Annotated in this window: 38 protein-coding genes, 1 tRNA gene and 1 other RNA gene; 25 read left to right on the top strand and 15 right to left on the bottom strand. The window is 68.9% G+C overall.

All coding sequences use genetic code 11. From position 1 onward, the window contains the following. Positions 1 to 91: 91 nt before the first annotated feature. The 7 genes from BMX29_RS09985 to ssrA all read right to left on the bottom strand — a co-directional run bounded on the left by BMX29_RS09985 (position 92) and on the right by ssrA (position 7,312). A complete protein-coding gene (locus BMX29_RS09985; protein ID WP_092812353.1) occupies positions 92 to 310 on the bottom strand; it encodes a tautomerase family protein in 219 nt (72 codons plus the stop codon). Positions 311 to 491: 181 nt separating this feature from the next. After that, the gene (locus BMX29_RS09980; RefSeq protein ID WP_092812351.1) at positions 492 to 2,003 is read right to left on the bottom strand and encodes a DEAD/DEAH box helicase; all 1,512 of its coding nucleotides are present in this window, start codon (positions 2,001 to 2,003) and stop codon (positions 492 to 494) included. Between the two features lie 224 nt (positions 2,004 to 2,227). Beyond that, positions 2,228 to 3,211, bottom strand: a complete 984-nt coding sequence (locus BMX29_RS09975) for a glycosyltransferase family 2 protein (protein WP_092812349.1) — start codon at positions 3,209 to 3,211, stop codon at positions 2,228 to 2,230. Next, positions 3,208 to 4,935 (bottom strand): glycosyltransferase family 2 protein, encoded by a 1,728-nt coding sequence (locus BMX29_RS09970; protein ID WP_092812347.1) that lies wholly within the window; start codon positions 4,933 to 4,935, stop codon positions 3,208 to 3,210. Before BMX29_RS09970 ends, BMX29_RS09975 begins: the two co-directional genes overlap by 4 nt. A gap of 116 nt (positions 4,936 to 5,051) precedes the next feature. Then, positions 5,052 to 5,519: an SspB family protein gene (locus tag BMX29_RS09965; protein ID WP_043845968.1), complete on the bottom strand. Its 468-nt coding sequence runs from the start codon at positions 5,517 to 5,519 to the stop codon at positions 5,052 to 5,054. A 98-nt stretch (positions 5,520 to 5,617) separates the two neighbouring features. Further along, positions 5,618 to 6,868, bottom strand: coding sequence for a chromate efflux transporter (chrA, locus tag BMX29_RS09960; protein ID WP_092812345.1), 1,251 nt, complete (start codon positions 6,866 to 6,868; stop codon positions 5,618 to 5,620). An 88-nt stretch (positions 6,869 to 6,956) separates the two neighbouring features. Further along, positions 6,957 to 7,312, bottom strand: a transfer-messenger RNA (tmRNA) gene (gene ssrA, locus BMX29_RS09955). 342 nt (positions 7,313 to 7,654) lie between these two features. Here ssrA and BMX29_RS09950 point away from each other — a divergent pair. From BMX29_RS09950 to BMX29_RS09890, 13 genes are all read left to right on the top strand, one after another. Further along, entirely contained in the window at positions 7,655 to 9,298 is a 1,644-nt protein-coding gene (locus BMX29_RS09950; RefSeq protein ID WP_092812343.1) for a BCCT family transporter, read from the top strand. A 161-nt stretch (positions 9,299 to 9,459) separates the two neighbouring features. After that, a complete protein-coding gene (locus tag BMX29_RS09945) occupies positions 9,460 to 10,662 on the top strand; it encodes an aminotransferase class V-fold PLP-dependent enzyme (RefSeq protein ID WP_092812341.1) in 1,203 nt (400 codons plus the stop codon). A 74-nt stretch (positions 10,663 to 10,736) separates the two neighbouring features. Then, positions 10,737 to 12,155: a cryptochrome/photolyase family protein gene (locus BMX29_RS09940; RefSeq protein ID WP_092812339.1), complete on the top strand. Its 1,419-nt coding sequence runs from the start codon at positions 10,737 to 10,739 to the stop codon at positions 12,153 to 12,155. Positions 12,156 to 12,304: 149 nt separating this feature from the next. Beyond that, positions 12,305 to 13,522 (top strand): SAM-dependent methyltransferase, encoded by a 1,218-nt coding sequence (locus BMX29_RS09935; protein WP_092812337.1) that lies wholly within the window; start codon positions 12,305 to 12,307, stop codon positions 13,520 to 13,522. Positions 13,523 to 13,528: 6 nt separating this feature from the next. Further along, on the top strand, positions 13,529 to 13,969 hold the full coding sequence (locus BMX29_RS09930) for a TrgA family protein (RefSeq protein ID WP_043845975.1): 441 nt from the start codon (positions 13,529 to 13,531) through the stop codon (positions 13,967 to 13,969). Positions 13,970 to 13,978: 9 nt separating this feature from the next. After that, complete coding sequence (locus tag BMX29_RS09925) at positions 13,979 to 15,097, top strand: NUDIX domain-containing protein (RefSeq protein ID WP_092812335.1); 1,119 nt, start codon at positions 13,979 to 13,981, stop codon at positions 15,095 to 15,097. Positions 15,098 to 15,149: 52 nt separating this feature from the next. Next, positions 15,150 to 16,178, top strand: coding sequence for a cysteine synthase A (locus BMX29_RS09920; protein WP_043845979.1), 1,029 nt, complete (start codon positions 15,150 to 15,152; stop codon positions 16,176 to 16,178). An 8-nt stretch (positions 16,179 to 16,186) separates the two neighbouring features. Continuing rightward, positions 16,187 to 18,613 carry a DUF3772 domain-containing protein gene (locus BMX29_RS09915; protein WP_092812333.1) on the top strand — a complete coding sequence of 809 codons (2,427 nt, stop codon included), beginning with the start codon at positions 16,187 to 16,189 and terminating at the stop codon, positions 18,611 to 18,613. Between the two features lie 74 nt (positions 18,614 to 18,687). Further along, positions 18,688 to 18,777 (top strand) — tRNA-Ser (locus BMX29_RS09910). 295 nt (positions 18,778 to 19,072) lie between these two features. Continuing rightward, positions 19,073 to 20,233: an iron-containing alcohol dehydrogenase gene (locus BMX29_RS09905; protein ID WP_092812373.1), complete on the top strand. Its 1,161-nt coding sequence runs from the start codon at positions 19,073 to 19,075 to the stop codon at positions 20,231 to 20,233. A 288-nt stretch (positions 20,234 to 20,521) separates the two neighbouring features. Continuing rightward, positions 20,522 to 20,938: a hypothetical protein gene (locus BMX29_RS09900; protein WP_043844694.1), complete on the top strand. Its 417-nt coding sequence runs from the start codon at positions 20,522 to 20,524 to the stop codon at positions 20,936 to 20,938. A 31-nt stretch (positions 20,939 to 20,969) separates the two neighbouring features. Then, positions 20,970 to 22,070 carry an extracellular catalytic domain type 1 short-chain-length polyhydroxyalkanoate depolymerase gene (locus BMX29_RS09895; protein WP_092812331.1) on the top strand — a complete coding sequence of 367 codons (1,101 nt, stop codon included), beginning with the start codon at positions 20,970 to 20,972 and terminating at the stop codon, positions 22,068 to 22,070. Continuing rightward, positions 22,067 to 23,203 carry a C45 family autoproteolytic acyltransferase/hydrolase gene (locus tag BMX29_RS09890; RefSeq protein ID WP_092812329.1) on the top strand — a complete coding sequence of 379 codons (1,137 nt, stop codon included), beginning with the start codon at positions 22,067 to 22,069 and terminating at the stop codon, positions 23,201 to 23,203. The genes BMX29_RS09895 and BMX29_RS09890 overlap by 4 nt, the downstream gene beginning before the upstream one ends. Positions 23,204 to 23,612: 409 nt before the next feature. On the opposite strand, the gene BMX29_RS09885 is transcribed toward BMX29_RS09890, so the two are convergent. Next, positions 23,613 to 24,158 carry a hypothetical protein gene (locus BMX29_RS09885; RefSeq protein WP_092812327.1) on the bottom strand — a complete coding sequence of 182 codons (546 nt, stop codon included), beginning with the start codon at positions 24,156 to 24,158 and terminating at the stop codon, positions 23,613 to 23,615. 28 nt (positions 24,159 to 24,186) lie between these two features. Next, positions 24,187 to 25,599 (bottom strand): alpha,alpha-trehalose-phosphate synthase (UDP-forming), encoded by a 1,413-nt coding sequence (locus BMX29_RS09880; RefSeq protein WP_092812325.1) that lies wholly within the window; start codon positions 25,597 to 25,599, stop codon positions 24,187 to 24,189. 223 nt (positions 25,600 to 25,822) lie between these two features. On the opposite strand from BMX29_RS09880, the gene BMX29_RS09875 reads away from it, so the two are divergent. Then, positions 25,823 to 26,554 (top strand): Crp/Fnr family transcriptional regulator, encoded by a 732-nt coding sequence (locus tag BMX29_RS09875; RefSeq protein WP_175471172.1) that lies wholly within the window; start codon positions 25,823 to 25,825, stop codon positions 26,552 to 26,554. Here the strand turns inward: BMX29_RS09875 and otsB are convergent. Continuing rightward, positions 26,535 to 27,287 (bottom strand): trehalose-phosphatase, encoded by a 753-nt coding sequence (otsB, locus tag BMX29_RS09870; RefSeq protein WP_092812321.1) that lies wholly within the window; start codon positions 27,285 to 27,287, stop codon positions 26,535 to 26,537. The two genes, BMX29_RS09875 and otsB, sit on opposite strands and share 20 nt — an antisense overlap. A 122-nt stretch (positions 27,288 to 27,409) precedes the next feature. Further along, entirely contained in the window at positions 27,410 to 28,222 is an 813-nt protein-coding gene (locus tag BMX29_RS09865; protein WP_175471171.1) for a Crp/Fnr family transcriptional regulator, read from the bottom strand. A gap of 390 nt (positions 28,223 to 28,612) precedes the next feature. Between BMX29_RS09865 and BMX29_RS09860 the strand changes: the two genes are divergently transcribed. Then, the gene (locus BMX29_RS09860) at positions 28,613 to 28,966 is read left to right on the top strand and encodes an SPW repeat domain-containing protein (RefSeq protein WP_043844690.1); all 354 of its coding nucleotides are present in this window, start codon (positions 28,613 to 28,615) and stop codon (positions 28,964 to 28,966) included. Between the two features lie 119 nt (positions 28,967 to 29,085). Then, positions 29,086 to 29,709: a LuxR family transcriptional regulator gene (locus BMX29_RS09855; protein WP_081749748.1), complete on the top strand. Its 624-nt coding sequence runs from the start codon at positions 29,086 to 29,088 to the stop codon at positions 29,707 to 29,709. A gap of 114 nt (positions 29,710 to 29,823) precedes the next feature. Here BMX29_RS09855 and BMX29_RS09850 read toward each other — a convergent pair whose 3' ends face one another. Next, positions 29,824 to 30,636: an IclR family transcriptional regulator gene (locus tag BMX29_RS09850; RefSeq protein WP_092812317.1), complete on the bottom strand. Its 813-nt coding sequence runs from the start codon at positions 30,634 to 30,636 to the stop codon at positions 29,824 to 29,826. A gap of 129 nt (positions 30,637 to 30,765) precedes the next feature. Here BMX29_RS09850 and BMX29_RS09845 point away from each other — a divergent pair, with 129 nt between their 5' ends. From BMX29_RS09845 to BMX29_RS09805, 9 genes are all read left to right on the top strand, one after another. Further along, positions 30,766 to 32,331: a M81 family metallopeptidase gene (locus BMX29_RS09845; protein WP_092812315.1), complete on the top strand. Its 1,566-nt coding sequence runs from the start codon at positions 30,766 to 30,768 to the stop codon at positions 32,329 to 32,331. A 26-nt stretch (positions 32,332 to 32,357) separates the two neighbouring features. Next, on the top strand, positions 32,358 to 33,968 hold the full coding sequence (locus BMX29_RS09840; RefSeq protein ID WP_092812313.1) for an ABC transporter substrate-binding protein: 1,611 nt from the start codon (positions 32,358 to 32,360) through the stop codon (positions 33,966 to 33,968). 94 nt (positions 33,969 to 34,062) lie between these two features. Further along, the gene (locus tag BMX29_RS09835; protein WP_092812311.1) at positions 34,063 to 35,004 is read left to right on the top strand and encodes an ABC transporter permease; all 942 of its coding nucleotides are present in this window, start codon (positions 34,063 to 34,065) and stop codon (positions 35,002 to 35,004) included. A gap of 1 nt (position 35,005) precedes the next feature. Continuing rightward, positions 35,006 to 35,893: an ABC transporter permease gene (locus tag BMX29_RS09830; RefSeq protein WP_092812309.1), complete on the top strand. Its 888-nt coding sequence runs from the start codon at positions 35,006 to 35,008 to the stop codon at positions 35,891 to 35,893. A gap of 3 nt (positions 35,894 to 35,896) precedes the next feature. Continuing rightward, positions 35,897 to 37,582 (top strand): ABC transporter ATP-binding protein, encoded by a 1,686-nt coding sequence (locus BMX29_RS09825; protein ID WP_092812307.1) that lies wholly within the window; start codon positions 35,897 to 35,899, stop codon positions 37,580 to 37,582. Further along, a complete protein-coding gene (locus BMX29_RS09820; RefSeq protein ID WP_092812305.1) occupies positions 37,579 to 38,748 on the top strand; it encodes a M20 aminoacylase family protein in 1,170 nt (389 codons plus the stop codon). Before BMX29_RS09825 ends, BMX29_RS09820 begins: the two co-directional genes overlap by 4 nt. A gap of 99 nt (positions 38,749 to 38,847) precedes the next feature. Then, positions 38,848 to 39,987, top strand: a complete 1,140-nt coding sequence (locus BMX29_RS09815; protein ID WP_092812303.1) for a M20/M25/M40 family metallo-hydrolase — start codon at positions 38,848 to 38,850, stop codon at positions 39,985 to 39,987. Next, entirely contained in the window at positions 39,987 to 41,555 is a 1,569-nt protein-coding gene (locus BMX29_RS09810) for a gamma-glutamyltransferase (RefSeq protein WP_092812301.1), read from the top strand. Before BMX29_RS09815 ends, BMX29_RS09810 begins: the two co-directional genes overlap by 1 nt. Then, entirely contained in the window at positions 41,552 to 43,054 is a 1,503-nt protein-coding gene (locus BMX29_RS09805; protein ID WP_092812299.1) for an amidase, read from the top strand. Before BMX29_RS09810 ends, BMX29_RS09805 begins: the two co-directional genes overlap by 4 nt. 39 nt (positions 43,055 to 43,093) lie before the next feature. Here the strand turns inward: BMX29_RS09805 and BMX29_RS09800 are convergent, their stop codons facing one another. The 3 genes from BMX29_RS09800 to BMX29_RS09790 form a co-directional block, all read right to left on the bottom strand. After that, positions 43,094 to 45,676 (bottom strand): HWE histidine kinase domain-containing protein, encoded by a 2,583-nt coding sequence (locus BMX29_RS09800; protein ID WP_092812297.1) that lies wholly within the window; start codon positions 45,674 to 45,676, stop codon positions 43,094 to 43,096. Continuing rightward, on the bottom strand, positions 45,673 to 46,275 hold the full coding sequence (locus BMX29_RS09795) for a heme oxygenase-like domain-containing protein (RefSeq protein ID WP_139196975.1): 603 nt from the start codon (positions 46,273 to 46,275) through the stop codon (positions 45,673 to 45,675). Before BMX29_RS09795 ends, BMX29_RS09800 begins: the two co-directional genes overlap by 4 nt. Positions 46,276 to 46,415: 140 nt before the next feature. Continuing rightward, complete coding sequence (locus BMX29_RS09790; protein WP_092812293.1) at positions 46,416 to 49,499, bottom strand: valine--tRNA ligase; 3,084 nt, start codon at positions 49,497 to 49,499, stop codon at positions 46,416 to 46,418. Positions 49,500 to 49,933: the final 434 nt, after the last annotated feature.

Raw genomic sequence — 49,933 nt, 5'->3', positions numbered from 1 at the left:
CGCGGTTGCCCGAAAGCTCGTAACCATCGCGAACGCGCTGTGCAGGAACCGTCAGAAATGGGCCGCTCCGGCTACCTGACAGATACAGTTGCTAGCCGCGCTCGCGCATGGCCTGTCCGTCCTCGGTCCGCAGGACGGTGCCGCCGTAACCCCACGCCCCGCTGCGGATCTCGTGGACGCGGACCGACAGGTTGGCGGCGAGGGTTTCTCCGGCCACCCGGCGAAAGCCGGCGGTGACCTCTTCGATGAGGCGGGCGTGCTCCTCGGGAGAGAAGACGCCTTCGAGAAGCTGGATGTCGATGGCGGGCATGGCGGTCTCCGATCGGGCTGTCGAACGGAACAAGGTTAGCACATCGCGGCCGTGGGACGGTTCGATCGAAAGGGTGCCCCGTCAGGCAGAGGGGACGCGGCGCGGACGAGCCGCCACCGCGCAACGAGAAAGGGCGCCCCCGGCGGGGACGCCCTTCTCTGGTTCGAATGCGGAGGCGGCCTCAGCTGGCGCGGCGCTCCTCGAAGCTCATGGCGATGAAGGAGGGCAGGTGGTCGCCCATGCCGACGACGTTGTCGTCGCGGCGGTTGTTCGACTTGCCCCGGTCGCCCTTGTCCTTGTTGCCGCCGCCGGAGCCGGAGCGGCTCTTGCCGCGCCCGCCCTCGTCGGACTTGCCGCGCGGCCGGGAGCGGCCGCCGCTTCCCTCGGCCTTGCGCTCGGTCTTCGTGTCCTCGGCCGGGCTTGTTGCCTCAGGGGCCGCCGCCTCCGGCTGCGCTGGCTGGGGCTGCGCGGCGTCGGCCTTGGGCTCTTCCGCCTTGGTCTCGGTCTCCTCGGCGGCCTTGGCCGGCGTTGCTGCCTTGGCCGGACGGCCCGGATCGTCCAGACGCGGGATTTTCTTCTGGATCAGCTTTTCCACGTCCTCGAGGTTCTTCTCGTCCTTGGGGGCGCAGATCGTGATCGCCTTGCCATCGCGGCCCGCGCGGCCGGTGCGGCCGATGCGGTGAACGTAATCCTCGGCGTGGCTGGGCACGTCGTAGTTCACCACGTGGCTCACCGACGGCACATCGAGGCCGCGCGCGGCCACGTCGGAGGCCACGAGCACGCGCAGGTCGCCCTTGCGGAAGCCTTCGAGCGTGCGGGTGCGCTGCGACTGGTCGAGATCGCCGTGGATCGGCGCGGCATCGACGCCGTATTTCTTCAGCGACTTCGCCACCACGTCCACGTCAACCTTGCGGTTGCAGAAGACGATGGCGTTGGTCAGCTTCTCACCCTCGGCCTCGATCAGCATCCGCAGGGTGCGGCGCTTCTCGCTGTCGGCGCGGTCCCGGCGCGAGGGTTTGAACATGACGACGTGCTGGTCGATGGTCTCGGACGCGGTCGCCTGCCGCGCCACCTCGATGCGGACGGGCGCCTGCAGGAAGGTGTTGGTGATGCGCTCGATCTCGGGCGCCATGGTCGCCGAGAAGAACAGCGTCTGCCGGGTGAACGGCGTCAGCGAGAAGATGCGCTCGATGTCGGGGATGAAGCCCATGTCGAGCATCCGGTCGGCCTCGTCGACCACCATCACCTCGATGCCGGTGAGCAGCAGCTTGCCGCGCTCGAAATGGTCGAGCAGGCGGCCCGGCGTCGCGATCAGGACGTCCACGCCCTTGTCGATGAGCTGGTCCTGCTCCTTGAAGGACACGCCGCCGATCAGCAGCGCCTTCGTGAGCTTCACGTTCTTGGAGTAGGTGTCGAAGTTCTCGGCCACCTGCGCGGCAAGCTCGCGCGTCGGGCAAAGCACGAGGCTGCGCGGCATCCGGGCGCGGGCGCGGCCGCGGGCCAGCTTCGTGATCATCGGCAGCGTGAAGGAGGCCGTCTTGCCGGTGCCCGTCTGCGCGATGCCCAGCACGTCCTTGCCCTCGAGCGCGGGCGGGATCGCGCCCGCCTGGATCGGGGTCGGCGTCGTATAGCCGGCTTCCTCGACGGCTTGCAGCACCTTGGGGCTGAGGTTCAGTTCGTTGAATTTCGTCATGTGTATCCGCTCTGTGCGGACACCATCGGCCCGCGCGTCTCGTCAGTATCGGGCCGGATCGGCCCTCGGCGTCGGTGTCGGGCGCTGTGGCCCCGGTCGTTCGGGACGCTCGTGCCCCGCAGCCATCGGTCGGCCGGTCGTGGGTGCTCGTCGGGCACGGCTTGCGAAGCGAGGGTCCTCGACCATCGCCTGCGGGCGCTTGTTAGCCAAAATTAACGGCTTGGTCAATCTGGCGTGACCTGACGCTCGGGCACAAGCACGTCAACGTGTCCGGGAAAGTGGCGCAGCCGCCACGTTTTCGGTTCGAAGCGGCGGCGGATCAACGTGCCTTCGGCTTCGAGCGCATTGCAAAGCGCGGGCGTCGCGGCGGCAACCTCGTCGTAGAAGGCGCGCAGCGCGGGCTCTCCGCCCTCCGCCTCGATCCCGGCAAAGAGCGCGTTGAGCGACAGCGCCGCAGGTCCGCGCGCCTGTGGCTTCAGTTCCGACCGGTAGGAGCCGCGGTCGAGGCGAAACCGGTAGTGTGCCGCGAAGGTCGTCCAGTCGGGCGCATGGGCGTGGGCAAGCGGCAGGTCCGGCAGTTCGACCATGCCGGGGTTCTGATCCTCGCCGACGAAAGCGTTGTGAATGCGAATCTGCACGCGCTCGAGCCCGGTGCGGACGAAAACCTTGCCGGCCACATGGCTCAGAAACCCGCCCGAAAGATGGTCGGCCCAGTGCCCGAAACAGGCCCGCGCCGCGTGCTGTCGCCGCGCCTGATCCAGCGGTAAGGTCTTGAACGATCGCGTACCTGGCGCGTCGCCGTCGCCGCGGGCAAGCAGCTCCACCGGGCGCACCCGGGCGGTCAGCGCGTCCGGGGGCAGGGCGGCGAGGTGGTCCGCGACCGGCCGCTCCGCCAGAAGGAACTCGTCCACGTCGATATGACCCAGCCAGTCGAGGTCGCGCGACAGCTGATTATAGGCGTGGCGTGCGTTGCGGGCCTGTCGGTTCTGATGGCGGTCGGGGCGGCCGTTGCGTTTCTCCCACCACGCGGCGTCGGTCACGGTGACCTTGATACGCGGATGCGCGGCCAGTGCCGCCTCGGTGCGTGAATCGGGCGCGTCGAGGTAGATGAACAGCCGGTGCGCGCCCGCCTCCAGATGCCAGGCCGCGAAGTCCAGCACCGCCTCGGCGGCCGCATTCGTCGTGCAGACAAGACCCCAGTGGGTCACGCAGGCACCTGGCCGAACACGCGCCGCACCGCGCCGTCGAGGTCGAGAGGGCGGGTCACCAGCATGTCGTGCGCGCAGAGGCGGGCGCGCAGGTCGGGCCCGTCGCGGCAGACCTCGTCGAAGAAGGCGCGCAAGCCTGCCTCGCCCTCGGTGTCGCGCAGGAAGCCGAGGATCTGGCCGACGCTCATGCGGTCGCCGTCGTCTTCGCGCACCCGGTAGGAGCCGCGCGCGCGGCGGAAGGCGAAGCGGTCGCGGAAATGCTCCCAGCTCGCCGCGTGAAGATGCGCGAGCGCGACGCCCGACACGGCGTGCTCGGTTGTCAGGTGCGCGCCGCCCCGGCGCAGGGTGTGGATGCCGAAGCGCACGCCCTCCTGACCGGGCCGGGCAAAGACCTTTCCTGAGACGTGGCTCACGAAGCCGCCGTCGAGATGGAGTCCGAAGGTCGGGTAAATCTCCTCGACCACCGCGGGAGGGCGACCGGCGGCGCGATGCGTGCGCTTGAAGTGGCGCGGCACCTCGCCTGGTGCGGGCGCGAGCAGCTCGACCGGGGCCATCCGCGCGAAGGTCGTGTCGTGGGGCAGGCCGCGCAAGGCCTGCGCGATGTCACCCTCCGGCAGCAGGAACTCGTCGACGTCGATATGGGCCAGCCAGTCGAGGTCCGGCGCGGTGCCTTGCAGCACGGCGGTTGCATTGCGGACCTGCCGCAGCTGGTGGGCGTCCGGCCGTGCGCGTCCGGTGGCCGACCAGTAGGCGGCGTCGCAGCGGGTCACGTTGACCTCGGGGCGCTCGCGCAACAGCGCCTCGGCCTCCGCGTTGGGCGTGTCGAGGTAGAGGTGCAGCGCCGTAGCGCCCAGTTCGAGGTGATGCGCGACGAAGCGGGCGATGTCGGCGGCGGCGGCGTCCACTGTCGCCACCAGACCCCAGCGCGGAGGATCCCGTGGGGCGGGCAGGGGACGGGGCCGCGCGGCGGCTCTCGCCTTGCGTTGCCGCATGACTTGCAGGCGGCGAAAGAGGCTTGCCGGTTCGTGGATCAGCAGCGTCAGCAGGCGCCGCGCGGGCGGACCGAGCACGGCGTCGCCCTCGGCCTCGCGCCACAGCCGTCCGATCAGGTTCACGTCAAGGCCGCCCGATGTCAGCGAATAGGGATCCATCCGGAGCGGCAGCGCAGCGTCCACCCGGCGGTCTAGAGGAAAGGCGGTGTCCGGCCCGTGCCCGGAATGCAGCCGCTCGAACTCGTAGAGCTTCATCGTCCCCATTAGCGTGAACAGCGCGAGCCCGAGGCTGCGCTGCGCGGCCGTCGCGCCGTGATCTCCGAACGTGGAGACCGACGAGACCAGCCACCTCGGATCGAGACGTTCGATCAGGTGCGCGCCCTCCTCGGCCCAGAGCCGACGGAAGAGGGCCGGCGCGTGCGTGGGCCAGGACCGCTTGCGGAGGTGCGAGATCAGCAGGGCATTGAGGAACACCAGCTCGCTCTGGCCCGTCAGCTCGCGGCGGAGCGCGTGGCGCTTGCGGTGGTAGGACGACCGGAAGGGGGGCGCCTCGGCGGCGTCCGCGTCAGGGTCGCCGACGATGCGGTCGCGCAGGGGCGCGAAGCGCAGGTCGAGCGGCGGCAGGCCCTCTCCCTCGGCATAGGTGAACGGGTCGCGCCGCCCTTCCATCTGGGTCAGCACGGCATCGATCCCGCCGGGATAGACGGGACGGTCGGAGGCGTCGTCGCTCATGGCGCTACCGTGCCCGCGCGCTGTGGCCGAAACAAGAAGGCCCCGCGGCGGACGCGGGGCGCTTTCGCAGAATCGAGGGGCTCGGCGCCAACTCCAGACGCGGCAGGCGGCTTGGCTTACTTGCGGAAGCTGTCGAGGCTGACGACCTCTGCGTCCTTCTGCGGCTTCTCGTCCTCGCCGTCGTCTTCGACCTCGGCGAAGTCCGCCTCTTCCACGTCGTCATCGTCGCCGTCCTGCGTCTCGAAGCGCAGGCCGAACTCGACCGATGGGTCCACGAAAGTCTTGATCGCGTCGTAGGGAATATAGAGCCGCTCGGGCGCATCGCCGAAGTTGAGCGTCACCGCGAAGCCTTCGTCCGTAACCTCGAGCGCGTCGAACCAGTGCTGCATCACCACCGTCATCTCGCCCGGGTAGCGATCCGACAGCCAGTCGGCGATCTCGACGTCCGGATGCCCGGTGTCGAAGGTGATGAAGAAGTGGTGGTCGCCCGGCAACCCGCGCGCAGCCACATCCTGGAGAACCTCCTGGATCAGGCCGCGCATCGCGCGATGCATCAGGTTTCCGTAATCTATGCCCTGGGACATGACCGCTTGTCCTTCCCTGCGTTGCGCCAAGCATATGAGATTCGCCCGGAGATGAAAGGGCATGAGGGAAAAATGCCGCACCGCGGAGGTGGGTGCCGTCAGGCAAGGCCGAAAGCGCCCAGCCCGGCCCCCGCCATGGCGCAGATCGCGAGCGTCACGACGACGCCGCGGCGCAGCGCAAGGAGCAGGACGCCGGCGAGGATCGCGAGAGCCAGCGCCGCCGGATCGAGGCTGTCCGGCACCGGGACCGTCAGATCTGTGGGGCCGACCTCGGTGACGGAGGCGAATAGGACGTGCAGCGCGAACCAGAGCGAGAGGTTCAGGATGACCCCGACCACCGCCGCCGTCACCGCCGAAAGCGCGCCCTGCAGGCGCGGACGCGCGAGCAGCGCCTCGACCTGTCCGGCCAGCGCGAAGATCCACAGGAAGCATGGCACGAAGGTCATCCACAACGTCAGTGCCCCGGCCGCTAGCGCCGCGGTGACACCACCGGAGGCATGTCCCGTCAGCATTCCCACGAACTGCGTCACGAGGATGAGCGGCCCGGGCGTCGTCTCGGCCAGTCCCAGCGCGTCGATCATCTGGCCCGCGTCCAGCCAGCCGTTCGTTTCGACCACGACCTCGGACATGTAGGCGAGCACGGCGTAGGCCCCGCCGAAGGTGACCACGGCAAGCTTGGCGAAGAAGGCGGCGAGGGCGAGGTAAAGCTCGGACCCGGCCAGCCACAGAAGCGGCAGCGGCGCGAGCCAGAGCGCCGCCCAGACGGCGATGGTCCGCAGGGGCAGGGCGGGCGCGGCGGCCTCGGGCACGGCGTCTGTGCCCCTGCCGCGTAGCCAGCCATAGGCCGCGGCCGCGGCCACGATGGCGGGGAAGGGCACCGAGAGCGCATAGATCGCGACGAATGCCACCAGCGCGAGACCCCACATGTCCGCGCCGGTCAGAGCCTTGCGCGCAAGTCGCAACAGCGCCTGCAGCACGATCACGATGACGGTCGCCTTCACGCCGAGAAGCACCGCGTCGAGCGCGGGGGCCGTGCCGACCTGCGCGTAGATCAGCGCCAGCACCGCGATCACCAAAGCCCCCGGCGCCACGAACAGCCCGCCCGCGATAAGGCCACCGGCGATCCCGTGCAGGCGCCACCCGACATAGGTGGCGAGTTGCATCGCCTCGGGACCGGGCAGCAACATGCAGAAGCTCAGGGCGTTGAGGAACTGTCGCTCTGTCAGCCAAGGGCGTTCGTCCACGCATTCGCGATGCATCAGCGCGATCTGTGCGGCCGGGCCGCCGAAAGACAGCCAGCCGATGCGATGGAAGATGCGCGCGAGGTCGGCGCGGGTCGGTGATGTCATCCGCGCACCTTGGCTGCGGGATGTGACGTCAGCATGATAAGCGGCGCTCGCGGTCGGGAGCCGTTCGGATCTTGGCAATGAAGGAAGTAGTGCAGGCTTCTGTTGCCAGGTGCCTGCGAACCCCGCCAGTCCTTGCTAGAGGAGCTGGGCTTCAAAGATCGGTTTTCCGCACTGCTTACGCAGCGAGGGCAACCGGAGCACGATTGTCGTTGGCAATTATGCTTAATGAACCGATAACGGTGGTATCTCACCGGGACAAAGCCACCCCTTTACACGTTCGTCGATCCTATTTCGGCCCCATGATCCCCCAACGACGGGATGTTTGGTGGAGCCGCCGGGTACCGCCCCCGGGTCCGATCCGCTTATTACGAGCGCGTTTATGCCCATAGTCCCGTTGCCGAGACAGTTTGTAACATAGGCGCCCCGGTCGTCCGTGCAAAGGGGATTCCGCCGCAAATTCTCATTATCGGGTGAAATCCGGAGGCCGGCGGTTTCCCCAAAGGTGGAAGGCGGTTGGCCGGGAGAGACCGGCTCGCCCACCGTGACGGATGCCGCGATTTTGCCCGCCGGGCCGAAACCTGTCATTTGCAAGTCCGCTCGACGGATGACTCCCGGGCGGAAACGTGGTCAAAGGCCGGGTGCGACCTAAAGTCCACCTTACCGGGCGGTCAACGGGCCGCGATGTGCGGGTGCGGCGGGCACCGGCCAACAGGCTGGTTCGTTCGCTCGTGTCTTGCGCGACCGAATGCAACGCATAACCTGAAAACAGGAAGGGGAGCGAACGTCATGTCGGATTCTTCGAACGAATCCCTAGACATCCCGTCGCCCTCGGGGGACGTGAACACGATCGACACGTCCTACGAGGTCGGCCAGGACAACATCCAGACGAAGGTCGGGCCCCTGACCTTCGACATCCACAACCCGGTCTTTCTGATCTCTTCGCTGACGGTGGTCGCCTTCGTGCTGGTCACCTTGATCTTCCAGGATCAGGCCTCGGCGGTCTTCAACTGGCTCTTCAACTTCGTCACGACCACGTTCGACTGGTTCTTCCTGTCGGCCGCGAACATCTTCGTGGTGTTCTGCCTCGCACTGATCGTCAGCCCCTGGGGTTCGGTGCGTCTGGGCGGCACGGACGCCAAGCCCGACTTCGGCTATCTGTCGTGGTTCGCCATGCTGTTCGCCGCGGGCATGGGCATCGGTCTGATGTTCTTCGGCGTGCTCGAGCCGGTCTACCACATGACCCAGTCCAACCCGCTCGGCCTGCAAAGCCCGGTCGGCCCGGACGGCAACGTGGACCCGGCCCAGCTGGCCGAAGCGCGCGCCCACGGTCTTGCCGCAACGATCTTCCACTGGGGTCTCCACCCCTGGGCGATCTACGCGGTCGTGGCGCTGAGCCTCGCACTGTTCACCTACAACAAGCAGCTGCCGCTCTCGATCCGCTCGGCCTTCTATCCGATGATGGGGGACAGGGTCTGGGGCTGGCCCGGGCACGTGATCGACATTGTGGCCGTGTTCGCAACGCTGTTCGGCCTGACCACCTCGCTGGGTCTCGGCGCGCAGCAGGCGACGGCGGGCATGAACTATGTCTACGGCACGCCGAACTCGCTGAACGTGCAGATCATCGTCATCATCTGCGTGACGGCCGTTGCGCTGGTCTCGGTCATTCGAGGTATCGACGGCGGCGTGAAGCTTCTGTCGAACATCAACATGGCGCTGGCATTCCTGCTGCTGATGTTCGTGTTCCTCGTCGGTCCGACCATGCAGATCCTGCAGGACGCTTGGACCGGTCTGTCGACCTACGCCCGTGATGTCGTGCCGCTGTCGAACCCGTTCGGCCGGAGCGACGATTCCTACCGCGAGAGCTGGACCTCGTTCTACTGGGCGTGGTGGATCAGCTGGTCGCCCTTCGTCGGCATGTTCATCGCCCGCGTCAGCCGCGGCCGGACAGTGCGCGAGTTCATCACCTGCGTGATCCTGATTCCGTCGCTCGTGTCGGTATTCTGGATGGCCGTCTTCGGCGGCACCGCGATCAGCCAGGTCGCGAACATGGGTGCGGAGAGCGGCGTCTACCAGAACGTCATCTCCAGCTACAACGATGCGATCGCGATGTTCGCCATGTTCGGGGATCTTCCCCTGACCGCGATCACTTCGACGCTGGGTATCGTTCTGGTGCTGGTGTTCTTCATCACCTCGTCGGACTCGGGCTCGCTGGTGATCGACACGATCACCGCCGGCGGCAAGACCGAGGCGCCCACCGCGCAGCGGGTGTTTTGGGCGACGACCGAGGGCGTGGTCGCGATCGTGCTACTGATTGGCGGCGGTCTGACCGCGCTGCAGGCGATGGTGAACGCGACGGGCATCATCTTCACAATCATCCTGCTGTTCCTGTGCTGGTCGATCCTGCAAGGTCTCCGCACGGAGCCGCGCTGACCGTTCCGGCCTGACGGCCACGACAAAAGGGCCGGCCCCGCCACGCGCGGGGCCGGCCTTTTTCGTAGGATCCGCGGCCTGTTGCGGGGGGCGGTCTTGCGCTCGGGCGCGGGGTGGCGTTCGGTGCGCGGCGACGATCACGCTCGCGACGGGAGACGCCCATGACCACGCTCGACATCGACTGGGTCCGGTCCCAGTTCCCCGCCTTTTCAGCCGAGGCCACGGCGGACTGGGCGCATTTCGAGAATGCCGGCGGCTCCTATGCCTGCCGCCCGGTGATCGACCGGCTGACCCGCTTCTACACAGAGCGCAAGATGCAGCCCTACGGGCCCGCGGCGCCCTCCGCGGCGGGCGGCGCAGAGATGGATGAGGCGCGGCGGCGTCTGGCGCGGCTTCTGGGCGTCGAGACCGAGCAGGTCGCCTTCGGTCCCTCGACCACGCAGAACACCTACGTCCTGGCGCAGGCCTTCCGGTCGTTCCTCAAGCCCGGCGATGCCATCGTGGTGACCGACCAGGACCACGAGGCGAATTCCGGGCCGTGGCGGCGGCTGGCCGAGGCCGGTATCGAGGTGCGCGAGTGGAAGATGGACCCTGCAACCGGCCATCTCGACCCCGAGGCGCTGGACGCGCTGCTGGACGAGCGGGTGCGGCTTGTTTGCTTTCCGCACTGCTCAAACGTGGTGGGCGAGATCAATCCGGTGGCCGAGATCGTCGCGCGGTGCCACGCGGCGGGTGCCTTCACCTGCGTCGACGGGGTCAGCTACGCGCCCCACGGGCTGCCGGATGTGGGTGCGACCGGTGCCGACGTCTACCTGTTCTCTGCCTACAAGACCTACGGGCCGCACCAGGGGATCATGGTGATGCGCCCCGCGCTCGGAGAGTTGCTGCCGAACCAGGCGCATTTCTTCAACGCCGATACCCTCTACAAGCGGTTCACGCCGGCCGGGCCAGACCACGCGCAGATCGCGGCATGTGCCGGCATTGCCGACTACCTCGAGGCTCTGGCGGACCGTCACGGCGTCGCACCCGAAGGTGCCCACGACGTCATGCGCGCCGCCGAGGTGCAACTGCTGAAACCGCTTCTGGAGGCCGTCACCAACCGCAACGATGTGCGTCTGCTCGGCCCCGCGGACCCCGGGAGCCGCGCGCCCACGGTAACCCTGTCCGTCACGCGGCCCGTCGAGGCCGCCGAGGCGCTGGCCGAGCGCGGTATCATCGCGGGGGCCTCGCACTTCTATGCGGTCAGGGCGCTACAGGCGATGGGCGTGGACCCCGAGCGTGGCGTCCTGCGGCTGAGCTTTACCCACTACACCAGCGTGGCCGAGGTCGATCGCCTGATCGGCGCGCTGGACGAGGTGCTGTAGCCGCCGGTCGCCCGCGTCTTGCCCGGGCGTTCCGCGCCCTAGGTTCGCATGGGTCACGTTCCGAGGAGACGCCCATGCCCGAAACGCCCACACTGCTGTGGTATCGCCGCGACCTGCGCCTGTCGGACCATCCTGCCTGGCACGCCGCGCTGAAGCGGGGCGGCCCGGTCATTCCGGTCTTCCTCAAGGACGAGGGCGTGCGGATGCTGCGCACGGCACCGGCGTGGCGGCTGGGCCTCGGGGTCGAGCACCTGGCCGAGACGCTGGCCGAGAAGGGGAGCCGCCTGATCCTGCGCGCCGGGCCCGCCGAGCACGCGATCACGCAACTGGTCGAGGAAACCGGCGCAGGCGCGGTCTACTGGATGCGCGCCTACGATCCGGTCAGCGTGGAGCGCGACACCGCCGTGAAGGCGGCGCTCAAGGAGCGCGGTGTCGAGGCCGAGAGCTTCGCCGGCCACCTGATGTTCGAACCGTGGACCGTCGAGACCAAGCAGGGCGAGTTCTACAAGGTCTACACGCCGTTCTGGCGCGCCGTGAAGGACCGTGACGTGGAGACGCCGCTATCGACGCCGTCGGACCTTGCGCCGCCGTCCGAATGGCCCGACAGCGACAGCCTCGCGGACTGGGCGCTGGGCGCCGGCATGGACCGGGGTGCCGAGGTGGTAAGGCCGTGGGTGCAACTGGGCGAGGGCGCCGCGCAGTCGCGGCTGGGCGCCTTCATGTCCTCGAAGGTCGAGGGCTATGACGACGGCCGGGACATCCCCTCGCAGAACGGCACCTCGAACCTCTCGGAAAACCTGAGCCTGGGCGAGATCACCCCCCGCCAGTGCTGGCACGCCGGGGTGCGCGCCGAGGAGGAGGGCAAGGCCGGGGCAGGGACCTTCCTGCAAGAGCTCGTCTGGCGCGAGTTCGCCTATCACCTGATGTGGCACACGCCGCGCCTGCTGTATGACAACTGGCGCGAGGAATGGGCGGCCTTCCCCTGGAACGAGGACGAGCGTCGCAGCGAGGTGATCGCGTGGAAGCGCGGCCGCACCGGCATGGCCTTCGTCGACGCAGCGATGCGCGAGATGTACGTGACCGGGCGGATGCACAACCGTGGCCGGATGATCGTGGCCTCCTATCTGTGCAAGCACCTGATGTGCCACTGGAAGATCGGCATGGAGTGGTTCGAGGACTGCCTGATCGACTGGGATCCGGCGTCGAACTCGATGGGCTGGCAGTGGTCGGCGGGTTCGGGCCCGGATGCGACGCCCTACTTCCGCGTCTTCAACCCCGAGACCCAGCTCGACCGCTTCGACAAGAAGCGCGCCTACGTGAACCGCTGGATCGCCGAGGGGCAGAAAAGCCCGCCCGACGAGGCGTTGGCCTATTTCGACGCGATCCCGCGCAGTTGGGCGATCTCACCCGACGATGCCTATCCCGATCCCATCGTCGAGGCGGGGGAGGGGCGCAAGCGTGCGCTCGCCGCTTACGAGAACCGCGACTTCTGACCGCCCCGGCGATCCGTATGCCGTGGCACACAGGTCCGCGACCGATGCGCGCGGGCCGCTTGCCGCCGACCTCGGCGCGGCTATAGCGTGAAACTTAACGAAAGGTTGCCGGCGCGGTCCGTGCGCCGACAAGACAGGGACGAGACCACATGACCGACAGGATCCTGACCGACACGGCCGGGCAAGGCGGGCTGCCGCGTTACTTTGCACGGGTGTTCGAGATGGCGCAGGGCCTGAACCGAGGCCGGCTCGACTTCGTCCTGCCGGACGGCCGACGCTTCCGCGCCGAGGGCCGTGAGCCGGGGCCGGTGGCCGAGGTGTGGGTCCACAACCCCGACCTCTTCGCCCGGCTTCTGCGGGAGGGCGATCTCGGCTTCTGCGACGCGTATCTCGACCAGTGGTGGTCCACGCCCGACCTGATGGCGTTCATGGACCTCGTCCACGCCGACAACGAGGACATCTACGACGGCTTCCCCGGCATCGGCCTCGTGCGGACCTACGAGAAGTTCCGGTTCTGGCTGCAGTCGAACTCGAAGGCGCAGGCCCGCCGCAACATCGCGCATCACTACGATCTCGGGAACGATTTCTACGGGCTCTGGCTCGACGACACGATGACCTATTCCTCGGCCCTGTTCGAAACCGGCCAGGAAAGCCTCGAGCGCGCGCAGGAGGCCAAGTACGCCTCGATGATCGACCAGATGGGCGCGCGCCCCGGCGACCACGTGCTCGAGATCGGCTGCGGCTGGGGCGGGTTCGCGGAATATGCCGCGAAGGAGCGGGGCCTGCGAGTCACCGGCCTGACCATCAGCCGCGAGCAATACGACTATGCCCGCGAGCGGATCGCCAGGGCGGGGCTGTCGGACCGGGTGGAGTTCAAGCTGCAGGACTACCGCGACGAGCGCGGACACTACGACGGCATCGCCTCCATCGAGATGTTCGAGGCCGTGGGCGAGCGCTACTGGCCTGTCTACTTCTCGACCCTGCGCGACCGGCTCAAGCCCGGCCGCAGCGCCACGCTTCAGATCATCACCGTCCAGCACCGGCGGTGGGAGGTCTACCGCCGCGGCGTCGACTTCATTCAGAAGTACATCTTCCCCGGCGGAATGCTGCCCTCGCCGGTGGTGCTGCGCGACGAGATCGCGCGGGCGGGCCTGGACGTCGCGCGCTCGATCGAGTTCGGCCACTCCTACAGTCAGACGCTGCGTCGCTGGCACGACACGTTCAACGACAAATGGGACGAGGTGTCGCGACTTGGGTTTGACGAACGCTTCAGAAGGATGTGGAATTTCTACCTGACGTCGTGCGCCGCGACCTTTGCGAGCGGAAATTGCGATGTCACCCAGATCACCGTGACCCGACCGAGCTGAACCGCCATGCCCACCGCCGCCAAACTGATCGCAGGTCTGCTTCTGGCGGCGCTGGCCTATGCCGTCTCGGAGATGATCAAGACGCTGCTGCCCTCGGGCACCGACTTCGGAATGTTCTCCTACGTCAACGCCGTCGTGGGCTTTCTCTGCGGATGGCGGGTGATCGGTACGCGCGTGGGGCGGGGCTGGTCGGCGGCGGTGTCGAACGGCTTCACCGGGGTCGTGGCGATGGTGGTCTGGTGCCTGGCGATCCATTCCTTCGCGGTGATGGTCGAGCGGTCCTTCGAAAAGCGTTACAAGGGTGCCATCGAAGCCATCGGCGCGGCGTTCGAACTGATGGCGGAATATGCAGTCCTGCTGACCGATCCCGCCGTTCTAGGGACGCTCTTGCTTGGCGCCCTCGTCGCGGGCTACGTGGCCGAGGTCACTGACCGCCACTGGAGCTGATCGCCCACCATGACTTCGCTGTTCGTCTTCGGGACGTTGCGCCACGTTCCGCTTCTCGCGCGGGTGCTCGACCGTGATCCCGACGCCTGCGGGACGCGCCCCGCGGCGCTGCCCGGTCACGTCGCCGCCGCGGTGGCGGACGAGGATTTTCCCTTGCTCGTGGCCGAGGAGGGCGCCCGCGCCGAGGGGCTGCTGATCGAGGGGCTTACTGCGCGGGAGGTGGCCCGGCTCGACGGCTACGAGGGCGATTTCGGATTTCATCTGCGCGAGGTGCGGGTCGAGACGCCGGACGGCCCGGCCGCCGCGCACGCCTACTTCCCCGAGCCGGGACGCTGGCGGACGGACGGTGCGTGGGACTTCGAGGGGTGGGTCGCGCGCTGGGGCGAGATCACCGCGCTCGCGGCCGAAGAGGTCATGGCCGCGGTCGAGAAGGGGGCGGAGCCCGCGCCGCCCTTCGCCCGCAAGGCGCGCGCCTGGGCCCGCATCCGCGGCCGCGCCGGGGCGCCGCAGGAGCTGCGCGCGCAGATGACCCGCGATGATATCCAGGATTTGCGCTTCCTGCCGGGTTACGACGGCTTTTTCCGCCTGCGCCGGTTCGAGCTGTCCTTCCGCACCTTCGGCGGCGGCGTGTCCGAGCGGGTGCAGCGCGAGGGCTTCGCGGCCTTCGACGCCGCGCTGGTGCTGCCCTACGACCCGGTGCGCGATTGCGTTCTGCTGATTGAGCAGTTCCGCTATGGCCCGGTTCTGCGCGAAGACCCCACGCCGTGGATGCTCGAACCCATCGCAGGGCTGGTGGATGCTGGCGAAGAGCCCGCCGGCACCGCCCGGCGAGAGGCGATGGAAGAGGCGCAGCTGGACCTCTCGGGACTGGAGCCGATGATGCAGGTCTATCCCTCGCCCGGCTACACCAGCGAATATTTCCACTGCTTCCTCGGGATCGCGGACCTCGGGGGGCAGCACGGCACGGTCGCCGGGCTCGATGCCGAACACGAGGATATTCGCAGCCACGTGGTGCCCTTCGACCGGGCCATGGCACTGATCGAAACCGGCGAGATCAACGTCGGACCGCTGGCGATGATGCTCCTTTGGCTCGCACGTCATCGCGACCGGCTGCGTGCCGCGGCTTGAGATTGCCGCCCGGCGGACCTACACCCCTCGTAAGGAACCGAAGGAGGGCGCCATGCGCATCGCCACCGATCTCGCCGACGCCGTCGGACACACCCCGCTGATCCGCCTGAACAAGGCGTCCGAAGAGACCGGCTGCGACATCTACGGCAAGGCGGAGTTCATGAACCCCGGCCAGTCCGTGAAGGACCGCGCCGCGCTGTTCATCATCCGCGACGCGATGGAGAAGGGCCTGCTGGAGCCCGGCGGCACCATCGTCGAGGGCACCGCCGGCAACACCGGCATCGGCCTCGCGCTCGTGGGCCGGTCGCTGGGCTTCAAGACCGTGATCGTCATCCCCGAGACCCAGAGCCAGGAAAAGAAGGACATGATCCGCCTGGCCGGTGCCGAGCTCGTCGAGGTGCCCGCGGTCCCCTACAAGAACCCGAACAACTACGTGCGCTACTCCGGCCGCCTGGCCGAGGAACTGGCCAGGACCGAGACCCACGGCGCGATCTGGGCCAACCAGTTCGACAACACCGCCAACCGGCAGGCCCATGTCGAGACGACGGGTCCCGAGATCTGGGAGCAGACCGGCGGCAAGGTCGACGGCTTCATCTGCGCGGCCGGCTCGGGCGGCACCGTCGCGGGCGTCGGCATGGCGCTCCAGCCGAAGGGCGTGAAGGTCGGTCTTGCCGACCCCGAGGGCGCGGGGCTCTTCAAGCTCTACACCGGAGAGGAGAACCCCGGCGATTCGATCACCGAGGGCATCGGGCAGGGCCGGATCACCGGCAACCTCGAGGGCTTCACCCCGGACTTCGTGCGCCGGATCCCCGACGCCGAGGCGCTGCCTGTGGTCTATGACCTGCTGCAGCACGAGGGGCTGGTCATGGGCGGCTCGACCGGCGTCAACGTGGCCGGTGCGATGCACATGGCCCGCGAGATGGGGCCGGGGCACACCATCGTCACGATCCTGTGCGACTTCGGCAACCGCTACCAGTCGAAGCTCTTCAACGTTGATTTCCTGCGCAACAAGGGCCTGCCGACGCCGCCGTGGCTCGACCGCGCGCCCGCCTCCATCCCCGGCGTCTTCGAGGACACGTGAGACCCGCCATGCGGGGGCTGGTCCGCGCCCTCGTCCTGTCGCTCATCGTCGCGTGCGCCGCGGCAGGGAGCGCAATGGCGCAGGGCGTGCCCGCCGATTACGCTCCTTGGGAAGAGACGGCGGAACGGGCCGAGACGGCTCTGGAGGAAGACCGGGGCAACGAGGATCAGCTCGAGACGCTCCGGGCGCAGATCGCCGATTACCGCGCGCAGTTCGCCTCCACCCGCGACACCGAGCGCGAGCGGGTCGAGACCGTGCGCTCGCAACTCGAGGCGCTGGGCACTCCGCCCGAGGAGGGCAGCGAACGCCCCGAGATCGCCGAGCGGCGGCGCGAGCTGGAACGGCAGCTCGCCGAAGCCCGTGCGCCCGTGGTCGCCGCAGAAGAGGCCTTTACCCGCGCAAACGGTCTGATCGGCGAGATCGACCAGACCCTGCGCGAACGTCAGGCCGAGTTGCTGCTGTCTCGCGGGCCGTCGCCGGTGAACCCTGTCCACTGGCCGGCCGCGCTCGAGTCGCTGATGACCTCGGTGCGCCTGACCCTCAGCCTGCCGGACAGCCCGATCACGTCGGCCGAGGCGCGCGAGCAACTGCTGTCGAACCTGCCGCTGGTGATCGTCTTGGGCACCCTCGGGGTGCTGCTTCTGAGTCGTGGGCACATGGTCGCCGAGCAATCGGTGAACTGGCTCCGCAAGCGCACGCGACGCGGCACAGGGGTCTGGCGCTTCCTGCTGTCGCTTGGCGAGATTTTCCTGCCGTTGGCGGGCATCTTCTCGATCGTGGCCGCGGCCGAGGTGTCGGGTCTCCTGTCGGAGCGGTCGCTCGAACTGCTTTACGGCGTGCCGTTCTGGCTCGGTATCCTTCTTTACCTCGTGTGGCTCGCCGCGCAGACCTTCGCCGCCCAGGACGACGAGGCGACCCTGCCCATCGGCCGATACCGCCGACGCGAGGCGCGCTACTACACGGCGTTCCTTGGCGTGCTTCTGATCCTGCGTCGCGTCCGGATGGCCCTGGCCGAGCTGGACGGCTACGACGACGCCACGATCGCGGTGCTCGACTTCCCGCTGATCGTGCTGGCCTGCATCGTGCTGTTCCGTCTGGGGCAGATCCTTTCCCGCGCCACGCCGGATGCGCCGGAGCCCGACGACGAGAGCGGCGCCACGCAGCCGCCCGAGGGCATCATGTTCCGACTTCGGGTCGCACGGCTTCTCGGCCGGGGCACGATGGCCGTGGCGGTCCTGTCGCCCATTCTCGCTGCCGCAGGCTATGCGAACATAACCGAGGCGCTGGTCTTCCCCGCGATCCGGACGCTGGTCCTGGGCGCCACGATCCTCGTGCTTCTGCGCTTCGTGTCCGACCTCTATGCGCTGGTGACCAAGCAGACCGTGGAGGAGACGAACTCGCTCGTCCCCGTGGCCACGGGCTTCATCCTCACGCTCGCCTCACTTCCGGCGCTGGCGCTGATCTGGGGCGCCCGCGTGACCGACCTGACCGAGATCTGGGCCGCCTTCCGCGCGGGCTTCACGCTGGGCGACACCCGCATCTCGCCCACCAACATGCTGACCTTCGTGCTGATCTTCGTGATCGGCTACGGCATGACACGGCTCCTGCAGGGGGGCCTGCGTTCGGCGGTTCTGCCCAAGACGCGGATCGACCTCGGCGGGCGCAACGCGATCGTCTCGGGCATCGGCTATCTGGGCATCCTGCTGGCGGCGCTGGCAGCCTTCGCGGTGGCCGGGATCAATCTGTCGTCGCTGGCGATCGTCGCCGGGGCCCTGTCGGTCGGGATCGGTTTCGGCCTGCAGAACATCGTGCAGAACTTCGTATCGGGGATCATCCTGCTGATCGAGCGCCCGATCGGCGAGGGCGACTGGATCGAGGTCAACGGCCACATGGGCTTCGTCAAGGCGATCTCGGTGCGCTCCACCCGGATCGAGACCTTCGACATGTTCGACGTGATCGTGCCCAACGGCGATTTCATCTCGGGCACGGTGACGAACTACACCCGCGGCAAGACCATCGGCCGTCTCATCGTGCCGATCTCGGTCGCCTACGGCACCGATACCCGCAAGGTCGAGCGCATCCTGATGTCCATCGCGCGCGAGCATCCGCTTGTGCTGATGAACCCCGAGCCGTTCATCTACTTCGCGGGATACGAGAACTCGGCCCTGAACTTCGAGATCCGGGTGTTCCTGGTGGACGTGCTCGAGATCCTCGTGGTGAAGACCGAGATGAACCATCAGATCGCCGAGCGTTTCGCCGCCGAGGGCATCGAGATCCCGTTCCCGCAGCGCGACCTGTGGCTGCGCAACCCCGAAACGCTGGTGGGCGAGGGCGAGTCCGCCCACCGCGCCTTCGCCGGCGAAGGGCAGGGCACGCGCCCCATGCCGCGCCCCCATAAGCGCGGCAGCGCCTCGTCCTACGGCGACCCGGAATAGCGCGTGAGCGGTCGAGGCGCGGCTCACCGAAACCCGCTTGCATCCCCCCACCGCCTTCCGCTAGACCGCGCGGCGGAGAGGTGGCCGAGTGGTCGAAGGCGCACGCCTGGAAAGTGTGTAGGCGGGAAACCGTCTCGAGGGTTCGAATCCCTTCCTCTCCGCCACTTGCCCCCCATCCAATCAACAGACCGTCCGAGGCCTTCGCGGTGTGATGCTCCGTGTTCCAATCGGGGAGCGTCGTTTGCGATAGCGGGTCGGTTGCGCTTGCCTGAATGCATGGGTGGATCGGGACGTTCTTTCTGATCGCGTCTCGCGGTCCGACTTCGGGTCCAGCCCGACGCCCAGCCCACGGTCTCTGCTGGCATCGGACTGTCCACGAGGCGGTGGACATTCATGCGTTCGGAGCGAAGTTTGCTCACCAAGGCCTCACCAAAAGGAGGCTGAGCAACCGGAGCCATGATGACCCCGAACATGACATTCGCCCTGACTCTTCCCGCGCGGATTCGCTTCGGACGCGGGGCGTTGCTCGATGCCGCGCCCGAGATCGCGACCTTGGGGCGACGGCTGGTTCTCGTGCACGGCCGATCTGCGAAGCGCGCCGAGCCGCTTCGGGCGGCCCTGGTGGCGGCCGGGTGCGAGGTCACGGCGATGTCCTGCGCGCGTGAGCGGACCCTGCCGATGCTTCTCGATGCGCTGTCCCACGCGCGAGAGAGCGCGCCCGACGCGGTGGTCGCTGTCGGCGGCGGCGCGGTCCTCGACATGGGCAAGGCGCTGGCCGCCCTGTTGCCCTCAACCGCGGGTTCTCCGCTCGACCATCTCGAGGTGGTGGGCGCGGGGCTGCCCCTGACCGCGCCGCCTTTGCCTTGCGCCGCGGTTCCGACCACGGCGGGCACCGGGTCCGAGGCGACCCGCAATGCGGTCATCGGGGTGCCAGACCATGCTCGCAAGGTCAGCCTGCGCGACGCCCGCATGGTGCCCGACATCGCTATCATCGACCCGGCCCTGATGGACGGCACGCCCGCGCCGCAGACTCTCGCCAGCGGGTTCGACGCGGTGACCCAGGTGATCGAGCCTTACCTGTCCCGCCGCGCCAATCCTTTCACCGACGCGCTGGCCCGTCCGGCGATCGGCATGGGCCTCCGCGCGTTGGTGAAGCTCATGGAAGGCGGCGAGGAAAAGGCCGCGCGGGACGACCTGGCGTGGGTCGCCCATGTCAGCGGTATCGCCCTCGCCAATGCCGGTTTGGGCGCGGTGCATGGTCTCGCGGGCGTTCTCGGCGGCGAGACCGGAGCGCCGCATGGCGTGATCTGCGCGCGCCTTCTACCTCATGTCCTCTCCGCGCTGGATCGGAGCGCAGAAACCGAAACCACGCGTCTGCGGCTAAGCGAGGTGTGCGGCGAGATCGATGCCATTGTGCCGGGAGGACTCGACGGTCTGACCGAATGGATGTCGCGTCACGGTCTCGGCGAGCTGCCGGTGCTCGACAAGGCCACTCGCGACCGGATCGCCGGTGCCGCGCAGGATGCCTCGTCGATGAAGGCCAGTCCTGTCCTGTTCGAGGCGCGGGAGCTTGCGGCCATCCTCTCCGCCGCCGAGGGTCCCGGCAACGGGACTGGCTGATGCGCCTACGGCGTGCCGGGACGGGTCATTCCGGCCCGGTGTCGATGCGCTTGAAGCCGGCCCACGGCGGAGCGACGGGATCGTCGACCGGCCGGGCAGGGTGGTTTGTCGAGCCTTTGCCCTGGCATCACGCCGGTCGCGAGCGCGCATCGCTTGCGCCGGTGGCGTCCGCGACCTGTCCGGAGGCGCTGCCTCCGGGGCGGTTGATTTATCGCACCCGGGTCGGGGACACCTTGCGTCGAGGCGTTCCGTCCTCCATTTGTATTCCACTTGGATGGAGAATCCCCGATGCCAAAGATTCACCGACTGCCGGACCGTCATGCCGATACCGAGAAGATCACGCTCAATATCGGGCATGTCGACCTCGGGCGGATCGATCTCCTGGTGCGCGAGGGGTTCTATACCAACCGCACCGATTTCATCCGCACGGCGATCCGCAACCAGCTGTCCACGGACGCCCGCGCCGTCGATCAGTCGGTGGAGCGGCACCAGTTCGAAATGGGCTTGTTCGACGTGACCCGTGCCGATCTCGAAGCCATGCGGCAGCGGGGTGAGGAATTGCACCTGCGCGTTCTCGGGCTGGCCCGGATCGCCGACGACGTGTCCGTCGAACTGGCGCTCGAGACCATCGGGTCGATCAGCGTGCTGGGCTCGCTGCAAGCCTCCAAGGACCTCAAGGCGGCCCTCGCGGACCGCATCACCTGACGGGCCACGCGCCTTTCGGAAGGACACTACCATGAACGACCATTTCGCGACGGCCATGCGCCGGGCGCTCGAGCAGACGCGCGCCGGTGACCCGCATGGTGCGACCAGCGTCCTCCAGGCGGCGCTGTCGGGACAGGCTCCCGACGCCGCGCCATGCTGCGGACCCTGCGCCGAGGCGGCCGAGAAGACCGCACATCGCGGTGCCACCGGACCGATGTCGGGCCTCGGCCTCGGCGGCGGGCTGGACCTGTCCTCGCTGCCGGGACTCGAAGGCGGCCTCGGGCTCGGCCGTCAGGCCGGGATGCCCGGAACGACCGCGGCCCGCGCACTGGTCCCCGAGGGCGCGACCGTGGAGACGCGCCGGCACAGCGGCGCCGCGGGCAGCCGGTCCTACCGCCTTTTCGTGCCCTCGGAGCGGCAGACGCCGCTGCAGGGCGTCGTCCTCATGCTGCACGGCTGCACGCAAGGGGCGGAGGACTTCGCCGTGGGGACCCGGATGGATGTCGCGGCCGAGGCGGCGGGCTTCGTCGTGGCCTATCCCGAGCAGACCGGGCGTCACAACGCGCAGTCCTGCTGGAACTGGTTCCGCCCCGAGGATCAGGCCCGCACCGGCGGCGAGGCGGCGCTGCTGGCCGATCTCGGTCATGCGCTGGCGGAGGAATTTTCCTGCGAGGGACGCGTCTTCGCTGCCGGCCTTTCCGCGGGCGGGGCGATGGCGGCGATCCTCGGCGAAAGCCATCCGGACGTATTCCGTGCCACGGGCGTGCATTCCGGCCTGCCTGCGGGGGCGGCGCGGGACGTGGTCTCGGCCTTCGCGGCCATGCGCGGCGAGGGCACGTCCGGGCGCGCGGCCACGGGGCCGGTGATCGTGTTCCACGGCAGCGCCGACCGCACCGTGGCGCCGGCCAACGGCTCCGCCATCGTCGGCGGCCATGGCATCGAGCGGACCGAAAGCGGCAACGGCCGGACCTGGACGCGTCTGGTCACCGACGACGGCTCCGAGCTCTGGCGCGTGGAGGGGGCGGGTCACGCCTGGTTCGGCGGCGACCCGGCCGGCTCCTATGCGGACCCCAAGGGCCCCGATGCCTCGACCGAGATGCTGCGCTTCTTCGCCGAACGGGGGCAGGCATGAGCGCGGAAATGACCTTCGATGCCGTGGCCGAGACGCGGCCCGGTCCGAAATGGCGCCAACGGTGGGAGCTGTCCTGGCCTGCCTACCGCGCCTGGTTCGAAGCGCGCGGCGGCCACCACGGGCCCGACCGCGCGACCTGCGAGGCCGCGCTGGCGCAATACATGCCCGAACTGGTGCCCGTGCATCGCCGTTTGACCATGCTTGCCGGCGGAGACGACCTCGCCGCGCGGTTCCTGTCCACCTGGTGCCCGCCGTCCTATCTCGGCGGCTGCTCGGTGGCGGCCTTCGCGCGGGACGGGGCAGGGCACCTCGTGCGGAACTATGATCTGTCGCCTGATCTCAACGAGGGGCTGCTCCTGCGGACAGAGTGGACGGGCACGCCCGTGATGGGCATGACGGAGTTTCTCTGGGGCCTGTCCGACGGGATCAACGCGCACGGCCTGTCCGTGGCGCTGGCCTTCGGCGGGACGCACGAGACCGGCGAAGGCTTCGGGATCTGCACGATCCTGCGCTACGTCCTCGAAACCTGCCGGACCGTGACCGAGGCGCGTGCGGTGCTGGAGCGCGTGCCCTCGCACATGGACTACAACCTCGTGCTGGCCGATGCGGGGGGCGATACCGCCTCGGTGGAGATGCATGCGGGCGGCGGCTGCACCGCGCGCAGTCCGGCGATTGCGACCAATCACCAACTTTCCGCGCCGCTACCGGACAAGGCGGCGTTCACCCGCACGGTAGAGCGGCGCGGGTGCCTGTCGCGCCTTCTGGCCGGGTCCGATCCGGTCGAAACGACGGTCCGGGCTTTCCTCGAACCGCCGCTGCACCAGACCAACTACGCGGCGGGCTTCGGCACGCTTTTCACCGCGGTCTACGCCACCGGCCAGCGCGAGATGCGTCTCCTCTGGAAGGATGGCGAAATGCGCCAGCGGCTGGACGAGTTCTCGGAGGAAACGCGGACGGTGAGGTTTGCGGACACGGCTGCAACGTCGGTTCCGACAGAAAGCGGCCAACCCGCGTACGCCGACCTTCTGCGCTACGTTCCCGAGCGGAACCGCGACGCGGCGCGCGACTGGCTCGACAGCGCGGAGCGCGGGCGGGTCGATTGGGTCGCGTTCGGGCAGTTGTTTGCGGCCTAGGCTTGCGGCATGTCCCGCGCGGACCGTCACGGATGCTTCGCGTCGGGCCTCTTGCGATGATGAACGGGCGTATCGAGCGGCTCGTCGCCGCCATTGGGCAGCCTTCCCTCGCGTGCGTGTAGCCGGGTGCAACGCCGTCCGCGCAGCTTGGCCCCGCTCGCGCTGATCGCACGGTGCGGCAAAGCCTGTTTTGCGTGTTCGGCCGTGCTTGTCGGCCTCACCAGCGTCGAAATCGACGGAAAGACCGCAGGGCGGGTAGCCGGGGCTGACCTTGAACTGCGTTTCAGCGTCCTGGTGGGGCGTCGCTGCACGTCAGCGACGACCCTTCCGCACCCCAGAGAAACTGCGTTACGCCGCGCCTCTACGGGTCACGTGCGAGACCCCCGTTCCTCGCAACCGACCCGCGGGGCTAGGCGCCTGCAAAGACGATTCCGGACCCGCCATGCGCCGCCGTTCCTCCGGCGGGCGCGGTGATCGCGTCCGGCACGTGGGACACCTGCAGGTCGAACATCGCGGCAGCCATATCGGCGATCTGGCCGGTGGCTTGATGCTCGACGTCCGCATCGCTCCCCGGCATCAGGATCAGGCGATAGGCGCCGATCGCCTGGGCGACGGCCCCGACCTGGCGCGCGAGCATTGTGAACGTGTTGGCCTGTCCGGCCCAGCCGGTCGGGCGGCGCAGAGCGGTGATCTCTCCGGGGCGTCCGCCGAGTTCTGCGAAGGCCATTTCCGTGGCACCTGCGCGCAGGCACGGCGCGCCGAAACTGCTGACATTGCCGGCTTCGCGCATGCAGATCACGTGCGCGCCGGGCCCGGCGAAGGCGCGCCGGAGAAGCGCGCGACACTCCGGCGACAGTGCGTCGGAGCACGGTAGGAGGATGACGACGGGTGCGTCGATCAGGGACGCGATCCCGTCGCCGGGCCTCGAAGGGATGTCTTTCAGTGTGTCGGGCATTGGGTCCTCCTCCCGCAGCATGGTCACGTCAGTCGGCAAGCGTCAGGGTCTCCGATTTCGGCGTGGCGCGCAGCGACAGCGTCGGCGGACAGGTGGCGAGGCAGGCAAGAACGCTCTGCGCCCACCGTGTCACGTTGGTGTCGCGCACCACGCGCAGGCTGTGCGCGTGGCGGCGCCGGCGTTCCTCGATGGGCATCGTAAGCGCGGTTTCGATCGCCGCGGCCATCTCGTCGATGTCGTAGGGGTTCACCAGAAGCGCCTCGGTCATGTCCTCGGCCGCGCCGGCGAACCGCGACAGGATCAGGACCCCGGGATCCTCCGGGTCCTGCGCGGCGACGTATTCCTTGGCGACGAGGTTCATCCCGTCCGCCAGCGAGGTCACGAGGCAGGCCCGGGCACCACGATAGAGCCGAGCCAGCGTGCTCCGCTCAACGCCGCGATGGATGTAGCGGATCGGTGTCCAGTCGAGTTCGGAATGCGCGCCGTTCAGGCGTCCGGATATCTCTTCCAGCTCGGTGCGGATGGCACGGTAGGCAGCGACGCGCTCGCGCGTGGGCGGGGCGATCTGCAACAGGCTCGCGCGCGGGGCGTCGCTGCCCGCGCGGCCGTCAAGGAACGCGCCGAAGGCGCGGAAGCGGTTCGGCAGGCCCTTGGAATAGTCCAGCCGGTCGACTCCGATCACGAGGTCTGCGCCGGTATCCACGCCCAGCTCGGCCTCCGGACCCGGCGCACGCGCCGCGTCGGCGAAGCTGTCCGCGTCGATGCCGATGGGGAAGGACCGCACGCTTACCGTGCGGTCGTGGAACTTCACGGTGCCGTCGGTCATGAACTCCGCTCGCGGATCGGCGCGGAACATCTCGAGGCAGGCCGCGGTGTCGCGGCGCGTTTGCAGGCCGACGAGGTCGAAGGCCGAAAGCCACGCCGCGAAGTCCCCCGGCGTCGGCAACGTCGACAGCGCCGAAAGCGGTGGAAACGGGATGTGCAGGAAGAAACCGATCCGCGCGGTCACACCCAGCCGGCGCAGTTCGGCCGCCAGCGGCAGGAAGTGGTAGTCGTGGATCCAGACCATGTCGTCGGGTCCGGTCCGTGGAGCGAGAAGCCGCGCGACGCGCGCGTTCACGCCGAGGTAGGCGGCCTCGTAGGCGCGCGAGATCTCCACGAGATCGACCCGCCCGTGACAGAGCGGCCAGAGCACCGAGTTGGCGAAGCCCAGGTAATAGTTTTCGTAATCGTCCTCGGAGAGATGGAAGGCCAGCCGATCGTAGTCGCCAGAAGCGATCTCGGTCAGGCTCTCGGGATCACCTGCGTCCTGGTCGGGGTGCGCGCCGACCCAGACCCCGCCGCTGCGTGTCAGCGCATCGTGCAGCGCGACGACGAGACCGCCGGACGACGGCGCGCCGGTCGGAATGCGGTTGGAGACGACGACGAGATTTCCGGACATGTGGATTGGCCTTTCGTGACGGGTCCGGCGGTGCGCGGAGCCGGGTCTCGGCCCCGACGCACCGTCACACGCAAAACCTGAATCCAGAATGCGGAGTTCCCGTCACGGGCGGGGGATTGCGAAAGAGCAACCGGGAACGTGCCGGTGGTGCGGCGCGTTCCCGCCCATGCAAGGCGGTGCGTCATTCCCGGCGCCCTGCAGGTCCCTCCAGAACCGAAGATCCATGAACACGAAGACATCCGAACTGCTTTCCCTCGTACTCGGCCGGCGCGATACGCTGGATGCCGAGGAGGTGGCGGCGCTGGGCCGTCTGTCGGTCGAGACCCGCACCTACGCGCATGGCGAGACCATCATTCCCGCCGGACCCACGCCGGACGAAAGCTGCCTCGTGGTGGGCGGCATGGCGCTGCGGGTCCAGCCGACGCGGTCGGAGCGCGGGGTGGTGTCGGCAGTGCACATTCCCGGCGATTTCGTCGACCTGCACGCGTTGGTGCTGGAATATCTCGACCACTCGGTCGTGGCACAGGGCGAATGCAAGGTGCAGCTCGTGAACATGGAGCAGCTGCGCCAGATCACCCGCGACTTCCCGCACCTGACGCGGCTGCTGTGGATGCTCACCCTGATTGACGCCAAGATCCACCGCGCCTGGCTCGCCGCCGGCGCGACGCTGCGGGCGAACGAGCGGATCGCGCATTTCCTCTGCGAACTCTACGCGCGCTACGACACGATCGGCCTGGTGAACGGTGGCAGTTTCGCCATGCCGCTCGAGCAGAAGGACCTCGAGCGGCTGTTCGGTCTGTCCAAGGCCCATGCCAACCGCGCCGTTCAGGAACTGCGGGCGCGCGGCCTGATCGACTGGACCCGCGGCAAGGTGACGGTGCACGATCTCGACGGGCTGGAGACGCTGGGCGCGTTCGACCCGACCTATCTGGAAATCACTCAGGCGGGGCGGTGAGGTCCGACCCGGCCACCGCGTCCAGCCACTCGGCCAGTGCGGCGACCGAAGCCAGCCTGTAGTGCGCGCACGTGTCGCCCGCGCCGATCTTGATGCCGAACCCGCCACGCTCCTGCGCCGCGGCGAAGCCGTCCTCGTCGGTGACGTCGTCGCCGATCATCACCGGGCGGCGCCCGGAGAAGGGCGCGGCGTCGAGGAAGCCCCGGATCGCGGCACCCTTGCCGGCGGCCGCCAAGACCACCTCTGCCACCATGTTGCCGTGGAGCGCCTTGAGATCGTCACCGCGTTCGGCTTCCTGTCCGACCGCGTCACGCACGATGTCCTCGAGATGGGGCATCCCGCGAAAGTGGACGGTCAGCGCGCCGGGCTTGCGCTCGAGCACGAGGTTATGCCGCGCGGCAAGCGCCCTCAGCCGCGCCTCGGCGGGTTCGAGGGCGGGCGCCATGCCGCTGCGCGCCACTGGCGGATCGCCGGGATGCCAGACCTCGTGCCCGTGCGAGCCCGAGAGCGGCAACTCCAGCCCGCGCAGGTGGGGCACGAGATCGACCAGCGCGCGCCCGGTCACCACGGCGACCGCGCGGTCCGTGCGGGCCTGAAGCGCGCGGATCGCGTCGCGGGTGTCGTCGGGCATGTGCACGCCGCCGGGATCATCGACAATCGGCGCGAGCGTGCCGTCGAAATCGAGAAAAAAGGCGTGCTGGCGGGGGGCGGGAAGGGGAGGTGTCTGGGTCATGCTCCGTCGGGCTCGGTGCCGGCGGTGGGCCGGTGTGGCCGTCAGGGTAGTGCCGCATGCGGCGCTGCCGAGAGATTTTCGCCGACGCTCGGAATAACCGTTTGCGGCGAGGCGCTTGCGCGTCAGGCCGAGGGCGCACCTGGCGCCACCCGCGACGGGTAGACCCGCCGAGGGGGCTGGGCGGGACGCCCGCTCGTCGCATCGCGGTCGAATGGCGAAGTCGCCTCGGAGTCGAAGCCGGCGAAGGCTTCGAGCTGCCCGAGGTCGAGGACCTTGAATCGGTCGGGCCCGACAGGCACGAGGATGCCGTCTCGCGAGAGCCGCGACAGCGTCCGGCTGATGGTCTCGACCGACGTGCCGGCGAGCGCGGCCCAGTCCAGGCGCGGGACCCTCAAGCGCAGAACCGGCGTGCCGCCGCCGTTGGCTTCGACGTCGCAGATCGCCGCCAGCGCCGAGATCACCCGCTCCGAGCTTGTCTGCGCGCCCCGCCTCCAGATCATGTTGCGGGCCTCCGCGCATTCCCGGACGAGGGCGGAGGTCAGGCGCCGCCGGAACGGGCCGTCCCGCGCCACGAGCGCCGCGGTCGCGCGTCCGTCGATGTTGCACAGTCGCACGGGTGTTGCCGCCTCCACCGCGAAGGGGGCCCCTGTGCCGGGCATCCGGGTCACGAGGTCGCCGGGCCCCGCCACGCCGAGGAGAGTCCGGCGGCCGTCGGGCAGGACCTTCTCCTTGCGCAGGTATCCTTCGAGCACGACGCAGGCGAAGCCCGCGCCGTCGCCCTCGCCGAGCAGTCTCTCGTCGCGGTGCAGGCGCCGGATGCGGTGAGCGGCGGCTGCCGGCGGCAGCGCGTCGCTCTCCCACGGGCACCCGGCTTCGGCGCAGACGCGGCAGGTGCCGCACTCCGCATCAGCTTTGGTCAGTGCCGAACAGGTCATCGTGTTCCCCTCAAGCGATCCCCGCGCGCGACGTGACGCCGTCGCATCGACTGTCGCGCGAAGTCGCGGCGCGCCGTCCTCCGCCGGCGGCCGCGCTCCGGTCCCCGGAGCGGTCCGTCTCCGCCCCGGGCGCTTCCCGGCTCGACCGAACAGTCGGGCCGGCCGCAGCGGTCTTCGGCTGCCGGCATCGCACTGGCTCTGGGGTTCAGTGCAATGCCGGCGTCCTGGTCGTTCCCCACCGAAGTCCATGGGAGAGAGTCGACCACGCGCGCACGGCCAGCGCATTGATATCGCGCAAGAGCGGCGCGGACCTTGGCGGATTGATCCCGATCAATGGCAGGGCGGGGAGAACCTGCCACCATCCCGACGAACTCACCTTGGAGGATCGGAATGGAACGGATGCACTGGCAGGATGCGCTGAGCCTATTGATCGGGCTCTGGCTGATGGTCGCTCTGTGGCTGCTCGACCCCGCGGGCGATCCCGATGCGCTGGAACGCGCGCGATGGACCTTCGGGCTTGTCGGGCTCGCGGCGCTGTTCGTGACGCTTTCGGCGCTTTTCGCCTTCGAGATCTGGAACGAGTGGCTCGGGATCGCGCTGGGCGTCGTTCTTCTCGGGTCGCCGTGGGCCTTGGGCTACGGCGAGGTGGGCGTGGCGACCGGGCAGGCGGTGTTTTTTGGAGGGGCGCTGATCGTGCTGGGGCTCTGGTGCGCGATGACGGCCCGGCGCGAGGCGGGGCGCTGAGGTCCGACGCACGGACCTCAGCTGACCGAACTTGCGCGTAGGCCGTTCCCTGCGGCTGTGGTAGAACATGAGGTATCTTGCCGACCAGTCATTGTTGATAGCCATTTTCGTGAAGTCTCATGGTACGGATGCACGCCATCTGCGAGCCCATGGAATTCTATGCCCTGACCCGATTGTTCGAGGCGGACGGATTCCGGATCGAACACCTGGATCGGGACGATCCCGGCACCGACGGGGATATGGCCCTCGCGACCTCCGCCGTCGTCTACCTCGCGCTCAGCTCTCTTGACGAGCTGCCGTCCCTGATCGCGCGTCTCGAGCGGGCGGCTCCGGAGGTGCCGGTTGTCTTCGCGCCGCACGCGGGCTGCGATGCCGATGCGCTCTGGCGGCGGGTCAGGGCTCCGGGTCGCAGCGTGCTGCGCGCAGAGGCCGGCGAGGTCGAAATCCGCTGCGCCGTGCTCCTCGCGCGGGAGGGCTACAGCGTGGCACCGAGGGTGTCCGTGGTGCCGTCGCGGCCCGTCGCGCCGACCCCCGCGAAACACCTGAAGGAGGCCCGCCTGACCGTTCGCGAGCTCGAGATCGCGGAGGCCGTTCGGATCGGCCTGTCCAACAAGGAAATCGCCCAGCACCTCGGCATCTCGCCGCACACGGTGAACGTCCACGTGGGATCGATCCTGCGCAAGCTCGGGGCTCGCAACCGGACCCAGATCGCGCTTCAGGCCAGCGGGGAACACTCGGGGTGAGCCGGGCCCCGTGCCCGCGCTGGGACATGTTGGCGGCGGCCGCAGAGCCCGGCACGGCGACGGACGCTCATCGGTCGGCGCACGAGACCGCGCCCGACCGGCCCGGCCGCTCGCCTAGAGGCTGCCGATGATCGCCCGCGCGGCCTCGGTCGCCACGGGGCCCACGTGGTTGACGAAATCGTCGGGCGTCCATTCCGACAGCGAACCGGCCACGTGGATAGCGCCGAGCGGCACGTTGTCGCCGCGGTGCACTGCCACGGCGACCGCCACCTCTCCCTGCACGAACTCGTCCACCACCACCGCGAAGCCGTCGGCGCGCGCCTTGGCGACATGCGCGAGGATCGCGTCGGTATCGGTCTCGGTGCGCGGGGTGTAGGCGTGGCGCGGCGTCCGCTCGATGATGGCGCGGGCGGCGTCCTCGTGCAGGACCGACAGCGCCGCACGGCCCCCGGCGGTGCAATAGGTGGGCACCGAGTGACCCACCAGCGTCGCGTAGAAGGTTTCGCGCTTGCTCTGCATCCGGAGCGCGTAGATCAGTCGGGTTTCGTCCCACAGGCTGAAATCGACCCGCTCGCGGACGGTCTTGCGCAGTTCCAGCAGCACCGGGGTCGCCTTCTGAACCACAGGGTCGAGCCGCAACACGTCGAGCGTGTGGTCGAGCAGGCGAATCCCCGGAAGGTATCCGCGCCCGTCGGGACCGCGCCGGAGGTAGCCCAGTTTCATCAGCGTGTGCACGATTCGCTGGGCGGCAGAGCGGTCGATCTGCGCCCGCGTCGCGATCTCGGACAGGCTGAGAGGCCCGCCCGCCTGATGAAAGGCGCCGAGGACCTGCATGGCCCGCCCGGCGGCGCGGACGAAAAGCCCGTCGCCTTCGTCTGCCTGAAAATCGGTCACCGTGGTCGGCTCGGCGCGCAGGATGCTCGGCATCGCGGTCACCCCCTGTTGACGTTTATGGATTTGCGCTTCTACGATCACTCAACAATACAGCTATATCGGCTGTCGATACAAAAACGACGTTCCGTCACGGTACGAACAGAAAACGACAGGGAATTCATCATGCGGGTCGCATTGGCCGGCTTCGTGCACGAAACCAACACGTTCGCGCCCGCGCCGGCAGATATGGTCGCATTCGAGGCGGGCGGGGGATACATCCCCCTCAGCCGTGGCGACGAGATCGCCGCCCGCGGCACCGGCGTGAATCTGGGCATTTCGGGCGCACTGGCAGTCGCGGAAGCGCGGGGCTGGGACGGCGTGCCGATCCTCTGGGCCGGCGCGATTCCCTCGGCGCCGGTGACGCGCGACGCCTTCGAGGCCATCGCGGACGAGATCGTCTCGGGCCTGCGCGCGGCCGGGCCGCTCGATGGCGTGCTTCTGGACCTGCACGGAGCCATGGTCGCGGACCATCTCGACGACGGCGAGGCCGAGATCGCCGAGCGCGTGCGCGCGGCGGTCGGGCCGGATGTGCCGGTGGTGGCCGCGCTCGACCTGCACGGGAACATCTCCGAGCGATTCGCCCGCACCGTGGACGGGGTCTTCGGCTTCCGGACCTATCCGCACGTGGACATGGCCGAGACCGGGCGCCGCGCCGCCGACCTTCTGGCGCATCTGATGGCGACCGGTGCGCGGCCCGGCTGTGCGGTGCGGCGCATGGATTACCTTGTGCCCATCGCGGCGCAGAGCACCGATACCCAGCCGGGCCGCGACCTTTACGCCGGGCTCGCGGATGTCGAGCGCGAGGTCCCAGGCGTCCGGGCGGCGTCGCTCTTCATGGGGTTCCCCGCCGCCGACATCCCGGACTGCGGGCCGACCGCCATCGTCTACGCCGACACGCAGGAGGCGGCGGATGCCGGCGCGGACCGCATCGCGGGCGCCTATGCCGACGCCGAAAGCCGGTTCGACATCGCGACCTACGAGGCCGCCGACGCGGTGGCCGAGGCGGCCCGTCGCGCCGCGGGTGCCTCCGGCCCGGTCGTGCTCGCCGATACGCAGGACAACCCGGGCGCCGGCGGCGTCTCGGCGACCACCGGTCTTCTGCGCGCGCTGGTGGCCGCGGATGCCCGGAACGCCGCCATCGGACTGATCGTCGATCCGGCCTCGGCGCGTCAGGCGCACGAGGTAGGGCAGGGCGCGACGGCGACCTTCCGCCTCGGCGCCCATCCCGATTTCACCGCGGACAGCCCGTTCGAGGTCGAGGCCGTGGTCGAGGCGCTTTCGGACGGCCGACTCACCGCGTCGGGGCCGTTCTACGGCGGCACGAAGCTCGATCTCGGGCCGTCGGCGTGCCTGCGCATCGGCGGCGTGCGCGTCGCCGTGTCCAGCCGCATCGCCCAGACCGCCGACCGCGAGATGTTCCGTTTCGTGGGCATCGTCCCCGAGGATGCTTCGATCCTCGCGGTGAAGAGCTCCACCCATTTCCGGGCCGACTTCACGCCGATCGCGTCTGACATCCTGATCGCGATCGCCCCCGGCCCGATGCCCTACGACCCCGGCGACCTGCCGTTCACCCGGCTGCGCGCGGGGCTTCGCCTGTCTCCGAACGGTCCGGCCTTCGGAGATGCCCGTGCCGACGACGCACGCTCAGGCCGCGGCGGATCATCCGCCGCCGCGTCCCAATACCACTGAAGACGTCATCCAACAGGGAGACATCCATGAAGACCCTACGACACACCCTGCCCGGAAAGGGCACGCTCGCCGCGGCGCTGATGGCCACGGGCGCGATGCTCGCGCCGGTCGCTGCCCCGGCGCAGGAAGACGAGGTCACGCTGACCGCGGTGATGCACTCGGGCCTGCGCGTGCTCGACCCGGTCATCACGACCGCGCACATCACCCGCAACCACGGCTACATGGTCTACGACGTGCTGACCGCCGTGGACGAGAACTTCGAGCCGCAGCCGCAGATGGCCGACTGGGAAGTCTCCGAGGACGGGCTGACCTACACCTTCACCCTGCGTGACGGCCTGATGTTCCACGACGGTGCGCCGGTGACCGGTGCCGATGTCGTCGCCTCGCTCGAGCGCTGGGGCGAGCGCGACTCTGGCGGTCAGCTGATCTTCGACGTGACCGAGAGCCTCGAGGCCACCGACGACAGCACCGTCGTCTGGACGCTGACCGAGCCCTTCGCGCCGCTGATGGACGTGATCTCGAAGCAGTCGGCCGTGCCGCCCTTCATCATGCCCGCGCGCGTGGCGGAGACCTCGGCGGACGAGACCATCACCGAGTATGTCGGCTCCGGCCCGTTCGTCTTCAACGAGGACGAGTACGAGCCCGGCGTGTCGGTGACCTACGAGAAGTTCGACGATTACGTCCCGCGCGAGGAAGAGCCCTCGTGGATGGCGGGTGGCAAGGTCGTCAACGTTGACCGCGTGGTCTGGACGACCATGCCCGACAACCTTACCGCCATGAACGCGCTGGCCGCGGGCGAGATCGACTACCTCGAGCAGGTGCAGATCGACCTGATGCCGATCCTCGAAAGCGCGCCGGGCGCGGTCGTCGAGATGCGTGACCCGCTGGGCTACGTGACCATCGGCCGACCGAACTTCCTGCACCCGCCGTTCGACAACAAGCAGATCCGCCAGGCCGCGCTCGCCGCGCTGGGCCAGGAGGAGATGCTGGCGACGATGCAGGGTGACCCCGAGTACTACAACGTCTGCGGCGCGATCTTCGGCTGCGCGACGCCCCTCGGCGACGAGGCGGGCGCCGACATCGTGACCGGCGGTCCGGACCCGGAGCGTTCCAAGGAGCTGCTCGAGGAAGCCGGCTATGACGGCACGCCCATCGTGCTCATGGCGCCGACCGACGTGGTCAGCCTCGTGAACCAGCCGGTGGTGGCCGCGCAGGCGCTCCGCGAGGGGGGCTTCGAGGTCGAGCTGCAGTCGATGGACTGGCAGTCGGTCGTGCAGCGCCGCGCCCAGCAGGCGCCGATCGGCGAAGGCGGCTGGAACCTCTTCTTCACCAACTGGATGGTGCCCGAGGTGTCCGACCCGCTCATCAACGTGATGGTCAACGGCCGCGGCGACGATGCCTGGTTCGGCTGGCCGGAGGACACGGAGATCGAGCAGATGCGCTCGGAATTCGTGGCCGCCGAGACGCCGGAAGAGCAGAAGGAGATCGCCGTCCGGATCCAGGAGCACGTCATGGACAACGTGAACTACATCATGATGGGCGAATACCTGATCCCGCAGGCCCGCCGCGAGGCCGTGCAGAACATGATCCAGTCGCCGGTCCCGGTGTTCTGGAACCTGACCAAGGAAGCGGAGTGATCCGTCTCCGGGCGCGCGGGGAACCGCGCGCCCGCCCCCTTGTCCCGCACGCGCCGCACGCCTCCACTCATCCCATGCCCAAGGAAGCACGCCCATGTTCGGCTACATCCTGAAGCGGCTTCTCGCCACGATCCCGGTCCTTCTGATCGTCGCGATCTTCGTCTTCCTCCTGCTGCGGCTGACGCCCGGCGACCCGGCCGCGATCCTGGCCGGCGACGCCGCCACGCCCGCGCAGCTCGAGCGCATCCGCGACCGCCTCGGTCTGAACGATCCGCTCTACATCCAGTTCTTCACCTGGTTCGGCCAGATGCTGAAGGGCGACCTCGGCACATCGCTGATCTCGAACACCGATGTCGTCTCGATGGTCGCCGACCGTCTCGGCCCCACCATCAACATCGCGGTGATGACCATCGTCATCTCGGTTCTTCTGGCCGTGCCGATGGGCGTGATCGCCGCTTGGCGCCACCGCACCTGGGTCGATTTCCTGGTGATGTCGTTCTCGGTGCTGGGCTTCTCGGTTCCGGTCTTCGTGATCGGCTACATCCTGATCCAGATCTTCGCGATCGAGCTGCGCTGGGTGCCGGTGCAGGGCTATGCCTCGCCCTCGGACGGGGTCGGCGCCTTCTTCAGCCGTGCGATCCTGCCATCGCTGACGCTGGCCACGATCTACGTCGCGCTGATCGCCCGGATGACCCGCGCGTCCATGCTGGAGGTGCTGGGCGAGGACTACGTGCGCACTGCCCGCGCCAAAGGCGTGCGCGAGAACGTCGTCCTTTTCCGGCACGCGCTGCGCAACGCGGCGGTTCCGATCCTGACGATCATCGGCACGGGCTTCGCGCTGCTGATCTCGGGCGTGGTGGTCACCGAGAGCGTGTTCAACATTCCCGGCATCGGCCGCCTGACCGTCGATGCGATCCTCGCGCGCGACTATCCGGTGATCCAGGCGATGATCCTGCTGACCGCAGGCATCTACGTGCTGGTGAACCTGCTCGTCGACATCTCCTATTCCTTCTTCGACCCGAGGATCCGTTACTGACATGACCGAGATCCCCACATCCCGCCACAGCGCCTTCCAGGTGCTCACCGGCCTGTTCTCGCTGCCCGCGGGCGCACGGATCGGCGCAGGGCCCATGATCGCCGCGGTGGTCCTCGTCCTGATCGTGCTCGCCTCGATCCTGGCGCCTCTCTACGTGCCCTACGATCCGCTCGCCATGAACGCGATGGCGCGGCTGAGGCCGCCGTCGGACGAGTTCCTGCTGGGCACCGACCCCTATGGCCGCGATATCTTCAGCCGGGTGATGACCGGCGGCCGGGTGTCGCTGCTGATCGGCATCGGCGCGGCCGTCGTGTCGGTCGCCGTGGGCCTCATCATCGGCCTCGTCGCCGGCTTCTTCCGTGCCGCGGACGGCATCATCATGCGGATCATGGACAGCCTGATGGCGATCCCCGCGATCCTTCTGGCCATCGCGCTGGTCGCGCTGAACGGCCCGTCGCTGGGGTCGGTCATCATCGCGATCACCATCCCCGAGGTGCCGCGCGTGGTGCGGCTGGTGCGCTCGGTGGTGCTGTCGGCCCGCGAAGAGCCCTACGTCGAGGCCGCCATCGCGCTGGGCTCGTCGATGCCCAAGATCCTGATCCAGCACCTGATGCCGAACACGCTCGCGCCGCTGATCGTGCAGGGCACCTACATCTGCGCGTCGGCGATCCTGATCGAGGCGATCCTGTCGTTCCTCGGCGCCGGCGTCTCGACCGAGATCCCGACCTGGGGGAACATCATGGCCGAGGGGCGCAGCTACTTCCAGCTCAAGCCGGGGCTGATCTTCTGGCCGGGCCTGCTGCTGTCGCTGTGCATCCTGTGCATCAACCTTCTGGGCGACACCGCGCGCGATCTGCTCGATCCGCGCATGAAGAAGCGGGAGGGCTGAGCGATGGAGTTCAAGTCCAAGGATTTCACCGACAAGCAGCGCGTGCTGAAGATCCGGCGCCTCAAGGTCGGCCTGACCGGCCGTCCCGCCGCGCAGCCGGTCCTGAACGAGATCGACCTCGACATCCGCGCGGGCGAGACGCACTGCCTCGTCGGAGAAAGCGGCTCGGGCAAGTCCGTGACGTCGCTGGCGACCATGGGCCTCCTGCCCAAGGACGCGCTCGAGGTGCAGGGCGGGCTGATCGATCTCGAAGGCTTCGAGATCACCAACGCCACGCCGAACCAGATGCGCGAGCTTCGGGCCCGGCGGATCGCGATGATCTTCCAGGAGCCGATGACCGCGCTGAACCCGGTGCTGCGGGTGGGCGAGCAGATCGAGGAGGTGCTGAACATGCACACCGATCTGTCCCAGTCCGAGGCCAAGAAGCGCACGCTCGACATCATGGAGCAGGTGCACCTGCCGGACGTCGAACGCGTCTACTCGGCCTTCCCGCACCAACTCTCGGGCGGGCAGCGCCAGCGGATCATGATCGCCATGGCTCTGGTGCTGGACCCGGACCTGCTGATCGCGGACGAGCCGACCACCGCGCTCGACGTGACGACGCAGCTGCAGATTCTCAAGCTCATCGCCGAGATGCAGGAGCGGCACGGCACCGCGGTGCTGTTCATCACCCATGACATGGGGGTGGTGGCCGAGATCGCGGATACGGTCAGCGTCATGCAGAAGGGCCGCATCGTCGAACGCGCGCCGATCCGCGAGCTGCTGACCAACCCGCAGGAGGACTACACTCGCAAGCTGCTGGAGGCGGTGCCGAACCTCGCTCCGCGTCCGCCCCGCAGCGAGGCCGCCGCCGAGGACGTGCTGACCGTCGACCGGCTCGACAAGACCTATGGCGGCGGCGGCTGGTTCAGGAAGTCCGAGGGTGTCCACGCCGCGCAGGACGTGACCTTCACCATCGCCGCGGGCCGGACGCTCGGCATCGTGGGCGAAAGCGGCTCCGGCAAGTCCACCGTCGCGCGCTGCATCATGCGCCTGATCGACCCCACGGGCGGCGAGGTGCGCGTGGCCGGAACCGAGATCTCGCAGCTGTCGCGGCGCCAGTTGCAGCCGCATCGCAAGCATCTGCAGATCGTCTTCCAGGATCCGTATCGCTCGCTCAACCCGCGCTGGACCGTGGCGCGCTCGCTCTGCGAGGGGCCGATCAACTTCGGCACCTCGAAGGACGAGGCGATGACCCGCGCCGCCGAGCTGATGGAGCTGGTGGACCTGCCGCGCGACGCGCTGGACCGCTACCCCCACCAGTTCTCGGGCGGGCAGCGCCAGCGCATCGCCATCGCGCGCGCCGTGGCCATGCAGCCCGATCTGCTGGTCGCCGACGAGGCGGTCTCGGCCCTCGACGTCAGCGTTCAGGCGCAGGTGCTCGAGCTTCTGGAGGACGTCCAGAAGCGGTTCGGCATCGCGATGCTGTTCATCACCCACGACCTGCGCGTCGCGGCGCAGATCTGCGACGAGGTCGTGGTCATGCAGAAGGGCCAGGTGGTCGAGCAGGGGCCCGCGGGCGCCGTGCTCTCGGACCCCCGCCACCCCTATACGCGCAGCCTGATCGAGGCCGCGCCGGGCCGGCACTGGGACTTCGCCAACTTCCGCGCGCTCTCGGGCGCGCCCACCGCACAAGGAGCCACCGCATGAGCGTCATCCCCAAGATCGAGGCGTTCGCCGAAGACCTGACCGCGATCCGGCAGGACTTCCACGCCCACCCCGAGCTGGGCTTCGAGGAAACCCGCACCTCGGGCATCGTCGCGGAAAAGCTGCGCGCCTACGGCGTCGATGAGGTCCACGAGGGCATCGGCGGCACCGGCGTCGTCGGCATCATCAAGGGCAGCGGCGGCGGCAACCGTCGCGTCGGCCTGCGCGCCGACATGGACGCGCTGCCGATCGAGGAGGCTTCGGGCGTGCCCTACGCCTCGACCAACCCGGGCCGGATGCACGCCTGCGGCCATGACGGCCACACCACCATGCTGCTCGGCGCCGCACGCTACCTCGCCGAGACGCGCGACTTCGACGGCACCGCCGTGCTGATCTTCCAGCCCGCCGAGGAAGGCCTCGGCGGCGCGCGCCGGATGATCGCCGAGGGTCTTTTCGAGAAGTTCCCCTGCGACGAGATCTACGGGATGCACAACGATCCGAACTCCGAGCCGGGCATCGTCACCGTGACACCGGGACCGGGCATGGCCGGAGCGTGCTTCTTCGACATCACCGTGAAGGGCACCGGCAGCCACGCCGCCATGCCGCACCAGTCGAAGGACCCCATCGTCATCGGCACGGCGCTTGTCCAGCAACTGCAGAGCGTGGTCAGCCGCAACACCCCGCCCACGAAGCCGATCGTGCTGTCGGTGACGACGTTCAACGCGGGCTCGGCCTACAACGTCGTGCCGGGCAGCGCGACGATCACCGGCACCGTGCGCTACTTCCACGACGACGTGATCGAGATGGCCTCCGAGCGCATCCGCGAGCTGTGCGCCGGCCTGTCGCAGGCATATGGCGTCGAGATCGACGTGGACATCCGCAATGTCTTCGACGTGCTGATGAACGACCCCGACCTGTCCGAGGCCTACGTCGCCGCAGCCACCGACGTGGTGGGGCAGAGCGCCTCGCTCACCGATGACCAGATGACCGGGTCCGAGGATTTCGCCGACATGCTCAAGGTCGTGCCGGGCGCGTATTGCCGGGTCGGGCACGCGGGGTCGATCCCGCTGCACAATCCGGCCTTCGTGCTGGACGACGCGATCCTGCCGGTGGGGGCCTCGGTTTACGCGCGGATCGTCGAGACCCGGCTGCCGGTTTCCGGAGGCTGAGAGGGCGCGCGCGACGCCCCCACCTTCTTCTCGTTCACAAATACTCGAATATCCCGGCCGGTCGCGTTCCGCGCGCCGCCGGGCACAGGAGCCCCGACCATGACGAACCCCCTCGATCTGCCCTTCGACGCCGACGAGATGCTCGCGGGGCTCTGCCCCTGGATCGAGACCGAGAGCCCGACCTTCGATCCGGTGGCCGTCAACCGCATGATGGACCTCGTGCAGCACGAGCTGGCCGCGCTTGGCGCGATCACCGAGCGCATCCCCGGCCGGATGGGCTGCGGCGACAGCGTACGCGCGACCATGCCGCACCCGAAGATGGGGCAGGGCGGCATCCTCCTGTTGGGCCACATGGACACCGTGCACCCGGTCGGCACGCTGTCGAAGCTGCCGTTCAAACGGGACGGCAACATCTGCTACGGCCCCGGCCTGATGGACATGAAGGGCGGCAACTACGTCTACCTCGATGCGCTGCGCAAGCTCATGGCCGCGGGTGTCGAGACGCCGCTGCCGGTGACCGTGCTGTTCACGCCCGACGAGGAGATCGGCACCCCCTCGACCCGCGAGCTGATCGAAACCGAGGCCAAGCGTCACGATTACATCCTCGTGCCCGAGCCCGCGCGCCCCGACGGCGGCGCGGTGATCGGCCGTTACGCCATCGCGCGCTTCGACCTGCAGACCAGGGGCAAGCCCAGCCATGCCGGCTGGCAGCTGGCCGAGGGACGGTCGGCCATCGCCAGGATGGCCAAGGCGGTGGGCCAGATCGAGGGCATGACCACCGACGACTGCACGTTCTCGCTGGGCGTTTTCCACGCGGGCCAGTGGGTCAACTGCGTCTCGTCGGTCTGCGATGCCGAGGTCCTGAGCATGGCCAAGACGCAGGAGCTTCTGGACGAGGGCGTGTCCAGGATGATGGCGCTGAACGACGACAGCGGCGACGTCATCATGGAAGTGCGCCGCGGCGTGACCCGCCCGGTGTGGGAGCCGGACCAGCCCGGCACCATGGCGATGCTGTCGCTGGCGCAGGACATTGCCGGAGAGCTGGGGATCGAGATCACCGGCGCCTCGGCGGGCGGCGGATCGGACGGCAACTTCACCGGCGCGCTCGGGATTCCGACGCTCGATTCCATCGGCGTGCGGGGCAAGGACCTGCACACCCTCAACGAGCACATCTTCGTCGACAGCCTCGTCGAGCGGGCCAAGCTCGCCGCCGCGCTCTACTGCAGGCTGGGCGCCTGATGTCAGAGGCCCTGTCCCGCACGATGGAGGTCCGCAAGCACGTGGTGCGGACGAAGGGCGGCGTGGTCGCGTCGCAGCACCGGCTGGCCGCCGAGGCCGGCGCCGAGGTGTTGCGGGCGGGCGGCGACGCGGTGGACGCGGCCGCGGCCTGCGGTTTCGTCTGCGGCGTGCTGGAGCCGTGGATGTCCGGACCCGCCGGCGGCGGCGCGGCGATGCACTGGCGCGCCGACACCGGCGAGGCGCACGCGCTGAACTTCGGGATGCGCGCGCCCGCTGATCTTTCGCTCGCGGACTTCCCGCTCTCCGGCGCAGGCGTGGCGGGCGATCTCTTCCCGTGGGACCGGGTCGTCGAGGACCGCAATGTCGTCGGCGCCAAGGCGGTCGCCGTGCCGGCGATGGTGGACGGGCTGGAGGCGCCGCACACGCGCTGGGGCCGGCTGCCGTGGCGCGATCTGCTGCAACCGGCCATCGAGCACGCCCGCCGGGGCATGGTCGTGGACTGGTATGCCGCACTCATCATCGCGACCGCGACCCGCGATCTCGCCCGCGACTCCGACGCCGCGGCGATGTTCCTGTCCGACGGCCAGTGGCCGCGACCCTTCGCATGGACCGCGCTGGCCGAAGACAGGCTCGACCAGTCGCGCATGGCCGACAGCCTCGACATCATCGCCCGGGACGGGGCGTCGGCGATGCACGGCGGCGATCTGGGTGCGGCGATGGCGGCGGACGTGCGTGCCAAGGGCGGCTATCTCAGCGATGCCGACCTTGCCGGCAACCGCGCGACGTTCCACGCCCCTCTCTCCGTGCCCTACCGCGACGCGCTTTTCCACGTGATGCCGGGCCTGACCGCGGGTCCGACCTTCGCCGCGGCCTTGGCGCATCTCGAGACCGAAACGCTCGACAGCGCAGATACCGCGCATCCCGCCTGGGCGCGGGCCCTGTTCTCGGCCTATCGCGACCGCCTGGCGGGCATGGGCCACGATGGCGAGGTGCCGGTCGCGCCCGGCTCGACCACGCATTTTTCGGTCGTGGATCGCGACGGCAACATGGTCGCGCATACCCAGACACTGCTGTCGCTGTTCGGGTCGCGCATTGTCTCGCCGTCGACCGGGTTCCTGATGAACAACGGCATCATGTGGTTCGACCCGGCGCAGGGACGGCCGAACTCGCTGACGCCCGGCGCGGACTGCCTGATGAACGTCTGCCCGGCGCTTGGGCAGGCGAGCGGGCGTCGCGTGGCGCTCGGCGCCTCGGGCGGGCGCAAGATCGTCTCGGCGGTCGCGCAGCTTGCGTCGATGGTGGCCGACTTCGGCATGGACCTGGAGAGCGCCTTCGCGCACCCGCGCATCGATGTTTCGGGCGGCACCGGCATCGTCGCCGACGCCCGCCTCTCGCCCGAGGTGCAGGCCGCGCTGGCCGAGGTCGCCCCGGTGACGGCCGCACGCCGCGCGATGCTGCCCTATCCATACGCGTGCCCCGCGGCGGTCATGGACGACGGCGCCACGCGTTCGGGAATGACGGAAACCATGACCGCGTGGGGCGACGCGGTGGCGGAGGACGCGACATGACCACCAAGACCGATCCCGCCGACCTGGGCGCCGTGGAGGCGCGCGCGCTGATCGGGCGCCGTGCGCTGTCGTCCGAGGAACTGGCGCGCGCCTGCATCGCGCGGGTCGAGGCGGTGGACCACGCGGTCAATGCGCTCGTGGCACGCGATTTCGACAGGGTGATCGAAGGCGCCCGCGCCGCCGATGCCGCGCAGGCAAGGGGCGAGCCTCTCGGGCCGCTGCACGGCCTGCCCGTGGCGATCAAGGACATGAACGACGTGGCGGGCCTTCCGACCACCTTCGGCTCGGAGATCTTCGCGAAGAACGTGCCCACGCGTGACGACCGGCTGGTGGCTGGCCTGCGCGCGGCGGGCGCGCTGCCTCTGGGCAAGACCAACAATCCCGAATGGAGCGCGGGCGCCAACACGCGCAACCGCGTTTACGGCGTGACCGCGAACCCCCACGACGTCACCCGCAACTGCGGCGGCTCGTCGGGCGGTTCCGCGGTGGCACTGGCCTGCGGCTACGCGCCGCTCGCATCCGGCTCGGACCTCGGCGGCTCGCTCCGCACGCCCGCGGCCTATTGCGGGGTGGTCGGATTCCGCCCGAGCGCGGGCGTGGTGCCGGGCCCCGCGCGGGCGACCGCTCTCCTGCCGCAGCCGACCTCGGGACCGATGGCGCGCAGCGTGGCGGATGCCGCGCTGATGCTGTCGGTCATGGCTGCGCCGGATGGCGACGATCCCTTTACCCCGGTCCTGGACGGCCGCACGCCGTGGGAGCCGGGCGACTTTGCCGTCCTGCAACCGCGCGATCTGTCGGCCCTGCGCGTGGCCACGACCGAGGATTTCGGCTTCGCCCCGGTGGAACGCGCCACCCGCGAGGCGTTCCGCGCGGGCGTCTCGGTTCTGGCCCCGGCCTTCGGCGTGCTCGAAGAGCGCACGCCCGATTGCCGTGGCGCCGATCGCATCTTCTCGGTGCTGCGGGCGACCATGTTCCTGGCCACCCACGCCAAGTTCGTCGACGAGACGCCCGAACTGGTCGGGCCCAACGTCACCGATAACGTGATCGAGGGCCGTGGCTACAGCGCCGCGGACGTAGCAGAGGCGCTGGTTCTGCAAGGCGAGTATCATCGCCGCTGGCGCGCGTTCTTCGAGACCTGCGACGTGCTGATCGCGCCGGCGGTCTCGGTCACCCCGCGCGACTGGCACGAGTTCTGGCCGCGGCGGATCGACGATATCGAGACCGAAAGCTATTACCACTGGCTCGCCATGGCCTACGCCGCGACGATCCCGGGCCACCCTGCGATCACGGTGCCCTGCGGACGCGACGCGAACGGAATGCCGTTTGGCCTCCAGATCATCGGTAAGCGCCACGGCGACGCGGAACTGCACTCGGTGGCGGCGGGGATCGAGGCTCTGATCGCGGCGCAGCCCGATCTCGCCCCGCGTGCCCCTGATATCGACGCCCTCAGCGCGGCGCCCGCCCTGAGCGGCGCCGAGGGGTTCCTCGACATTGGCTGAGGGGCAGGGGCCGGGCGCGATGCCGCCCGGCCCCCCAGATCAGCGGGTCAGGCCCAGTTCCACCAGCGCACGGCCCAGCGTCTCGTTCGAGAACGGTTTCTGGACGATCAGGCACGGCGGGTAGAGGTCGCGCAGATCCTCCTTCTCGCCGTAGCCGGTGGTCAGAATGATCGGCGTGCCCCTCTCGGCCAGCGCCTCGGCGACCGCGATGGACTGCTCGCCGCCGAGGTTCACGTCGAGCACGGCCACATCGAACGACTCGCGCTCGACCTCGCGCAGTCCCTCGCGGACGTTGCCTGCGATGCGGACGTCCGAGGCGCCGAAGTCGCGCATGATGTCGGCGGCGTCCATCGCGATGATCATCGCGTCCTCGACCACCAGCACCGATCCGTCGATCTTGGGTTCGGCGCTGTCGGCCCCGCTCGGCACGCGCTGAAGATGCACGACGTTCTCGGGTTCCGACAGGTAGCGCGGCGGGACGCGGAAACGGGCTGTCAGGCCGGTCACGCGGTAGTCGACATCGGCCTCGCCGTTCAGCTCGAACGGGATCGATCGCTCGATGATCGCGCTGCCGAAGCCGCGACGCTTTGGCGACTGCACCGCCGGTCCGCCGGTCTCGGTCCAGTCGATCTGCACCGCGCCTGCCGCATCGCGCGACAGCTGGATCGCCACGCGGCCCTCGGCGACGCTGAGCGCGCCGTACTTGACCGAGTTCGTGACCATCTCGTGCAACACCAGCGCCATGGCGCTGTAGGCCTCGGGCACCATGAGCACATCGGCACCGGTCAGCTTGGCACGCTGGACGTCCTGCACGTAGGCCGCGACCTCGAGCCGGATCAGCTCGTTCAGCGAGGCCGGCGCCCAGTCGCGGCGGGTCAGCTGGTCATGTGCACGGGCCAGAGCCTGGATGCGCGCGTCGAGGCTCGAGGCGAACCGGTCGAGGGTCGTGTCCTCGCGCCGCGACTGCGAAATCAGGCCGCGCATGAGGTTGAGGATGTTGCGGACGCGGTGGTTCAGCTCCGCGATCAGCAGTTCCTGCCGCTCCTGCGACCGCTTGCGCTCGGAGTGAGCGGTGTCGGTGATCCGCAGAAAGACCTCGAGCAGGAGGCCGCGCAGCATTTCACCGGCGCGGACCTGTTCGTCGGTCCACGGCTCGGACTGGCCGCGCACCACCTGCTGCCATGCCTCGAAGCTCTTGCGCGGGGTGAGGCGGACGCCGTTCGGTCCCGGCGTCACCGCCTTCGCGGGCTCGCCCGCCCAGGTCACCGTGCGGCTCTGTTCGCGGCGGCACAGCACGAGGTAGTCGCGCGGCGAGCGCGAGATCGGGATGGCCAGCAGGCCGGAACAGCGATCCTCGTAGGCCTCGGCCGGGCCGTGTTCGCGCGACAGCGCGTCGGTGGTGAAGACCCGGCTCGAGGCAGCGGTGTTGAGGAACCGCGCCAGAGGGATCATCTCGTCCTCGGTGGGCGCATTGCCGCTGCGGGTGATCTCGCCGTCGCTCATCAGCACGAGGCCGTCATGCGGGATCACGCGTCCGATCGCCTCGGACACCGACATCAGGCTGTCCGACAGGTCACGCCCGTCCGCGAGGCGGCGCATCAACTGGGCCTGAAGGTCGCGCACGCGGCGTTCGGTTTCGGTGCGGTGCTGCTCCTGGAGACGGGTCAGCTCGTACGAGAAGAGATGCGCGAAGAGCTCGATCGCGGTCCGCTTCTCGAACGGCACGTGACGCGGCGTGCGGTGGTGGCACGCGAAAAGGCCCCAGAGCTCGCCATCCTTGACGATCGAAACCGACATCGACGCCTTCACGCCCATGTTCCGCAGGTATTCGATGTGGATCGGAGACACCGCCCGGGTCACCGCCAGCGAAAGATCGAGCGGTTGGCCCTCGGGCGACCGGGCCGGCAGCACGGCCGCGCCGGGATCGTCCACGTCCGCGATCAGGCGCAGCAGCGAGCGGGTGTAGAGCGCGCGTGCCTGCGCGGGAATGTCCGACGCCGGAAAGCGCAGGCCCATGTAGCTTGGCGACCGGCCGATCCGGCTCTCGGCAATGACCTCGCCCGACTTGTTGCGCGCGAACTGGTAGACCATCACCGAATCGAAGCCGCCGAGCGCCTGGACCGCGCGGGCCCCTTCCTGCGCCGCGGCTTCGATGGTCCGGGCCTCGCGCACCCGCTGGATCAGGGGGTAGGTCTCGGCGAGCGCGTCGCCGTCAGCGCCGCCGCCCGCGGGCTCGAACTCGATCACGAGGTGTCGGCCGGACTGGTGCACCGATACGTCGAAGGTGCGATCATACAGGCCGAAGCCGAAGATACGGGTGGACTCGGTGCCCTGCTCGAGTGCGCGCAGGCGCTGGCGCACCATGCGCAGCGCCTCGTCGGGCAGGATCTCGGTGAGCGGCCGTCCGATCGGGTCGGCGGCTTCCGCGACGCCGAGCATATCGGCGAGGTTGGTGGAGGCGTGCTGGACGATCCAGTCGTGCGACACCGCGATCAGCGCGCCGTAGCTTTGCACCCGACCCAGAAGGTGGATCGGTTCACGGTCGCAGTTTCCAAGGTCGACGATCTGGTCGCTGTCGGGCTGGGAGGGCGTCGGGGCCCCCGCGGCGGGCGTTTCGCTCATGGTCTCCGATCTTTTGTCTGGGACCGAACGCGCGCCGCCGCCGCGCGATGCAGGTCGAAGCCCCGGCGGGCATCGCTCACGATGCGGTCCGCGCGGGGGGCGTCGGGGTCGATGCCGTCGAGCCGGGCACAGAAGGCGCGCCACGTTCCCTTGGGCATCGAAATCGTAAAGCTGCGGGGCAGGGCAATCCCTGCCGCCCGCGTTCTGCGGGACAGCACCTCGGTGCCGAGGCGCGAGCCCAGCACCAGGTAGCCGACCGCCAGCGTGTCGAGCGGCTCTGGGCACGGCAGATCGGGCAGAGGGGCTTGCCCATGGGACCTGCAATCGTGTTCGAGCGCGTCGACCAGCCGGTCGAGAATGTCGGCCTCTTCGTCCACCGGCCGGCCATCGCGGGCCGCCGACAATGCGCGCATCGCAAGGCGGCTGGCGGCGAGGAAATCCGGCAGGGCCGCGGCCGGATCGGCCTCGATCGCCACGAAGTCACGCTCCGTCGCCTCGTGTGCGCCGCATGTCTCGGCGGCCAGACGCGCGCGGAAACCCTGCGGCCGAACATCGGCCGCGTCGGGGCGCACATCGGTGCCGGCACGCATGTCCAGCAAGGTTGACCTCCGTCCTGTCAATCATCCGCTACATAGAAGGACGGAAGTTCACATGCAAACGGCAGTGCGCCAACGATAGCCATGTTCCTGCAAAGGCGCCCCCGACAAACACGTCGCGGGCGCCCGACGGAGCTGGAGTGTCAGCCGAGTTCGCGCAGACGGTCGAGCGCGGCATCGATCGCTGTCATCTCTTCCTGACGCGCAGCGAGGTTCTCCCGCGCTTCCTCGACCACCTCGTCCGGCGCGCTCTCCACGAACTTGGGGTTCTTGAGGCGCCCTTCGAGGCCTCCGATCTCCTTGGAAAGCTTGGCTTTCTGCTTTTCCAGCCGTGCGATTTCCTCGGCGGGGTCGATCAGGCCCTCGAGGGGCAGGCCGAACGTGGCCGAGCCCACGGGGATCGTGACCGTGCCCTTGGGGAACGTGTCCACTTCGTCGAGCGTCTCGATCCGGGCCGTGCGGCTGATGAGAGCGGCGTTGGCCTCCCAAGCGGCGCGGCCGGCGGCGTCGAGGCCGCTGACCAGCATCGCGACGTGCATCCCGGCCGGGACCCGCATCTGCGCGCGGGCCGAGCGGACGCCCTCGATCAGCGAGATCACCCACGACATCTCGCGGGCGGCGTCCTCGTTCACCAGCTGCGCGGGATCGTCCGCGGGCCAGTCGCCATGCACCAGCATGGTGTCGCGCTCCGCCAGCGTGCCCCAAAGCTCTTCGGTGATGAAGGGCATGAACGGGTGCAGCATGAGCAGGCACCGGTCGAGCACCCAGCGCATGGTGGCGCGGGTTTCGGACTGCACGGCGGTGTCCTCGCTGTCGAGCAGCGGTTTGGCGAATTCCACGTACCAGTCGCAGACCCGGCCCCAGACAAAGGCGTAGAGTCCGTTGGCCGCGTCGTTGAAGCGGAACTGCTCGAGCGCGGCGTCGGTCTCGGCGCGTATTTGCGCGGTCTCGCCGACGATCCACGCGTTCGCGGTCTGCGTCGGGGCGGGCGTGGCAACCCACTCGGGCACATCCGCGCCGAAGACACCGTTCATCTCGGCGAAACGGCAGGCGTTCCAGAGCTTGGTGCCAAAGTTGCGGTAGCCCGCGATCCGGTCCTTGGACAGCTTCAGGTCCCGACCCATTGCCGCCATCGCAGATAGCGTGAAGCGCACCGCGTCGGCGCCGTACTCGTCGATCAGGTCCAGCGGGTCGAGCACGTTGCCCAGCGACTTGGACATCTTCTTGCCCTTCTCGTCGCGGACGAGGGCATGGACGTAAACCGTATCGAAGGGGCGTTCGCCGACCACCGCGTATTGCATCATCATCATCCGGGCGACCCAGAAGAAGATGATGTCGAAGCCGGTGACCAGCACCGAGGTCGGGAAGTAGCGCTTCAACGCGTCGGTGTCCTCGGGCCAGCCCAGCGTGCCGATGGGCCAGAGACCGGACGAGAACCACGTGTCCAGCACGTCGGGGTCGCGGAACACCGGGACGATGGAGGGCGACTGCGGCTGCCGGATCGCGCCCTCGTCGGTGAGGTTGCCCACGAGGTCCTGCAACAGCTCGGCCGCCTCGCGCTCGTCCGCGACGAGACGCAGGTCGGTGTCCTCGCCCCAGAGGAGGCGAATCTCCTCCAGCGCCTCGGCCTCGGACGCCGCGCAGACCCGCATCCAGTCGGCACCCCCCGAGGGGTTCGGCGCGTACCAGACCGGGATCTGGTGACCCCACCAGAGCTGGCGCGAGATGCACCAGGGCTCGATGTTCTCGAGCCAGTGGAAATAGACCTTCTTGTCGCGCTCGGGCAGGATCTGGACCGTGCCGTCGCGCACCGCGTCGAGGGCGGGGCCGACGATCTTCGTGGTGTCGACGAACCACTGGTCGGTGAGCATGGGCTCGATCACCACCTTCGAGCGGTCGCCGAAGGGCTGCATGATCGGCTTCGACTCGACCAGGGGCACGAGCTGCTCGTCGCGGGGCTCGCCGCCCTCTTCCGGCGCGGCGGGCGGCTTGGTGCCGAGTCGCGGATCGGTGGGCGGGACCATGACCGCGAGGCCCTCGTCGGTGATCTGGCGGACGACCGCCTCGCGCGCCTCGAACCGGTCGAGGCCGCGCAGGTCGTCCGGCACGAGGTTCACCGCGTCGGCCTCGTTCTCCGACAGGCCGCGCTCGCCCTTGGCCACGGCCATCGCCAGTTCGGCGGCCTCGGCATAGGGCGCGCCGTCCGCCCGCATCCGCGCGGCGGTGTCCATCAGGCGATAGCACGGAATGTCGCCGCGCTTGGCAACGGCATAGTCGTTGAAGTCGTGTGCGCCGGTGATCTTGACCGCGCCCGAGCCGAAGTCCGGATCGGGATATTCGTCGGTGATGATCGGGATCTGGCGGCGATGTTCTTTCGGGCCGACCGGGATCTCGCACAGCTGCCCGACGATCGGGGCATACCGCTCGTCCGAGGGATGCACCGCGACCGCGCCGTCGCCCAGCATGGTCTCGGGGCGCGTTGTGGCGATGGAGATGTAGTCGCGCTCTTCCTCGAACAGCACGTTCCCGTCCGCGTCCTTCTCGACATAGGTGTAGGTCGCACCGTTCGCGAGCGGATATTTGAAGTGCCACATATGGCCGGGCTGCTCGACGTTCTCGACCTCGAGATCCGAGATCGCCGTCTCGAAATGCGGGTCCCAGTTCACCAGCCGCTTGCCGCGGTAGATCAGGCCCTTGTCATACATCTCCACGAAGACGCGGATCACCGCGTCGTGGAAGTTGCCCTCTTCGCCCTCGGGCGCGTTCGGGGCGCCCGACATGGTGAAGGCGTTGCGATCCCAGTCGCAGGATGCGCCCAGCCGCTTGAGCTGGGTGATGATGGTGCCGCCGGACTGCTGCTTCCACTCCCAGACCTTCTGGAGAAAAGCCTCGCGTCCCATCTCGCGGCGGGTGGCATTCGCGGAATCCTTTGCCAGCTCGCGCTCGACGACCATCTGCGTGGCGATGCCCGCGTGGTCCTGACCGGGCTGCCAGAGCGTGTCGTGCCCGCGCATCCGGTGCCAGCGCACGAGAATGTCCTGCAGCGTGTTGTTGAACGCGTGGCCCATGTGCAGCGAGCCCGTCACGTTCGGCGGCGGGATCATGATGCTGAAGCTCTCGGCCCCGTCGGTCGCGTTTGCGCCGGCGCGGAAACAGCCTGCCTCTTCCCAGGCGGCGTAAAGCCGGGCCTCGGCCTCTTTCGCGTCGAAGGTCTTGTCCATCGCCATTGTCCGGCCCCCGTCTGTCGTCTCGCCCGAAGGCGCGTGTCGGGCACCATCTAGCGAAGCGGGGCGGGAAGGAAAAGCGTCGCCGCGTCTGTCGTCTCGGGGAGGGGTCGGAGCGGTGGCGCCAAGGGAGGAGGAGGGGCGCCACCGCCCGAATGGAAGACCCGCAGGGAGGAGGAGGCGGGCCTTCGTCTCTGCCGGGCGCAGGGCCCGGCGATGTTCGGTGCGACGACGCCAGGGAGGAGGAGAGGCGCCGTCGCTGGTTCCGAGAACCCCAAGGGAGGAGGAGAGGGTCCACGGCTCGGTGCGGAGGGGGATGCATCGGGCATCCGGGTCCGCTGTGTTCGGTGCGACGACGCCAGGGAGGAGGAGAGGCGCCGTCGCTGGTTCCGAGAACCCCAAGGGAGGAGGAGAGGGTCCACGGCTCGGTGCGGAGG

The sequence above is a fragment of the Roseivivax marinus genome, from assembly GCF_900109705.1.
GTDB classification, from domain to species: Bacteria; Pseudomonadota; Alphaproteobacteria; order Rhodobacterales; family Rhodobacteraceae; genus Roseivivax; species Roseivivax marinus.
Note: the sequence above shows the minus strand (reverse complement) of the source record. Positions and strands in the feature narration are given on the sequence as shown.

Bases quoted from the DNA above. Each gene is read 5' to 3' on its own strand.
- BMX29_RS09885 (WP_092812327.1), bottom strand. From the start codon at position 24,158: ATGCCCGACACACTGAAAGACATCCCTTCGAGGCCCGGCGACGGGATC.
- otsB (WP_092812321.1), bottom strand. From the start codon at position 27,287: ATGACCCAGACACCTCCCCTTCCCGCCCCCCGCCAGCACGCCTTTTTT.
- BMX29_RS09805 (WP_092812299.1), top strand. From the start codon at position 41,552: ATGACCACCAAGACCGATCCCGCCGACCTGGGCGCCGTGGAGGCGCGC.
- BMX29_RS09855 (WP_081749748.1), top strand. From the start codon at position 29,086: ATGGTACGGATGCACGCCATCTGCGAGCCCATGGAATTCTATGCCCTG.
- BMX29_RS09810 (WP_092812301.1), top strand. From the start codon at position 39,987: ATGTCAGAGGCCCTGTCCCGCACGATGGAGGTCCGCAAGCACGTGGTG.
- BMX29_RS09930 (WP_043845975.1), top strand. From the start codon at position 13,529: ATGCCCACCGCCGCCAAACTGATCGCAGGTCTGCTTCTGGCGGCGCTG.
- BMX29_RS09880 (WP_092812325.1), bottom strand. From the start codon at position 25,599: ATGTCCGGAAATCTCGTCGTCGTCTCCAACCGCATTCCGACCGGCGCG.
- BMX29_RS09820 (WP_092812305.1), top strand. From the start codon at position 37,579: ATGAGCGTCATCCCCAAGATCGAGGCGTTCGCCGAAGACCTGACCGCG.
- BMX29_RS09900 (WP_043844694.1), top strand. From the start codon at position 20,522: ATGCCAAAGATTCACCGACTGCCGGACCGTCATGCCGATACCGAGAAG.
- BMX29_RS09985 (WP_092812353.1), bottom strand. From the start codon at position 310: ATGCCCGCCATCGACATCCAGCTTCTCGAAGGCGTCTTCTCTCCCGAG.
- BMX29_RS09980 (WP_092812351.1), bottom strand. From the start codon at position 2,003: ATGACGAAATTCAACGAACTGAACCTCAGCCCCAAGGTGCTGCAAGCC.
- BMX29_RS09845 (WP_092812315.1), top strand. From the start codon at position 30,766: ATGCGGGTCGCATTGGCCGGCTTCGTGCACGAAACCAACACGTTCGCG.
- chrA (WP_092812345.1), bottom strand. From the start codon at position 6,868: ATGACATCACCGACCCGCGCCGACCTCGCGCGCATCTTCCATCGCATC.
- BMX29_RS09940 (WP_092812339.1), top strand. From the start codon at position 10,737: ATGCCCGAAACGCCCACACTGCTGTGGTATCGCCGCGACCTGCGCCTG.
- BMX29_RS09950 (WP_092812343.1), top strand. From the start codon at position 7,655: ATGTCGGATTCTTCGAACGAATCCCTAGACATCCCGTCGCCCTCGGGG.
- BMX29_RS09825 (WP_092812307.1), top strand. From the start codon at position 35,897: ATGGAGTTCAAGTCCAAGGATTTCACCGACAAGCAGCGCGTGCTGAAG.
- BMX29_RS09915 (WP_092812333.1), top strand. From the start codon at position 16,187: ATGCGGGGGCTGGTCCGCGCCCTCGTCCTGTCGCTCATCGTCGCGTGC.
- BMX29_RS09970 (WP_092812347.1), bottom strand. From the start codon at position 4,935: ATGAGCGACGACGCCTCCGACCGTCCCGTCTATCCCGGCGGGATCGAT.
- BMX29_RS09890 (WP_092812329.1), top strand. From the start codon at position 22,067: ATGAGCGCGGAAATGACCTTCGATGCCGTGGCCGAGACGCGGCCCGGT.
- BMX29_RS09790 (WP_092812293.1), bottom strand. From the start codon at position 49,499: ATGGCGATGGACAAGACCTTCGACGCGAAAGAGGCCGAGGCCCGGCTT.
- BMX29_RS09905 (WP_092812373.1), top strand. From the start codon at position 19,073: ATGACCCCGAACATGACATTCGCCCTGACTCTTCCCGCGCGGATTCGC.
- BMX29_RS09815 (WP_092812303.1), top strand. From the start codon at position 38,848: ATGACGAACCCCCTCGATCTGCCCTTCGACGCCGACGAGATGCTCGCG.
- BMX29_RS09860 (WP_043844690.1), top strand. From the start codon at position 28,613: ATGGAACGGATGCACTGGCAGGATGCGCTGAGCCTATTGATCGGGCTC.
- BMX29_RS09800 (WP_092812297.1), bottom strand. From the start codon at position 45,676: ATGAGCGAAACGCCCGCCGCGGGGGCCCCGACGCCCTCCCAGCCCGAC.
- BMX29_RS09840 (WP_092812313.1), top strand. From the start codon at position 32,358: ATGAAGACCCTACGACACACCCTGCCCGGAAAGGGCACGCTCGCCGCG.
- BMX29_RS09920 (WP_043845979.1), top strand. From the start codon at position 15,150: ATGCGCATCGCCACCGATCTCGCCGACGCCGTCGGACACACCCCGCTG.
- BMX29_RS09965 (WP_043845968.1), bottom strand. From the start codon at position 5,519: ATGTCCCAGGGCATAGATTACGGAAACCTGATGCATCGCGCGATGCGC.
- BMX29_RS09865 (WP_175471171.1), bottom strand. From the start codon at position 28,222: ATGACCTGTTCGGCACTGACCAAAGCTGATGCGGAGTGCGGCACCTGC.
- BMX29_RS09935 (WP_092812337.1), top strand. From the start codon at position 12,305: ATGACCGACAGGATCCTGACCGACACGGCCGGGCAAGGCGGGCTGCCG.
- BMX29_RS09925 (WP_092812335.1), top strand. From the start codon at position 13,979: ATGACTTCGCTGTTCGTCTTCGGGACGTTGCGCCACGTTCCGCTTCTC.
- BMX29_RS09850 (WP_092812317.1), bottom strand. From the start codon at position 30,636: ATGCCGAGCATCCTGCGCGCCGAGCCGACCACGGTGACCGATTTTCAG.
- BMX29_RS09875 (WP_175471172.1), top strand. From the start codon at position 25,823: ATGAACACGAAGACATCCGAACTGCTTTCCCTCGTACTCGGCCGGCGC.
- BMX29_RS09830 (WP_092812309.1), top strand. From the start codon at position 35,006: ATGACCGAGATCCCCACATCCCGCCACAGCGCCTTCCAGGTGCTCACC.
- BMX29_RS09945 (WP_092812341.1), top strand. From the start codon at position 9,460: ATGACCACGCTCGACATCGACTGGGTCCGGTCCCAGTTCCCCGCCTTT.
- BMX29_RS09895 (WP_092812331.1), top strand. From the start codon at position 20,970: ATGAACGACCATTTCGCGACGGCCATGCGCCGGGCGCTCGAGCAGACG.
- BMX29_RS09835 (WP_092812311.1), top strand. From the start codon at position 34,063: ATGTTCGGCTACATCCTGAAGCGGCTTCTCGCCACGATCCCGGTCCTT.